This window comes from Arthrobacter sp. UC242_113 (genome assembly GCF_044054585.1).
Taxonomy (GTDB): Bacteria; Actinomycetota; Actinomycetes; order Actinomycetales; family Micrococcaceae; genus Arthrobacter.
Map to the genome: position 1 here is coordinate 3,959,688 of NZ_CP171968.1, position 55,244 is coordinate 4,014,931.

Genomic DNA, 55,244 nt, shown 5'->3' on the forward strand with positions numbered 1-55,244 from the left:
TTCTTCCTCAAGGAAGTGAGATCTCACGGCGCCGCCTCCTGCAGTTCGGCGCAGCCGCCGGATTTCTCCTGGGCACAGGCTCCATGGCCGGGTGTGCCGGCCCCACGGGCCTGCCGGGACCCAGCACCCTGACGCTGGCCCTGAACAGGTCCCTCGTCAGCCTGGACAACAAGCTCAACCAGTTCGATGCCGCCGTCACCGTCCAGCGCGCCGTGCGGCAGGGGCTGACAGCCATCGGCCCCGAAACCAAGCCGATCCTCGTCCTCGCGGACCGCTTTGAGATGACCTCACCCACCGCGTGGACAGTGCGGCTGCGCGAGGGCGTCCGCTACTCGGACGGCACCCCAGTGGCCATCGAGGACATCGCCACGGCGCTGAAGATGTACCAGCAGGTGCAGGGTTCCTTCGTCGCCGGGTTCTTCCCCGAGTTCCCTACGGTGGTTCCCGTGGATGACCGGACGTTCCGGATGGAGTCCAAGAACCCCATCCCCATCCTCGATTCCCTCATGAGCATGATCCTGATCAGCCCGGCAGCCAAGAACAAGCCGGAGGAGCTGCAGGAAGGTGTGGGCACCGGCCCCTACGTGGTGACCAAGTTCAACCGCGGCGCCGGCACCTACAGCCTCAAGCGCAACGAGAACTACTGGGGCCCTGCCCCCAAGGTGGACAACGTCGAGGTCCGCTTCCTGCCCGAGGAATCCAGCCGCGTCATTGCGCTGCGCAGCGGCGAGGTGGACGTCATCGACTCCATCACGCCCGACTCGCGTGAACAGCTGGCCGGACTTCCCGGCGTCGTCCTTGCGGAGGCGTCAAGCCTCCGGCTGAACCAGATCTTCTACAACTTCCGCAAGCCCTCGAGCCACCCGCTGTCCGATGTCCGCGTCCGTGAGGCACTCAGCTGGGCGGTGGACGGCGAGGCCCTGGTCAAGGACGTCCTGGTCGATTCGGTCAGCGAGGCCGAAGGCGTGGTTCCGTCCAGCCTCACTGGCTTCTCCAAGACCGGCAACTACACCTACGACCCGGAGAAGGCCAAGGCAACGCTGAAGAGCCTCGGCGTCACGGACCTGAACCTGAAGATCATCTGGGAAACCGGCGAGTTCGCCTCCGACACCTCCGTGATGGAGGCCCTCGTGGAGATGTTCGGCAACATCGGTGTGAAGACCCAGCTGCAGCAGTTCGAGCCCGGCGGCAACATCCTGGCCTGGCGCCAGGGCAAGCAGGGCGACTGGGACCTGCTTGGCAACGGCTTCAGCAGCCCCACCGGCCTGGCCATCACTATGATGCAGGGCATGTACGCCGGAACCGCGGAAAGGGAAAAGACCCGCGACACCTACCAGGGCTACGTGGTCCCGGACGTGCAGGCCAAGATTCAGGCCGCATCCTCCGAGGTGGACCCGGTGCGCCGCGAGCAGCGGCTCGCCACCGCGCAGAAGGCCATCTGGGAAACCTGGCCGTGCGCCTGGGCATTCGTTCCCAAGTCGGTGCTGGCCCACCAGAAGCGCGTGGCGGACCTGTCGCTGGCCCCCACCAACTCCTACCCCCTTGTTGACGTCCGGCTGGAGGCCTGAGTCATGACCAAGTACATCCTCAAGCGGCTGGGTCAAGGCCTGCTGACCGTGTTCCTGACGGTTTCCACGGTCTTCATCCTGATCCGCCTGGCTCCTGGTGATCCGGCCGTGTCCTACGCCGGACCGCTGGCCACCACCGAGCAGCTGGCCAAGGTCCGCGAACAGTTCGGCCTGGACCGTCCACTGCTGGAGCAGTACTGGATCTTCCTGCAGCAGCTGTTCACCGGCAACCTCGGCACCTCCTACTCCTTCCAGGCCCCGGCCATGCAGGTGGTGGCGGAGCGGATGCCGTACACGCTGACCCTCGCCACGGCGTCCATCCTGCTCACCGCCGTGGTGGCCATCCCGCTGGGCGTGTGGATGGCCCGCCGCCCGGACACCAACCGCGAACTCGGCGTCAACGTCCTCACCATCGCCGGGCAGTCCATGCCGGACTTCTGGACGGGCATCATGCTCCTCACCGGCTTCGCCGTCCTCATTCCGCTGTTCCCGGCCTCCGGTTTCGCCACCTGGGGCGGGCTGGTCCTTCCCACCGTCACCATCGCCATCCTGCAGATCGCGCTGATCTCCCGGATGGTGCGTCGGGAGATGACGTCCAACTTCGCCGCCCCTTACCTGACCGTGGCGCGGTCCAGGGGAGTGGGCAGTCCGGCACTGACCTGGCGCTATGCCATGGGCAACTCCGCCATCCCGGTCTTCACCGCCCTCGGCACCCGTTTCGCTGCCATGCTCAACGGCGTGGTGGTGGTGGAAGTGGTGTTCGCCTGGCCCGGCGTCGGCTCCCTCATTGTCCGTGCCCTCGAAACCCGCGACTACCCCCTCATCCAGGCGACCGTCCTCCTGACGGCACTGCTGGCCGTTGCCGTCCAGCTGGTCATCGACCTCGCCTACCCGCTTCTTGATCCCCGCGTTCGTCTTGGAAAGGCGGCAGCAGCATGAGCCTCAGTGACACCGCAACGCCGGCGGCCTCCGCCGCACAACCGCCCCGGACACCCTCTGCCAGCGCCGTCACGAAGGAGCTCGTGGCGAAGGCCGGCGCCACCCGCCGCCGCAACGCGGCCAAGTGGAAGCTGCGCATCGGTGCCGTCTGCACGCTGATCGTCATTATTCCCATCCTGCTGGCCCAGGTGCTTCCGCTTCCTGACGCCAACCACCAGGACCTGTCCGCCCGCCGCCTGGCGCCCCTGGTGGACGGCCACCTGTTCGGCACCGACCAGCTGGGCCGCGACCTGCTCTCCCGGGTCCTGCACGGCGGCCAGGTGTCCCTGACCATCGGCATCCTGGCCGTGGTGGTCTCCGGCGCCATCGGCATCATCCTCGGTGCCGCCGCCGGCTACTTCGGCGGCTGGGTGGACACCGTGGTCTCGCGGGTCCTCGAGGCCCAGATGTCCCTGCCGCTCCTCATGATGCTGCTGCTGGTGGTGGCCCTCTTCGGCCCGTCCATCCCGGTCATCACCTTCGTCATTGCGATTGCGCAATGGCCGGAAGTGGCCAGGCTGACCCGGTCCATGGTGCTCGTGGAACGCGAAAAGCCCTATGTCTCGGCGGCGCGCATCCTGGGCCTGCACCGCATCCAGATCCTCATCCAGCACATCATCCCGAACGTCATCAAGCAGGCAACCCTCGTGGTGCTGCTGCTCCTGGCCCAGGCCGTCCTGCTCGAGAGCGCCCTCAGCTTCCTCGGCGCCGGCCCCCAGCGGCCGTTCGCCACCTGGGGACGCATCATCTCCGACGGCCAGGACTACATCACCACTTCCTGGTGGATGGTCACGCTGCCCGGCCTGGTGATCGTGCTGATGGTAGTGGGCGTCAACCTGCTGGGCGACGGCCTCCGCGACCGTCCCCGCCGCAAGAAGAAGGGTGCCTGACATGTCCGCACAGCCTGACACGAAAAGCTTCACCGAGCCGGCCCTGCTTGAGGTCCGCGACTTCCAGGTGGAGCTCATCACCGACGCCGGCATCATCCGGGCCGTCGATTCGGTGAACTTCAGCATCCATCGCGGCGAAACGGTCACCATCATCGGTGAGTCCGGTTCGGGCAAATCCACGACGGCGATGGGCATCCTCCGCCTGCTCCCGGACGATCTGGCGGTGCTTTCCGGCACCGTGCTCATCGACGGCGTGGACGTGGTGGCCGTACCCAAGGCCATCGACAAGGTCCGCGGCCGGACCGTCGCGCTCATCCCGCAGGACCCGATGACCGCGCTGAGCCCCGTGCACTCCATCGGCAGCCAACTCTCCGAGGCCATCCGGATTGCCGGCGCCGCCTCCAGAGACAAGGACGCCGTCCGGGCCCGTGCCATCCGGCTTTTGGAACAGGTTCATATTCCGACGCCGGAAGTGCAGCTGAAGAAGTACCCGCACCAGCTTTCCGGCGGCATGCTCCAGCGCGTGCTGATCGCGATCGCGCTGGCCAGTGAGCCGCAGCTGCTGGTGGCGGACGAACCCACCTCTGCGCTGGACGTCACGGTGCAGGCCGGCATCCTGGACCTCCTGCTGGAACTCCAGGAGCAGCGCGGCATCGGCGTCCTGATGATCACGCACGACCTCGGCGTGGCCCGGCTCATCTCGGACCGCATCCACGTGATGAAGGACGGTTCCTTCGTGGAGTCCGGGGACGTCCAGCAGGTCGTGGAGCAGCCGGCCACGGAATACACCCGCAACCTCCTGGCCGCCGTGCCCGTCCTGGGGCCGTGGGACGAGACCCCGGCCGGGACCACCGACCCAAAGTCCACTACCGCCGCGGCTGGAAACGCCGCCCTGACCAGCACCGGAGTCCAGAATGACTAAGCCGTTCCTCTCCGTCGAGAACCTCGTGGTGGACTACCACATCCCCGGCGGCACGTTCCGGGCCGTGGATGACGTGTCCTTCTCCGTGGACAAGGGCAAGACGATCGCCGTCGTCGGTGAATCCGGCTGCGGAAAGTCCACGATCGCCAAGGCGCTGATGCGCCTGGTGACGCCGGCCAGCGGCCGGATCGAGCTGGACGGCACGGACCTGGCCGCACTTAGCGAAGCCAAGCTGCGGCCGCTGCGTTCCAAGTTCCAGATGGTCTTCCAGGACCCGTACGGCTCCCTGGACCCGCACCTCACCGCCCAGGAAATCGTGGCCGAACCGCTGAAGCTGCAGGGCGTCCGGTCCAAGGCCGAGCGGCACAAGGAAGCTGCGAAGCTAATCGACCAGGTGGGCCTGCCGGCCAAGTCCCTGGACCGCCACCCTGCCGAGTTCTCCGGCGGCCAGCGGCAGCGCATCGGCATTGCCCGGGCGCTCGCCTCCAAGCCGGAACTGCTGGTCTGCGATGAAGCCACGAGCGCGCTGGACGTGTCCGTGCAGGCCCAGGTGCTGCGGCTGCTGAAGTCCATCCAGGACGAAACCGGCATCACCTACGTGTTCATCTCGCACAACCTTGGCGTCGTACAGGAGATCAGCGATAGCGTCATGGTCATGCAGCGCGGCAAGCTCGTGGAGTCCGGCAGCACCGCATCCGTGCTGACCGCACCCAAGGAGGACTACACCCGCAAGCTCCGCCGGGCGGCGCTGGACCCGTCCACCATGCGCGGCCTCAAGCCGCGGCACGTGGTCCGGTCGCTGGCGTTGAAAGGCTGACCCGGAGCCTGAACAGGCGCGTGGCCCGGACCCCTTAACCACCCCCGAACCCAACCACATTGCAACCGCACAGACACTGCAACCACGGAGAATCAACGCATGAGCAAGCAGCCAGAAGGCACCCCGGTGGAAGGACTGAAGCTTCCCATCTCACGGCTGGTCCTGGGCACCATGACGTTCGGCGACACCGCCGATGAGGCCACCGCCGGACGCATGGTGGAGGAGGCGCTCGACGCCGGCATCACCACCATCGACACCGCCAACGCGTACGTGGGCGGCGTGACGGAGGAAATGCTCGGGCGCCTCCTCAAGGGCTGCCGCGATGAGGTCATCCTTGCCTCCAAGGCCGGCATGCCGCACGCGGACCACGGCCAGCACACGCCGCTGTCCCCGCAGGGGCTGCGCAACAGCGTCGAGGGCAGCCTCCGGCGGCTCGGCGTGGACAGCATCGACCTGTTCTACCTCCACCAGCCGGACCGTGCCACCCCGCTGCGGGACACACTGCGCACCGTGGCCGAGCTGGCTGCCGAAGGGAAGATCGGGGCGCTGGGCGTCTCCAACTTCGCGGCCTGGCAGATCGCCGACGTCATCCATGTTGCCCGCGAGGTGGGTGCGCCCAGCCCCGTTGTAGCGCAGCAGCTCTACAACCTGGTGGCGCGGCGGGTGGAGGAGGAATACCTCGAGTTCGCTGCAACCCACAACGTCCACACCATGGTCTACAACCCGCTGGGCGGCGGCCTGCTCACCGGCAAGCACAGCTTCGAGGCCAAGCCCTCGGAGGGCCGCTTCGGCGATTCCAAGCTGGCCGCCATGTACACCCAGCGCTACTGGGACAAGCAGCTGTTCGACGCCGTCAGCGCCCTGGCCGGGATCGCCGACGGGGCAGGCGTCACCCTCGCCGAGCTGTCCCTGCGCTGGCTCGCCTTCCGGAAGGGCGTCGGGTCCATGCTGCTGGGCGGCTCCAAGGTGGAGCAGCTGCGCGCCAACATCGCCGCCGTTGCCAAGGGGCCGTTGCCCGAGGACGTTGCCAGCTCCTGCGACGCCATCGGCTCCGGGCTGCGCGGTCCCATGCCGGCATATAACCGCTGACGCATATACGACTGCTAGACGCCACCACCCACGAACTGAAGGTAGAAGATACAGATGACATCGGACCTGGCCATTGAATTCGCCCGCAAGATCCGCGCCCGTGAGCAGGCCGTCGGCTACTGGGCGGTGCTGGACGCGCCCGTGGCAACGGAACGCATCGGCCGGCTCGGCTACGACTACGTTGCCCTGGACGCCCAGCACGGGCTGCTCGGCTACTCGGGCGTACTGAACGGCCTCATGGCCATCGACGCCGGGCACACCGCCGTCGGCATGGTGCGCGTGGAGGCCAACGATTTCACCGCGATCGGCAAGGCGCTCGACGCCGGCGCCGTCGGCGTCATCGTCCCGCTCGTCAACAACGCCGCGGACGCCGCGGCCGCCGTCGCCGCAGCGAAGTACCCGCCCATGGGCGGCCGTTCCTACGGGCCCATGCGCTCGGCGCTGCGCATCGGCCCGGTCCCGGCTGACTCCAACGCCGCCACGATGGTCTTCGCCATGATCGAGACGCCCGAGGGGCTGGCCAGCGTGAAGGAGATCTGCGCGACGCCGGGCCTGGACGGCATCTACGTGGGCCCCTCGGACCTGGCCATCGCCGTCGGCGGCGCCTTTCCGGGCGACCCCGCCATCGAGGCCGAGTTCAACGCGGCGCTGGAAACCGTCGCCGAAGCGGCCGCCTCGGCAGGCATCGCCGCCGGTATCCACACCGCGGCCGGCGAGATCGCCGCCCAGCGGCTGCGGCAGGGCTACACGTTCACCACCGTCGCGTCGGACCTGACGCACCTGGAGCTGGCTGCCAAGGCGCACCTGGCTGCCGCCAGGTCGGAGGGCTGAGGCATGCAGACCACCAACACCGGCTACAGCACCATCACGCCCGACGGCGCCGTAAAGCGCGCGGACGGCGCAGACTTCGCCTACCTGCCGGCGCCCACCGTCCAGAGCCACGCCGCCAACCTCCTGACCCTGCCCGACGGCCGGCTCGGCTGCGTGTGGTTCGGCGGCACCCAGGAGGGCGTGCCGGACATCTCCATCTGGTTCTCCACCCTGGAACCGGGCAGCAGCCAGTGGTCACCGGCGCAGCAGCTCTCGGACGACTCGACCCGCTCGGAGCAGAACCCGATCCTGTTCACCGCGCCTGGCTCCGCCGGTCAGGACGGCGTGCTCTGGCTCCTGTACACCGCGCAAAAGGCGGGCAACCAGGACACGGCGGAGGTCCGCCGTCGTACTTCCACGGACAGCGGCGGCACGTGGGGGCCGGTGGAAACGCTGTTCCCGGCCAACGAAACGGGCGGCGTGTTCGTCCGGCAGTTGCCGGTGGTGCTGCCGTCCGGCCGCCTGATCATCCCGATCTTCCGCTGCATCACCACTCCGGGGGAGAAGTGGGTGGGCAACAGCGACGACAGTGCCGTGATGATTTCCGACGACGGCGGAGCCACCTGGCGCGAGCACATCCTGCCGGGCAGCCTGGGCTGCGTCCACATGAACATCCAGCCCGTGGCCGACGGTTCTCTGCTGGCGCTGTTCCGCAGCCGCTGGGCTGACTCGATCTACGAATCCCGCTCCACCGACGACGGCGCCACCTGGACCGAGCCCGTCCCCACCGAGCTGCCCAACAACAACTCCTCGATCCAGTTCGCCGCGCTCGCCGACGGCCGTCTGGCGCTGGTCTACAACCACAGCCGCGCGGAGGAGAACACCGAGCGGCGGCTGTCGCTCTACGACGAAATCGACGACGACGGCCTGGCCGCCGAACAGGGCCAGTTGGCGGAGCCGTCCCCGTCTGCCGCCGCCGGAACTGACGACGGCGAACGGCGCGCCTTTTGGGGGACCCCGCGCTCGCCCATGACGCTGGCCATCTCCGAGGACTCGGGCCGGACCTGGCCCATCCGGCGGAACCTCGACGTGGGGGACGGCTACTGCCTCTCCAACAATTCCCGCGACGGCCTGAACAGGGAGTACTCATACCCGTCCGTCCACCAGGGCCCGGACGGTGCGTTGAACATCGCGTACACCTACTTCCGGCAGGCCATCAAGTACGTCCGCGTGGACCCGCAGTGGGCGTACGAGGGCAGCGCCACTCCGGGAGGGGACGAGCAGTGACCGGCGCCCGCCACGCGGTTGTCACGGGCTGCAGCTCCGGCATCGGCAAGGCGATCGCCGTCCACCTGCTGGCGCACGGCTGGGCCGTCACCGGACTGAGCCGCAGCGAGACCTCGCTGGGGCCCGGGTTCCAGTGGCTGCATGCGGACCTGTCCGAACCGTCGTCGCTGGCGGAAACGGCGTCGGGGATCGGCCCGGCGGACGCGCTGGTCCACGCCGCCGGGTACCAGCGCACCGCGCCCTTGGGTGAGCTGGACCCGGATGCGCTCGCCGGCATGTTCGCCGTCCACGTGGGGGCCGCCAGTGCCCTGGCCAACGAGGTGGTCCCGCGGATGCCCGACGGCGGCCGGGTGCTGCTGATCGGCAGCCGGACCTCCACCGGCGCGGCGGGCAAGAGCCAGTATGCGGCCACGAAGGCGGCGCTGATGGGCATGGGCCGGACGTGGGCGCAGGAGCTTGCGCCGCGCGGCATCACGGTCAACGTGCTGTCGCCGGGGCCCACGGACACGCCCATGCTGGCCGACCCCGGCAGGGCAGCCACCCCGCCGAAGCTGCCCGCGCTTGGCCGGCTGGTGGATCCCGAGGACGTCGCGGCGCTCGCCGGTTTCCTGCTGGGGCCGCACGGAAAGTCCATCACCGGACAGAACTACGTGATCTGCGGCGGTGCCTCGCTGTGAGACGGTGATCGGAGCTTGTCAGATCCCGGTGGTTGAGCTTGCCGAAACCCCGGGCCCTACGATGGTGTGAGCAAAGGAGAGCCGCAGATGACCACCGCCAAAGCCAGGCGCGAAGAGATCTACCACCTTGCCGTCACCACGGGGCTGGCGTCTGTGGAGGAACTGTCACGGCATTTCCAGGTCACCGCCTCCACCATCCGGCGGGACCTCGCCCAGCTGAATGAGCAGGGGAAGCTGGCGCGGACCTACGGCGGAGCGGTGGCGCTGGGCGCGCATCCCGAACCGTCCCTGCGGCAGCGGACCGGTGAGGCGTACGAGCAGAAGCATGCCATCGCGGCCTGGGCGGCTGCGGAGGTGAAGGACGGCGAGAACGTACTGCTCGACGGCGGCTCCACTGTCGGTGCCCTGGCGCACTCCCTGCGCGGCCGGGAGAACCTGTCCGTCACGACGCCGGGAATCAACACGCTGCAGGAGCTGGCCGACTCGCCGGGCATTCAGGTGGACTGCCTCGGCGGCCGGTTGCGCGGCGTGAGCCAGACGTTCGTGGGTCCCCTCGCTGAGGCGGCCCTTGAGCGCATGAGCTTTGACCGGGTGTTCCTGGGTGCCGACGCCGTCACCGCCGACGACGGGCTCTGCGAGGCCGATCATGCGCAAACCCGGCTCAAGGAGCTCATGGCCCGGCGCGGCGATTCGGTTTACGTCCTGGCCGACTCCGGCAAGCTGGGGAAGCGGCCGTTCCACGCGTGGGCAAAGCTCGCCCTGCCGTGGACCCTGGTGACGGACTCCGGCGCCGATCCGGGCCAAGTAACGCTGTTCACGGAGGCCGGCGTACAGGTGCAGCTGGTACCGGTCCAGGCCGGGGAGCAGGCGTCGGCTTGAGGGAACACCGGCACGCCGGATTTTGTTATTAACAGTGACCCAAAATGAGCACTGCACATACCGCCTTAATGTCCCGCCCCGCCTGGGCGAACCCCTCCGGGTCGTCCCCGTGGAAGGGCCGGACAGCCTGAAAGACCTGCTCGGGGGCGACTTCGAGTCCGTCGCCCGGGGCGACTGGCACCTTTACCTCAACGCCGAGGGAACCTCGGCCAACCTGCCGGTGAACCTCTGCGCCGACCAACTGATGCACGACTGCGGCCTTGACCTGGCAGGCGCCGCCCGCGGCCCGGCGGTCATAGTCGGCCGTGACGCCAAGGGTAAGGACACCAGCATCCCGGAGCATCTGCTGCGCCTCGCGGCGGAACTCTTCGGAACCCCGCAGGCAGCCTGAGGGAGCGGCAGTCCGATTTTTCGCTTCCTTGGAACAACTGGGCCTTTTGGCGTTTAGCATGGGGGAATGACTGAAGCGAGCGAAGATTCGGCTGTTCGGCAGCTGCAGGACATCCTCATTGGTGCCGAAAGCGTTGATGGCTTCCTCGACGGGTTGGCCGGCTTCGCGGCATCCACGCTGAGCGGCCTGGCAGCCACCGGCATTGAATGCGCCGTGACACTGAAGCGGCAGCGGCACACCGCCACTGTTGCAGGCAGCAGTGCCCGAGCCATAGAGCTGGACCAGATTGAGCAGCAAGTCGGAGACGGACCCTGCATCCGGGCACTGTTCACCATGGCCCCGGAATTGCTCAATGATGTCCGCGCGGATGACCGCTGGCCTGAATACCAGAAGCAGCTCGCTGAGCACGGTGTGTACTCAACGCTCGGCGTGCCCCTGGACATCGGGGAGGGGGCCAGTGCCGCGCTGAACTTCTTCGGTCCCGCGCCGGGCCTTTTCACCCCCGAGCTCTTTGACCGGGCGGTCGAGTTTGGCGACCTGGCCAACCGCACGCTGCACCTGTCAGTCCGCATCGGGGCCGCGCAGGCCCGGGCGCAGAATCTTGAGGCGGCCATGCGGAGCCGGACCGCGATCGACGTCGCCTGCGGCGTCATCATGGCCCAGAACAGGTGTTCGCAAAAGGAGGCGATGGACATCCTGGCCAAAGTCTCGAGCAACCGGAACCGGAAGTTGCGTGATGTGGCCGTGGAACTCCTGGGCAGGCTTTCAGGATCAGATGTCGAGACGCATTTCGACTAGGTCCTTTTCTTTTCCCCGCGCAGGTACTCTTCGCGCGCATCGGGGCGCTACTTGGCTCCTGGGCCGACCATCGATGCCGGGGGCTTGGGGAACGGTTTGGCCGGATACATCGGCGCCACCTTGAGCATGTAGTTGGCCCATTGCGGCCCGGCGATCATGTAGCCGTCAATGCGGTCATAGTGCTTGCCGTTGACGGTGATGTTCCTGCCGGGCCGTTTCTGGCCGTTGAGCGCGTCCCCGAAGAACGACGCGGTGGCCAGGCCGCTGGTGTAGCCCAGTACCCAGGTGGCACCGTTGCTGTTGTTGGTGCCGGTCTTGGCGGCCACCGGGACTTTGCTGTGGACCTTCGGGTTGATGTAGACGCCTGAACCCTTTTTGAGCACGTCCTGCAGGACCGAATTCACGCCGCGGGCAATCTGCGGTTCGACGGCGGCCCGGCAAGCGGGCTGCTGGCTGGCCAGCGCCCGTCCGTTGAAGTCGGTGACCCGCTGTATGGCAATCGGCGCGCAGTAGCGGCCGTCGGCAGCGAAGGTGGCGAAGGCGGTGGCCATGCTGAGCGGTGACACGGCGGTGCCGCCGAGAATATTGCCCAGCTGGTGCATGTTGATCTCTGAGCCATCCAGCCCGCTTCGCAGGCCCACAGCGGCAACCATTTTGTCGATGCCGCAGATGTCCAGCTGTGCCACCTCGGCAAATGTGGCCGTGTTGATGGAGTTGTACAGCCCGTAGTTCGCTGGCATTCTGCGGTAGTAGCCCGCTGAAGCGTTCTGCAGATCGTCGGCTGCTTCAAGGCCAGCCGCACGCTGCCTGCTGCTGTAACCGCCCACCACCTTGGCGCACGAGTCCCGCCATCCGAATCCGAGCGGGTACTCCCGCCGTGAGGCGTCCACCTCTTCGGTGATTTTCCGTCCCTGGTGCAGCCACTCGGCGAACGTGAACGGCTTCATGGTGGACCCTGGCTGGAACCCGCCGGCACCGTTGAGGTCATTGCCGTTGGCATCCTTGGCGTCTACGTTGAAGTTCAATTGGGTATCGAACTTGCCGGGCTCCGGGAGGAACGAGGTGTTCTGTGCCATCGCCAGGATCTTGCCGGTGCCCGGCTGGACCGTCAGCAGGGAAGCTCCCCACTTGCCCGGGTTGGACCCGGCCGTGGAGTCCACCTGTGACTGGGCCGCCGTCTGCAGCCTGCTGTCCAGCGTGGTGGTGATGGTCAGCCCGCCCCTGAAGAGCTTCTGCTCCCGGGCGTCCGTGTCCGCCCCGTAGGCCCGGTTGTTGAGGATCAGGTGGGATACGTAGTCACAGAAATAGGGGGCAATGGCGGCTGCAGCGCAGCCTTGCTTCGAGCTGCGGATTTTCAGGCCGAGGCCGGTGGCGGCGGCATCGTCATGCTGCTTCTTGGTGATCTTTTCCTGCGCCAGCATGGCGTCCAGGACCAGATTGCGCCGCTTGAGGGAGTTTTCCGGGTTGCTGATGGGGTCGTAGAGGCTGGGGCTGTTGACGAGCCCTGCCAGCATTGCAGCCTGGGGGAGGCTGAGCTTGCTGGCCGAAACGCTGTAAAATTGCTGCGCTGCCGCCTCGATGCCGTAGGCGCTGCGGTTGAAGAACACGATGTTGAGGTAGCCCTCGAGAATCTGATCCTTGGTGAATTTCTTCTCCAGCTCGATGGCGAGCTTCATTTCCCGGACCTTGTCGCCGACGGTCTTCTCCCCGCTGAGGACCACCTCATCCTCGCGGCCGGAGGTAATTTTTGCTTCGTTGGCCACGTTGGTGACGTATTGCTGGGTGAGGGTGGATGCGCCTTGCCGGTCTCCGCCGGCGACGTTGCTCAGCAGCGCCCGCAAAACACCCACGGGGTCCACGCCGCTGTGGTCATAGAAGCGGCTGTCCTCGATGGCCACAACGGCGTCCTTGATGTACGGCGACATCTGCTTCAGCGGAACCCGGACCCGGTTTTCCTCGTAGAACGAGGCAATCAGTTTCCCGTCGGACGTCAGGATTCTTGTGGTTTGCGCCGGCGGACGCACCGCAAGCTCTGATGGAAGCCCGTTGTAGAAGTTCATGGAGCTGCTGACGGCAACGCCGGCAGCCGCAATCTGGGGAACAAAGTAGGCGGCAACAAGGGCGCCACAGAGGCAACTGAGGACCACGAACCCGAGCATCCTTGCCAGGGTCGTGTGAGGTCCCGATACCAGGCTTTTGCGTACCATCACTGCGGTTCACACCCCAAAAAAGCGTGTCTCCAGAATACGCTTCAGCTGACGGCGGAGCCATACCGTGGCCCGGTTGGAAACGACTGGCCGGCCCGCGTGAGGCGGGCCGGCCGGCGTCGTATTTTCTCCATTTAGAGCTTTACCGGGGCTACGTGTTCTGGACGTGGTCCTTGGCGTCCGTGGCGGTGGCTTTGACGTCGGAGGCTGCGGTTTGGCCTTCGTCCGTGACGTGCTGGGCGGCGTCGGTGGCGGTGGCCTTGACGTTTTCCATGGCGTCCTGGGCGGGTTCCTTCCAGCCTTGGGCCATGTCCTTTGCGGCCTCGGTGAGCTGGCTGGTCATGGGTTCGGCCGCGGTCTTGAGGGCGTCGGCGGCTTCGCGTTCCTTCTCGCTCGGGGGGATCAGGGAGGAGACGAGCAGCCCGGCGCCGAAGGCGATCAGTCCGGCGGCGAGGGGGTTGCCCTGGGTTTTCGTCGCGACTTTCTGGGGTGCGTCGGCGATCGCTTCGCCGGCGCCGTGGAGGGCGTTGCCGGCGGCGTCGGTGGCCTGGTGGACCCCGCCGCTGGTGGTGTGGGCGGCGTGGTGGAGGCTGCCGGTGGTGCTGTGGGTGGCGTGTTCTGCGGTGCCCATGATTTTGTCCTTTACTCCGAAGACGGCGTCCTTCACCTTGTCGGTTTGGCGGTGGACGATGTTGGAGGGGGTGACTTTGTCGGCGACGGCGTCCACGTTGGTGCCGAGGCGGTTGCGGGTTGCTTCGATGTCGGCGCGGATGGCGTCCGGGTTATCGCTCATCGGTGGTCTCCGTTCGGTTTGAGGGTGGGCGGGATTTCCTTGGCTGTCTCCATGGTCTGGGGCATGCCTTTGATGTTCTTGAGTTCCTTGCGTCCGATGGAGGCGAGGATCGCGGCGATGATGCCCCAGATGATGGCGACGACGACGGCGGACCAGCCCAGGCCCATGAGCTCGCCGAGGGCGTACCAGAGGGCGATGGAGAGGAACAGGAGCACGAAGTGCCCGGCGACGCCGGCGCCGGCGAGCATGCCGCCGCCCTTGCCGGCGCGGGTGCCGGACTGTTTGAGTTCGGCTTTGGCGAGTTCGATTTCCTGCCGGATCAGGGTGGACAGGTCCCGGGTAACCTCACCAAGGAGATCACCGAGGGAGGTGGTATCGGCCTTCGCGTGCGCCGCCGTGGGAGGTGTATCGGGGATCTGGCTGCTCACAGGGGACGACCCCCACTTTCAACATAGGGATCGTCAATGTCCCGCAGTGCACCTGCGGATGACCCAGTGGGAAGTGACTGTGTGGAAACGGGTCCCGAGCCCGAGATGCTCGGCTCGCCGAAGGCGGGTTCTCCGAGGCTGGCCTGGTCATAGAAGGGCTGGCCTACGCCTGCCGTGGCGGTGTTCTCCGTTGCGGCGAGCCGGGACGGTCGCGGCGAAGCGGCGCCGGCCGCGGTTCCCGTCTCGGGGGCGCCGGCCTGCAGGCTGCGGCCCAGGCGGCCGGCGAGCATGCCCGCGCCTGCGGCGACGAGCAGGAAGGTGCCGGGGCGCTGGCGGGCGAAGGACTTCACTTCGTCCAGCAGGGAGCCCGGATCCCGGTTGTCCAGCCACGACGCGACCGACTCGGAGCGGTCTGCGGCCTGCCGGATCAGGTCCGCGGCCACGCCCTGCTGGTCCGGTGCGTCGGCCATGGTGCGCAGCTGTGAGGAGATGCTGCGGATGCCCTCGGCGGCCTTGGTCTGCTGGGTGCCGGCCTGGCTGGTCAGGTCCGACTTCGCCTGGTGCAGCAGGTCCTTGGCGCTGTTCTTCGCCTCGTACGCCACGTTCTTCGCCTCGGACTTGGCCGTCCCGGCAACGTTCTGGGCAGCGCCCGCAGCCTGTCCCGCAACATTCGCAGCCTCTTCCTTGGCCACGTCCTTCTTCGAGGTGTCACCCCGGTAGTCGTCGGTGGTGCCGGTGTAGTCGATGGTGCCCGCACCGGTGGTGCCCAGGCCGGGAGCGGGCACGCCGGTGCCGTATGCGTTCTCGGTCATCGTTGCTCTCTTTCCTTGAGGATGAAGAACCAGCGGTGCTGGATCGGCAGCAATCCTGATTACCCGGAAATAGTAAGCACACTTGGTATTTCCGCCGCAAGGGCAGGACGCCAGGACGCAGGAATTGATAAGCATGCTTGCCAAAACCTTGGTAAGCATGCTTATCGTATTGCGGTGCGGCGTCCTGCAGGGAGGCGCTGCGAACCCCAGCATCTGAGATCCAAGGAGACACCATGCTCACCACGGAAAACATTGATGACCTGCTGCAGCGCAACGGAAACGTCGTTTCTGCAGACGGGGACAAGATCGGGTCAGTGGGCCAGGTCTACGCGGACGACGCCGATGGCCAGCCGACCTGGGTGACGGTCAAGACCGGACTGTTCGGCACCTCCGAATCCTTCGTCCCGCTGCAAGGCGCCCGTCTTGAAGGCAGCGACGTTGTGGTTCCTTACAGCAAGGACCAGGTCAAGGACGCGCCCAGGGTGGAGACTGACGGCCACCTTGAGCCGTCGGAAGAGGACCGGCTCTTTGGCCACTACGGCCTCGACGGACACCAGAACTACGCGGACTCGGGCGGAGACGCAGGGTATGCAGATACGGGCACTGCCACATACGGCGACACCCGTACCGGGACGGCTGACGCCGCCGGGACGGTTGGACGGGACACGTCCGGGCCCACCACGGATGACGCCATGACCCGCTCCGAGGAGCGGCTGAACGTCGGCACGGAAACGCAGGCCGCCGGGCGTGCCAGGCTTCGCAAGTACGTGACCACCGAGAACGTCACCAAGACCGTTCCGGTCCAGCGCGAAGAGGTCCGGATCGAGCGCGAACCCATCACGGATGCCAACCGGGGTGCTGCCCTGTCCGGACCGGACATCAGCGAGGAGGAACACGAGGTGACCCTCCACGAGGAGCGCCCCGTGATCGAGAAGGAAACCGTCCCGGTCGAGCGGGTCCGTCTCGACAAGGAAACGGTGACGGACGAGGTGACTGTCGACGAGGAAGTCCGTAAGGAACGCATCGAAACCGACGGCATCGATGACGTGCGGCGATAGCCGATAGCAGTTAGCAGTTAGCAGGAAACCGTGAAAGCCAGGGTCGGATGCCGGCCCTGGCTTTCAGGTGCTTGCCATTTACGGCATGTTGATGTTCGTGAGTTCAGACCGTTTGCCGCTTGGTTCCTCAACCAGAACCAGCGAGCTCACCTCGGGGCAGTAGTACTTGTGCTCCCGCGAGTTGAACTCCAGCGGCGTCCAGTCGTCCACTTTGACGCAGTCTTTGTAGGTGCCCATTTTCGTCGTGACTGTCTGGCCCGTGGCGATGGTGTCCCGCATATCTTCCGCGTGCCCCAGGTAGTACTCCTGCCGGTAGGTGTCACCCACGCGCTGTTCGGCCTTCATCCAGATGCCTGCCTTTGCCCCGTCCCGCCCGTGGAGAAAGCTGCCGGAATGATCCTGCAGTTTGCCGTCCTTGTAGTTGTCCACGTCCTCGCCGAAGTACCACACGTCGCCGTTCTTGTGCTGTGCCAGGTAGTCCTTGGTCTCCTCGACGAGTTGCCCGTTCTTGAATTCCCTGTCCAGGTAGATGATGGTTTCCACGCCCTCAATGACCCGCTTCTCCGGCAGGATCTCAATTTCTATCCTGTCGCCGCCGGTCCCGTAGGTCATCTTCTTGCCGACCGGAAGGGCGAAGTACTTGTTGGTTATTTTCGTCGTGAAATCCGCCGGCGTGATCTGCGGGTTGTAGTCGGCGGCCTGGCTTCTCAAATTATTGAAGTAAAAAAATGCCGCCCCGCCAGCGACCAGCAGCAAAACGATGATGCCCAAAATTATGGTTCGCGGCTTCATATCCCGGCCCCACTCCTCGTTGAGTAGAAACTCTTTGCCTGTCCGGAGCGCCTGTGCTCGCCCGGCCCATAGGAGAAAGGTAGTCCTGTCAGGCCTCCGGGGACAGGGACAGCAGCAATTTTCCTAGCTGCGGGCGGCCTCCGCTACCCGTTCGCCGTTGAAATATTCGAGCGCCCAGCCGTCGACGGCGTGGTGGTGGGCAAGGTTGAGCACGGCGTTGTCGATGCTTGCCAGGGTGCTCCCGGTGGCACGGCTCAGGGCCAGGCGGAGGAGCGTGCCGTGGGCGACGACCAAAACGCGGCGTCCGCGGAACTCCTCGGCCAGGGCCTCAAGGGCGGCCAGGCCCCGGGAGCCCGCGTCGTCGTCGCTTTCCGCCCCGCGGAAGCCGCCGGGGATGCGCAATGCCTCCAGTTCCGGGCCTGCCTGCAAGCCCTCCGCGGGCCCGAAGCTGCGCTCGGCGAGCTCCGGCACACGCCGTTCCACCGTGAGTCCGAGGCCGGCGGCGATCAGGTCTGCAGTTTCCGCCGCACGGCTCAGCGGCGAGGACACCACCGTGTCCCACTCCTGCCCGGACAAAACGGCGACGGCGTCGCGCGCCTGGCCGCGGCCGACGTCGTTCAGCGGAATATCACTGGATCCCTGCAGCCGGCGCTGCGCATTCCAGTCTGTCTGGCCATGGCGGATGAGGGCGAAAGTCGTGAGGGTCATGCCTTCCATTGTGCCCGAGAGGTGCAGGACCTTCCCCCTCCAATACGTACAGGAGTTTTTGTGCAGATAATGGGCGTTCGAGGCCGCTTTGCGCCCATTACCTGGACAAAAACTCGGAAAGAGGGGCTCTCACCGCGCCACCCGCCCATGGTCAAATAGGAGGGTTAGACCGGCCGCCCGAGTCCGACCGCGGCCTCGGCCATATGGAAGGAAGCACATGACCGATCGCCAGGACCATCCTCCGGTTCCCACGCCGGGAAGTGCCCAGGGTCTGGACCGCAAGGTTGAAGGCGGCTGTCCCGTCGCCCATGACAGCGCGACCTCGCACGGCAGCGAGAGCGAGAACCCGGCGATCGACTCGCCGCAGCCGAAGGGGCACCGGCCCCGGACGAACGCAGACTGGTGGCCGAACCAACTTGATCTCTCGGTGCTCCATGCGAACCACCCGGCAGGCAACCCGCTCGCCCCCGGCTTCAGTTACCGGGAGGAGTTCCAGAAACTCGACGTCGAGGCCCTGAAGCAGGACATCATTGAGGTCCTGACCACCTCGCAGGACTGGTGGCCGGCGGATTTCGGCCACTACGGCGGCCTGATGATCAGGCTCAGCTGGCACGCTGCCGGCACCTACCGAGTCCAGGATGGCCGCGGCGGTGCGGGTGAGGGCAGCCAGCGCTTCGCCCCGCTGAACAGCTGGCCGGATAACGCGAACCTGGACAAGGCCCGGCGGCTGCTGTGGCCGGTGAAGCAGAAGTACGGCCAGAAGATCTCGTGGGCTGACCTGCTGGTCCTCGCGGGCAACGTCGCCCTGGAGTCAATGGGCTTTAAGACCTTCGGGTTCGCTTTCGGCCGCGAGGACGTGTGGGAGCCCGAGCAGATCTTCTGGGGGCCCGAGGACACCTGGCTTGGCGACGAGCGCTACATCGGCGAAGGTGCCATGGCGGAGGAGGTCGGCTCCACCGAGATGGGCCTGATCTACGTCAACCCCGAGGGGCCGATGGGCAACCCGGATCCCAAGCTCGCTGCGTCGTTCATCCGCGAGACCTTCAAGCGGATGGCGATGAACGACGAGGAGACCTTCGCACTGATCGCCGGTGGGCACACGTTCGGCAAGACCCACGGCGCCGGTGATGCCGACGCGCACGTGGGCCCCGAGCCGGAGGCCGCGAACCTGGAGGAACAGGGTCTGGGCTGGATCAGCACCCACGGCAGCGGCAGGGGAGGCGACACAATCACCTCCGGGCTCGAGGTCACCTGGACCGACCGGCCGACGGAATGGAGCAACCGCTTCCTGGAAATCCTGTTCGAGTACGAGTGGGAGCTCACCAAGAGCCCGGCCGGCGCCAACCAGTGGGTGGCCAAGGACGCCCCGCAGATCATCCCGGACGCGCACAATCCGGAGAAGAAGCACCGGCCGACCATGCTGACGACGGACCTGTCATTGCGTTTCGATCCGGCCTACGAGAAAATCGGACGCCGTTTCCTGGAAAATCCGGACGAGTTCGCGATGGCATTCGGCAAGGCCTGGTACAAACTGCTGCACCGCGACATGGGTCCGGTGGGCCCGCACCTGCTCGGCCCCTGGGTCCCGGAACCGCAGCTGTGGCAGGACCCGATCCCGACGGCGGACCACGAGCTGATCGGCGAAGAGGACATCGCGTCCCTCAAAGCCAAGCTCCTGGACTCGGGCCTCTCCATCTCCCAGCTCGTCACCACGGCGTGGGCCGCGGCGTCCACCTTCCGCAAGACTGACAAGCGCGGCGGCGCCAACGGCGCCCGCATCCGCCTAGAGCCCCAGCGCGGCTGGGAGGTCAACCAGCCCGGAGAGCTGGGGGCTGCGCTGCAGGCGATCGAGGGCGTGCAGCAGCAGTTCAACAGTGGCCAGAGCGATGGCAGGAAGGTTTCGCTGGCGGACCTGATCGTCCTCGGTGGCTGCGCGGCCGTGGAGAAAGCCTCGAGTGACGCGGGCTTCAATATTTCTGTGCCGTTCCGGCCGGGCCGGGCCGACGCCTCGCAGGACCAGACCGACGTCGAGTCCTTCCAGTACCTGCAGCCGCGGGCGGACGGGTTCCGTAACTACGTGCGCGATGGCGAGAAGCTTCCGCCCGAAACCCTCCTGCTCGACAAGGCTTACCTGCTGGATCTCTCCGCACCCGAGATGACCGCGCTCATCGGCGGCATGCGTGCCCTCGGGGGCAACGCGGGCGGCTCCGCGCATGGCGTGCTCACGGACCGGCCCCACGTCCTGACGAACGACTTCTTCGTCAACCTGCTCGCGCCGGGCACCCGGTGGAAGGCTTCGGAGGCGGAGGAGAACGTCTACGAGATCAGCGATGTGGCTACGGGCGAACTGAAGTGGACCGCCACGCCGGTCGACCTGGTCTTCGGCTCCAACTCCCAGCTCCGGGCGCTGGCCGAGGTCTACGCGAGCGACGACGCCAGGGAAAAGTTCGTCAACGACTTCGTCGCGGCGTGGGTGAAGGTAATGGAGCTCGACCGCTTCGACCTGCGCTGACCCATCAATCCAGGGTCGGCCGAATCTGACTGAAGCCCGCGAGCTAATCCGGGCGGAGTTTTTGTCCACGTATGGCGACCTATGGGGCTTTAGAGCCCTTTATCTGGACAAAAACTCCGGAGGAACCAAGGGGAGTGCGACGCCGGCCGGTCACCTTATGCGGTGACCGGCCGGCGTCGGGTGGTTCTGAATCTATTCCGGCAGGCTCTTGGGCCGGTGGTCGGCAATCAGTCCGCTGGCCATGTGCCGGGCCCGGCGGGCGGACTGCTTGTCACCCTCGGCGGCGGCAATGATCGAGCCCTTCATGAGGATGTGCCAGGAGAGGGCGAACGCCTCGGAGTCCTCCAGTCCGGCTTCCTCGGCCAGCAGCCGCACCTGCTGGCGGATCCTGCTCAGGTACCCGATGCTCGCCTGCCCCAGGGGATGCCCAGCCCCCATCTCCAGCAGCACCTTCACAAAGGAGCACGCTTCGAAGTCATCGTCCTGGAACCACTCGTCGTAAACGTCGAAGATGGCCAGCAGCTGGTCTTCGGGGTTGTCGGCCCTGCTTCGGGCTTCCGGAACCACCGATCCCAGCATCCACAGCTCGTCGCGGCGCTTCAGGAAAGCCAGTGCAACATCGTCTTTAGACGGGAAATGCCGGTAGAAGGTCGCCTTGGCGACGCCCGATGCGCGGATCAGCTCGTCGACCCCGACGTCGCGGATTCCGCGGTGGGAAAACAATCTGTAGGCGGTGACCACAATGCGGGTGCGGACGTCATCAGGATCTTCAAGGTTGTCTGCGACTGTCCTCATGCCAGCAAAGTCTACCTTTGACGTGCAAGATTCTTCTGAGTGTCCCGGGCGCGGCACTTAAGATGCGCGACGAGGCGGGCATCGCCGTCGGACCCCACGTGAGGAGTATTTGTCCACCTATCGCGACTTGCGGGCGGTTTAGCGCCCATTATCTGGACAAAAACTCCGGCGGGTTGGCTAGGCCGTTGCTTCGTCTTCCACGTTGAGGGCGGCTTCCACGCTGGGGTCAACAGGTGTGTGATCCGTCTGGGCTGATTCGATGAGCTGCGTCATGGCCACATGGATGTCTTCGGCCTGGGCGCGGGTGAGGCCGAGCTTGGCGAGCATGGTTCCGGGCACCCCCAACGCCCTGTCGCGGAGGGTGGTTCCTTCGGGGGTCAAGCCGACGGCGAGGGACCGTTCATCCCCGGGAACGCGCCGTCGGGTGACATATCCCAGGGCTTCGAGCCGCTTGAGCAGCGGCGACAGGGTGGCCGGGACCAAGAGAAGGGCGTCGCTGATTTCCTTGACGGAGCGCGGGCTCTTCTCCCACAGCGCGAGCATCACCAGGTACTGCGGGTGGGTCAGGTTCAGCTCCTGCAGCACGGGCCGGTAGGCGCCGATGACGGTGCGCGAGGCGACAGCCAGAGCGAAGCAGAGCTGCCGCTCGAGCAGGAGGTCTTCGTCGCTCCCTGAAGGGGAAGTCATGAAGCCATGATATCGAAGTGCCTACGGGAACATGGCGAGGAAGAGGAACGCGGCGAACAGGACCAGGTGGATGGCGCCCTGCAGCCGGGTGGCGCGGCCGGGCACAACCGTGAGTGTTCCCACGATGACGGTCAGCAGGAAGAGGACTATCTGCGTGCCGCCGAGCCCCAGCGTCAGCGGTCCCGGCAGCCAGATGCTGGCGATGGCGATCGCGGGAATCGTCAGGCCGATGCTGGCTATCGCCGAGCCGTATGCCAGGTTGAGGCTGATCTGGATCCTGTTCCGGGAGGCGGCCCGGGAAGCGGCGAGACCCTCCGGCAGCAGGACCAGGAGGGCGATGATCACGCCCACGAAGGACTCCGGGATCCCGGCGCGGCTGACGCCCGCTTCGATCACCGGGGACACAGTCTTGGCCAGTCCGACGACGGCGACCAGCGCCGCGCACAGCAACGCCAGGCTGATGTAGGTGGCCCGGTTGGTGGGGGTGGGGCCGTGCAGGTCGTCCCCGCCGTCCCCGGGGGACAGGACGGGAAGGAAAAAATGGCGGTGGCGGACGGTCTGGGTCAGCACAAACACGCCATAAAGCGACAGCGATGCCACGGCCGCGAAGCCCAGCTGCAGGGGTGAGAACTCCGGTCCGGGCCGCGACGAGGTGAAGGTCGGCAGGACCAGCGTCAGCGTAGCCAGCGTGGTGACCACGGCCAGGGCGGCACCGGCTCCCTCCGGGTTGAACCGTGGGATGCCGTACCTGCGGGCGCCCACCAGCAGGGCAATACCGACGATGCCGTTGGCCGTGATCATGACGGCGGCGAAGACGGTGTCCCGTGCCAGCGAATGGCTTCCCTCGCCGCCGGACGCGATCAGCGTGACGATGAGGGCCACCTCGATGACCGTGACGGCAACCGCAAGCACGAGCGAGCCGAAGGGCTCGCCGACGCGCTCGGCCACCACTTCGGCATGATGCACCGCCGCCAGGATGGCTCCCATCAGAACCACCGCGATGGTGGTGGCCAAGACCGGCCCGGGAGAAACTCCCCAGGTCACGGCCAGCACGATCAGGCCGACGACGGGAACGACGGCGGTCCAGGACGATCGGAGCCGGGCCAGCACAGCGCTATCGTCTCAGTGCTGGCCCTTCAGAGCTAGCCCCCTGGTACTAGCCTTCACACTCCGAGCAGTACTTCTTGCCGTCCTTTTCCCGCGCGAGCTGGCTGCGGTGGTGGACCAGGAAGCAGGACATGCAGGTGAACTCGTCCTCCTGCACCGGAACAACCTGGATCAGCAGCTCTTCGTGCGACAGGTCCGCGCCGGGAAGGTCAATGCCTTCGGCGGTGTCGGCCTCTTCGACATCAAGCAGGGCAGTCTGGGATCCGCCCTGCCGGGACTGGATGGCCTCCAGGGATTCGTTGGCCGGCTGGTCCTCTTGGGCCACGCGAGGGGCGTCGTAGTCAGTTGCCATGGTTTTTACTCCTTCGGCTGCGCGCCGGACGGCGCACATTTCGCAGGACTCAACGAATGGGCGCCGCCAGGTATTCCCGGTAACCGGGGACGGGTTAAGGTCCCCAAAGTTTAGAGGATAATTTCGCGGGTCATGCCGAAGGGAACCTGCTCGGAAAGCGTGGCGGTGTAGCTCCCGGGCTTGTTGCGCGTGACGATGATGCCGTGCGTTCCGGTGAGCATAGCCGCTTCCTGGAGATCCTTGACGGCTGCATCGAGCCTTTCGTCCAGGATCCGGCGGTCTTCTACGTGGATGTCTATGGTGGTGGTGCTGGGCATGGATGTCCTTTGGGTGTGAAAAATTTTTGGGCTGTTCAGAGTTTTTGGGCCGCGGGCGAATCGGCGGCAAGAGGCGCTCCGGAATCGCTGCGTACGCAGCGTCAACGGGGAAACGCCTGTATGGGCGGCCTGTAGGCCGCTGGTGCACCGCCCCCACGGGCTCTGATGGAAGCCTGTCCACGCGCATGGTCTCGCGTGCATCATGTTTGGTGCTCTGCGAAAAATTAGACCTTGAGGTCAAAACTCTGTCAAGCCTCGGGGGCCCTAGCCACCTTCCCGCACTGCCTCCTCTATCCTCCGTGCTGCCTGCACAACGACGGCGCCGTGGTCCTGGCCCGGCGAGCCGGTGACCCGGGCCAGGGGCATGGCGAGGCAGACGGCGGCGATGATTCCTTCCTCTGTCCGCACTGGCGCGCTGATGGACCCGAGGCCGGGCGTGCGGGAGCCGACCGATTCGATCCAGCCCGCCGCAGCCAGCTCCGCCAGCACCTCGTCGTCGGCGGCGAGGAGCCGGCCGCTGGAGCCGGCGGGCAGGGGGAGCCTCGAACCGGGCGGCAGGGTGGCGCGCAGTTCGTGCCGGCTGTCCGCGCTGAGGAGGCAGACCCTTTCGTCGCCCCGCCGGACCCAGAGCTGTGCGGTTTCGCCGGTGCTGTCGCGGAGTTCGTGGAGCACGGGCAGGGCGGCGTTCTCCAGGGCCGAACGGACGAACCGCTGCCCCAGGCGGAAAGTGCCGCTCTCAGTCCGGCGGAGGAAGCCGTAATCCACCATCTGAAGGGCCAACCGGTGTGCGGTGGACAGCGACAGGCCGGTCCGCCGGGACAGCTCACTGGCTGATACGGCGGACCGGCCCACGGCGTCGAGGATTGCGGCAGCACGCTCCAGCGTGCGGTTGCTTCCGTTCTGTTCAGTAGGCGGCATGTGGCCAGCTTATGACGCCGGCTCAGCCCTTGGCGGCCAGCGACTCCGCCATGAACTCGGCAATCACCTTCTGCGATATCGCCACGTCCAAAACGAACACGCCGTCGTCGTGGGTGGCCAGCCAGCTCTCAAGCTGCTCCAGATCGGCAAGGGTGTGGGCCTTAATTCCGTCGGCACCCAGTGCACGTCCGACGGCGGCAAAGTCCACCTCGTCGATCAGCATCGCCTGACTGTGCAGCCCCTTTGCGGCGTACTGGTGCAGTTCCGCCCCGTACGCCGAGTCATTGAGCACGACGACGACACCCTTGCGGGTGGCCCGGAGGAACGTCTCGCAGTCGGCCAGCCCCATCAGGCCGCCGCCGTCGCCGCTGACCAGGACGGTGGTGCGTTCGGGGCGGGCAACGGAGACGCCCGCGGCGGAGCCGAAGCCGAGCCCGATGGACTGGAAGGCGGTCCCCACCAGGACCATGGCGTGCGGGTCCGGGACGGAGAGGTACATTGGCGCCCAGCCGATGAAATGCCCGCCGTCCATGACCACGGATCGTTCGGCCGGCAGGATCCGGTCCAGGGCAGCGACGACGGCACGCGGGTTGAGCCGGCCGTCGGGTCCGAACTCGACAGGGTCCTCCACCGGGCTGGACGAACGGAACTCCGTTCCCGACACTTCGGGGGCAGCATCCCGCCAGGTCGGCGACGCCGCGGCGGGCACCCTTTCCAGCAGTCCCTCCGCGAACGGCAGGATGTCCGCGCGGACGTATTCGGCGCCGGCGTTCTGGCCGGCGTCGGGTTCGTTGTCGAGGCGGATGATCCTGGCGTCTGCCGGGAACAGTGTTCCGTACCGGGTCTGGAAAGTGTTGAGGCTTGCCCCGACCACCAGAACGAGGTCCGCCTGGCGGGCGACGTCGAGGCGGTGGCTGCGGGTGAAGCCGCCGGCGATGCCGAGGTCCCACTCGCTGCCGAACGCGTTGGCGGCCATCACGGAGGTCATGAAGAGGGCCCCGACCCTGTCGCCCACTTCCCGCAGCGGGGCGGTTGCACCAGCCAGGAGCACGCCGCGTCCGGCCAGGATGAGCGGCCGCTGCGCTGCGGCGAGCTGTTCCGCCACCCGGTCCAGTTCGTCAGCGGCCGCGGGCCACGCGGGCTTGGCCGGAAGGGGTTCCAGCGGCACCGGAGCCTGCAGGGGAGCGGCGGCGAGGTCGTAGGGGATGGCGAGCACCACCGGCTGGACGGTCTGCAGTGCGAGGTCGAAGGCTCGGTGGGTTATTGCGGCGGCGTTGTCCGGGCGGGCTACCAGCGTGGTGACACCGGCGGCGTCGGCCGCCTTCGCCTGGTCGATGTCGAACGGCCGGCGGCCGCTGGCCGGGGCATCTCCGACGACGAACACCAGCGGAATGCGGGCCAGCCGGGCTTCGGCAAGCGTTGTGTACGCGTTGGCGAAGCCGGCGCCGTAGGTGGTGGTGGCCGCCGCCACGCCTCCGGTGGCGCGGTGGTAAGCATCGGCCATGGCAACGGTCGCGGCCTCGTGGCGGGCCGACGTGAAGGGGAAGCCGCGGCGGGTGAGCCGGCTGATGAGGTGGGCGTTGCCGTTTCCCATCAGTCCGAACAGGTGTCCCGCGCGTTCCGCCAGGACATCGGCGACGGCCGCCGAGACGTGACCCTCATCAGGAAGTGGGGGCGCCGCGGTGCTTTGCCGGGAGGCGGGTGAGGTGGTGGTCATTGGCTGTCCTTGCGTTCGTGGGGTGGGAACTGTCAGGCCGGCAGCGCCACGGTCGTCGCGTCCCGGTGCCTCAGGGTAAGTGCGGCGTACGTTGCGGCGTTGTGCCTGCAGTGCTCGATCTCCTCCGCAGTGAGGGGCCGGCGCACCTTGGCCGGCATGCCCGCCACGAGCGAGCCGGGCGGCACCTCGGTGCCCTCGAGGACCAGCGCGTTGGCCGCCACCAGGGACCCGGCGCCGATGATGGCGCCGTTCAGGACAGTGGCATTCATGCCGATGAGTGCCCCGTCGCCCACCGTGCAGCCGTGCAGTACCGCGCCGTGTCCCACGCTGACGTGGTTGCCCACCCGTGCCGGGTAGCCGGGGTCGGCGTGGACGACGGCGGTGTCCTGGACGTTGCTGCCCTCGCCAAGGCTGATGTCCTCCATGTCCGCCCGGATGACGGCGCCGTAGTAGATTCCCGTTTCGGCGCCGACCGTGGCGGAGCCAACGACCGTGGCGGTGGGCGCTACCCACGCGTCACCAGAAATCTGTGGGGAGCGGCCGCCGACGGCCAGGATGTTGTCAGTCACGATGGACCTTTCTTAGGTGAGGAAGGGAACGATCAGCGAGGTCACGAAGAGCACCAGTGCCCCGCCGAGGCGGTTGGTGAGGGCCGCGAACGGCATCAGGTGCATGCGGTTGGCCGCGCTCAGGACTGAGACGTCGCCGCTGCCGCCGGTGTCCGCCATGACCAGCCCGGGCGTGATGGAGGCTTCAACGAAGTTGAACTTCACGAGCCATCCGAGAACGCCGGAGGTCAGGGTCGCGATGACAACGGTGCAAATGGTGAGGAGGATGAACAGCGGGTTGCTCAGCGAGGCGAGGACATCGGTGATGTCGATGTAGGTCAGGCTGACGCCGACCAGCAGGGCAGGGACCAGCACGGCGCCGATCAGGTCGCCCCAGTCAGCAGTGGACTCCTCAACATCCTTGGGAAGCAGGCCGAAGATCTTCACGACGGCGGCGGCGATGATGGCCCAGGCGTAGGGGTGCAGCCCGGGGATGAAGGCGGCCATCAGGTTGCCGAAGACGAAGAGGCTGCCGGCGATGAGCAGGCCTTTGCCCAGGGCGATGAAGGAGGATGTGTCGCGCTTGGGCGGCAGGGTGAGCTCGTCGGAGCGCCCCTTGATGCGCATCAGCTGGCCGTGGCCGTTGAACCCGACGAATAGCTGCTTCTTGCGTTTACCCAGTCCGTTGTAGATACCGGCGATGAGGATGCAGACCACGTTGGCCATCACGACGGCGGACATGAGGTCGCCCATGAAGGTGGCGGAGTCGCCACCGGTGGCCGAGGCGTACATCTCGGACATGGGCAGGGCCCCGACACCCAGCCCGCCGGCCATGATGGGCGCGGCGACAAAGAGGATGCCTTCGATGAAGCCGAAGCCGGTGAGGGCCGCGATGAGCCCGACCAGGACGAAGGTGGCGATGAGGCAACCCACCACGGGTACCGCAAAGCGAGGTCCTGCCTTCAGCAGGAGCGCACGGGGCATGCCGAGGATGGAGCCGGCGATGATGCCGACGACGAAGAAGTCCAGGAATCCGTGTCCGTCGATGAAGTTCTGCACCACCGTGACCAGGTTCTCGGGCATCAGGCCGAGGTAAGCCAGCGTGGCAGGAGCGAAGGTGCACAGGATGGTCGGCAGCCCGAAGTCGCGGACCACCGGAAACAGGTTGCCGATCCAGATGAAGAGCCCGCCGAGCAGGATGGTGGTGGCGAAGCCGACCACCATGGTGTCCGGGAGGTTGCCCGTGATTGCCGCTGCAAGGACCAGTCCGGCGAGGACGAGGTAGAGCGGGGCCGGAATGCTGGCGATTTTGAGCCGCAGCCGATCTTGGCCCTTCTCGCGCATTGGCCGGTCCGTAGGTTCGATGGTGAGGTCCGTGGTAGGTGAATTTGTAGACATCATTGTCCCCAAAACGTTTGGTGGGAAGACCGCCGCGGCGGCCTGTGGACGGGAGTCGAAGCAGTAAAAAGCGGTTTAGCGGGCGGGATCGAGAAAGCCGGCCGCCGGGGAATGAGCGACGACGTCGAGGGCGAGCCGCACAGCCTCGGCGAGGCGGTCCTCGTCGATGCCCGTCTGGTGTCCGGCGTCGTGCAGGTGCCGGACAAGCTCCTCCGTGGCGATGTTGCCGTGCGCCCGGGGGCGAACGGGCAGCCGCCGTAGCCGCCGAGGGCGGCATCGAAACGGACGACGCCGGTCTCCACCGCTGCGCTCGCGGTGGCCAGCGCCTGGCTGTGTGCGTTGTGCAGGTGCAGGTAGTACGTGATGTCCGGTTCGGCCCCGCGGACGTGGTGCAGGCTGGCCATCACCTGTTCGCTCGGCGTGGTGCCCAGTGTGTCCGCGAGCCCGACGTCGGTGATGCCCATGTCCGTAAAGGCACGCACCACGCGCAGAAGGTAGGCGGGGTCGATTGCGCCCTCGAACGGGCAGGTGAAGGCGGTGGAGATGCCGGCGAAGAACCGGATTTCCGGGAACCCGGCCACGGCCGCGCCGAGGTTCGCCAGCGCGTCCTCGATGGCTTGGCCGGCGTTGGCGTTGCTGTGCGTCTGACTTGCGGAGGTGACCACCTGAATGTCGGTGGCTCCGGCCTCGACAGCCCGCTGGATGCCGCGGCCGTTGAGCGCCAGGCTGGTGTACGTGACCCCCGGAACTGTTGGCAGCGAGGCGACTACCTCAGCGGCGTCGGCCATCTGGGGAACCCGCTTCGGGTTCACGAAGGAGGCGACCTCGATGCGCTTCAGCCCGGCGTCGACGAGTGCCTCGGCGATCTCGAGTTTATGCGCCGTGGAGACGATGACTGGTTCGTCCTGGAGTCCGTCCCGCAGGAACACGTCAGTGATTTCGACCTTCATGTTCAGCGCGCCTCCTGCAGTCCGAGGCCGGCGATTTCGTCTGCATTCATGCCGGCGAGCTCCTGCAGGACTTCGGCCGTGTGCTCTCCCAGCTCCGGGCCGACCCATTTGACCCGGCCCTCGTGACCCGGCATCTTGGGCACGACGCCGGGGAACCGGATCAGTTCGGGCTCGTCCTCGATGACCACCTCGTGAGTCTGGATCATGTCACGCGCCAGGTAGTGCTTGTCGACGGCGATGCTGGGGGCGTCGTAGACGGGACCGGCCGGCACGCCGGAGTCGTCCAGCTTGTCGAGGACCTCGGTGAGGGGCATGCTGCCGGTCCAGGCAGAGATGGCGCCGTTGAGCTCTTCCTCCCGGGCGCCGCGCGCCTCCGTGGCGAGCAGGGTGGCGTCCTCGGCGAGGTCGTCGCGGCCGATGGCCCGCATGAGCCGGACGAAGACGGAGTTGGAGTTGCCGCCGATGACCACTTCGAGTTCGTCCTGGCAGAGATAGGAGCCGGTGGGTACGACGCCGGGCAGCGCGCCGCCGGTGCGCTGCCGGATCATGCCGTAGGCGTCATAGTCCGGGACCAGCGATTCGAGCAGGCTGAACACCCCTTCGTATAGGGCGACGTCGACGACCTGGGAAGTTCCCGTCTCCAGTCCGCGGGCCTTCTGGAGCATCAGCATCAGGGCGCCGATGACGCCGTAGAGCCCGGCGACGGTGTCGCCCATGCTGGCCGCCGCACGGCCGGCCGGGCGGTCCGGTTCACCCGTGATGTAGCGCAGGCCGGCAAACGACTCAGCGGAGCTGCCGAAGCCGGCGCGGTTTTTGTAGGGTCCGGTCTGGCCGTAGCCGGAGATCCGGACCATGACTACCTCGGGGTTGAGTTCCTGCAGCACGTCCGGGCCGAGGCCCCACCTCTCGAGGGTGCCGGGGCGGAAGTTCTCGATGACCACGTCGCACTGGGCGGCGATCTTCTTGACCGCCTCGCGGCCCGCCTCGGAGCGGAGGTCCAGGGCCACGGACTTCTTGTTGCGGCCGATGGTGCGGAACAGCATGGAGGTGCTGCCGCGGGTCTTGCGCCAGTCGCGCAGTTCGTCGCCGCCCTGGGGCTTTTCGATCTTGATGACCTCCGCGCCGAAGTCACCGAAAAGGCGGGCGGCGAACGGGGCGGCGATGAAGCTGCCCAGCTCGAGCACGCGGATGCCGCGGAGGGGGAGGGCGTTGCCCTCGATGTGTAGTTCGTCAGTCATGTCATTCCTGCCTGCGCTCCCGGCGCCGAGTTTCCCATCCTATGGGAAGTGCTTGTCATTAGGCGGAGAAACAATAGCAGTGCCGTGTGACGCGCGCAACAGGGTCGTGGCGCCTCTTTGTTCCGGGTGTGCCAATCCCGGGGCGCCGCCGGGTTAGGCTGTTCCGTGCTTCGTCTGAAACGCCTCGCGGTTCTCAGCCTTTTCGCGTTCTGCGCTATCACCGCGGGCGCGTTCTGGCTCCTGGGCATGACCAATGCAGGCGCGCCCGGCGCGGGAGTGCGTGCGGCCCAGCCGGCTCCGCCGCAGGCGGCGGGGAAGTTCGTGCCGCTGGCAGGTGGCAGTACGCATGCCGTGAACATCACCAGGACCGTCGACCCGGGCTGGCTGGCCCGGACCGCTGCCCGGACCGGAATTCCTGCACGGGCCCTCCGGGCGTACGTTGCCGCGGCCGGCATGGCGAATGCCGATGCTCCGGCGTGCGGGGTCGGCTGGAACACGGTAGCCGCCGTCGGGTTTGTAGAATCCGCGCACGGCGCCCTCGGCGGAGGCCACCTCACGGTTTCGGGAGACGTGAGCGGTCCGATCGTAGGCCCCGGCCTCAACGGCGACGGTTTCGCCGCCATTGCCGACACCGACGACGGCGCGCTTGACGGCGACGCCCGCTGGGACCGCGCCGTCGGGCCCATGCAGTTCATTCCCTCCACGTGGAAGATGGCGGGAAAGGATGCAAACGGAGACGGGGTGGCGGATCCTCACAACATCGACGACGCCGCCCTCAGCGCTGCCGGTTACCTGTGTGCCGGCGGCCGGGACCTCACCACCGACCAGGGCTGGACCGATGCCATCTGGTCCTACAACCAGTCCGAGGCCTATCTGGGGCAAGTGGACGACAAAGCTGTTGAATATGCGGAGCAGTCCGGCTAGTCCGGCAGGGAGCCGGCGCACACGTAGGGCCTGGCACTGCCGGTGCCAGGCCCTACGTATGCGATTTCAGACCCGATGCGGGGAGCCCAGTTCCACTGGCTCCTCATCCATCAGGTAGGCGGATTCGGAGTGGGCGGCGATGTCGATGCCCGCGGAGTTCGGCTGCCTCGTCGATGCGCAGGCCCACAGCGCACTTCGACGCCGGCCTGCGCGACCAGCTCAAGACGATGCTCCCGGAAGCGCCGGTGCTGGACACTGGGGCGGGCCACGACGCCGGGGTGCTGGCAGGGCACATTCCCACGGCCATGCTGTTCGTGCGGAACCCCACCGGGATCTCGCACTCGCCCGAGGAACTGGTGGAGGATGCCGACGCCGAGACGGGTGCGGCGGCGCTGGCCGAGACCCTCGCAGGCCTGCTGGGAGCAGCCAGGGTGCTCGGATCCGAACTGCAGGCTCCGCCTATGATGGCTTGATGACGGATCAGGCTGGCGAAGCGAGGGACATGGCCGCGGAGAACACCGACGACGGCGTGGCCGGCAAGCTGGAGCGGATCATTGCCGGCCAGGTCCGCCACTACCGGACCGCAAACGGGCTCTCCGCGTCGGAACTGGCTTCAAGGACAGGCATGTCCAAGGCGATGATCTCCAAGATTGAAACCGCCAGCACATCGTGTTCCCTCACCACGCTGCAGCGCCTGGCGGACGGGCTGAAGATTCCGGTCACGGCGCTGTTCCGCGGTGCGGACACGGACCGGGACGCCACCTTCACCAAGGACGGCCAGGGCAGCCTGACGGTGCGCAGCGGAACCCAGCACGGGCACGAATACCGGGTGCTCGGGACCCTTAAGGGCCGGACCGACGCCCTCGAACCGACGCTGGTGACCCTGACCGACGCGTCCGACGTCTTCCCGCTGTTCCAGCACCCCGGCACCGAGTTCATCTACATGCTCGCCGGCAAAATGGTCTACGGCCACGGCGCATATGAATACACCATGGAACCCGGCGACTCCCTGCTCCTGGACGGCGAAGGCCCGCACGGTCCGCTGGAGCTGCTGGACCTGCCCATCCGGTTCCTGGCTATCGCCGCGAAGTAGGTGCGTCGGTCCGCGAGGATTTGGTACAGCGCGCGACGGGTTTCATTGATCTTTTCCATAGCGGTGGCGCGCTGTTCGTCGGCGGCCGCGAACCGGAACTGGTGGATGACTCCCATGAGCTTCTCATCGCTCTGGTGGAACGCGGGTCCAGAGTTCCCACCGGTTGCTCCGTAAGTGCCCTTTTCGGGCTCCATAAGGGCATCTGCGGAGCAATGGTTGGGAGTTTTTGGTGGGCGGATTAGGCCCGGCTCGCCGCCCTTGCCGCCTCTGCGATCCGCTCCGTCGCGGCCCACGAGGCGAGCAGCCGGAGCGCTTCGTCGGACGGGCTGCCCGGGACGGCGGGGTAGACCGTGAGCGTGTGGCCGGGGTCGTCTTCGAGTTCCATGGCCGCGTACGTCAGTTCCAAGAGTCCGACGACGGGATGGCGGAAGGTCTTGGTTCCGGAGTAGTGGCGGCGCACGTTGTGGGCGGCCCAGCGTGTGCGGAATTCGTCGCTGCGCATGGAGAGTTCGCCGACGAGTTCGGCGATGCGCTTGTCGTGCGGGTTGCGGCCGGCCTCGCGGCGGAGGATCGCCACGTTGACGTTCGCTGCCCGGTCCCAGTCCGGGTAGAAACTGTGGGAGAGCGGGTCCAGGAAGATGAATCTCGAGTGGTTCGCAGGGCGCGCTGTGCCGCGGTACATGTCGGAGTACATGGCGTAGCCGAGGTCATTCGCGGCCACGATGTCCATCCGGTTGTTGGCGATGAACGCCGGGGCGCCGGTTATCGCATCGAGCAGGTACTGCATGGCCGGCTGCACGGTGGCGGGGGTGCCCTTGGCGCGGCTCCGGGACGTGGCGTTCGCTGCGCGGGCGAGGTCGTAGAGGTGGTCGTGCTCGGCCCGGTCCAGCTGCAAGGCCTGCGATATCGCGTCGAGGATGCTGTCGGAGGCGCCGCTGAGGTTGCCGCGTTCGAGACGGGTGTAGTACTCGATGCTGACGCCCGCGAGGCGCGCAACTTCCTCCCGGCGAAGCCCGGGAACACGCCGTCGGCCGCCAATCGGTTCCAGGCCCGCCTGCTCCGGAGTGATCCGCGCGCGGCGGGAGACCAGGAACTCGCGTGCCTCGGTTCGGTTGTCCATCCTGTCAGGCTACGGCCATTCCAAAAGCGGAGGGAGGTCCTGCCATAACCCGTCTTGGCAGGGTAGGCCCAGGAGGGTGCCTCAGGCCTCGCGCCGGCTCACCATCTCATTGATCCAGCTCGGCGCGAAGGGCGAGGTGCAGTTGGGCGGTGTCGGGTAATCCTTCAGGACTTCCAGCCGTTCGCCGATGCCAATGGCCCGCGCCCGGTGGTCAGCGTGCTCGATGCCGATCTGCGCCAGGGTGTGGTTCATCGCCCACTGCAACCGGTCAGGGGCGTCCTTCATTTCCGCCTCGATGGTGTCCAGCAGCCCTGGCAGGTCCAGGCCCTCGGGCTTCTTTGCGACCCGCTCCGTGGTCAAGGCCCAGCCGGCACTTGCGACCACCTGGTCGGGATCATCAGTCCAGCCGACGCGCAGCTCTTCGGCGTGCGGGCTCTTCTTCACCACATAGTTCACCAGCCAGTCATGCACCTTGGGTGCGCGGGCCTGGCGCAGCATGGCATCCAGTTCCTGCTGCTCGAAGGCCTTTGGCCGGCAGATCAGCAGTGACAGTAACCTGGCGGCAGTGTCGTCTGTGGCCCACAATTCGCGGGCCAGCTCGTGCTGTGTCTTCAGCCGTTTCGCCACCGCGCGCAATGCGGACAGGTTCACGCCGTGGTCGTCGCCGCGCTTCAGGTTCGCCTCGCGCATCTTTGGATCCTCGAGCGCGGCCAGCTCGTCCATCACCGCGCCCATTGTTGCCTCGGCCATCATCACTCCTGCTCGCTGGCTGCCTTCGCTCGTATTGTAGGACGGCGGCGGGCACGAGGGCTGGATTCGCGCGGCACACCGGCGTAGCGTCATTGATCGAGGGGCGGCCTTCGCCTCCGGTGCAGATTCCAGGCGCGGGCAGTCCTTCGACGTGGCGGTCAGATCGATTCTGAGGGAGCCCGGATGGCTGGATGGAATGCTGACACTGCTGCAGGGTCGCCGGGGCCGGGGTCGGTCACTCTAGTGGAGGGCTCATCATTTTGCATCTCAGCGGCGAACGGCGATATCCGCACCGAGTATCCCCACGGCGTTTTTGTCGAGGACACCCGAATACTGTCCTGCTGGCGGGTACTCGTCAATGGCGCCCCGCTGGAGCCGCTGGGGGCGAAGACGAAGGAACCCTACCGTGCCGTGTTTGTTGGCCGTGTCCCGCGTCCGGACGGACACGCGGACAGCCCGCTGATTGTCGAACGCCTCCGTGAGGTAGGCGCCGGCATCCTGGAGCGGATCACTGTCCAAAACTACTCGGCGGCCATTGCCGAGTGCGTCCTTACCCTCCAGGTCGAGGCGGACTTCGCGGACCTCTTCGAGGTGAAAGAAGCACGCATCCAGCGCCGCTGGAAAGAGTCCCGGAAGGCGCAAGACGACTCGCTAACCATCCGCGCAGCCTGGCAGGACGCCCGGAAAGGTGTAGTGGTAACGGCTGAGGGGGCCGACATCGCCCCTGAGGGGCTGGCGTACCACTTCGCGATCCCGCCCCACGCACAGTGGAGCACCACCATCAGCGTCGTCCCTGCCGACGGCGGAAGCGACTCCGCCGCACGTTTCGTCCGGCCCACTGAAGGCGAAATGTCGCCTCGCGACAGGCGCCGCCAGGAGTGGGTGGCCAAGATCCCCGTGCTGAACATGGGCAACCCTTCCATCGAACGGACGCTCCGGCGAAGCTACGACGACCTGGGTGCGCTTCGCATTGAGGACCCCGACCACCCGGACCGCATCGTGGTGGCCGCTGGTGCCCCATGGTTCATGGCCCTGTTTGGCCGGGATTCGCTCTGGGCATCCCTCATGGCTCTCCCCGTTGACCCTTCGCTGGCTTTCGGCACCATCCAGACTCTCGCGGACCGCCAGGGACGGGTTGTGGATGAAATGAGCGAGGAGGAACCTGGCAAGATCCTCCATGAGGTCAGGCTCGACGTTTCCAGCGGACTGGCCTTGGGCGGGAAATCCGCATACTTCGGTAGCGTCGATGCCACCCCGCTGTTCGTGGCCTTGTTCGGCGAAATCAGCCGCTGGGGATTCGCGCAAGAAACTATCTCCGACCTGCTGCCCCATGTCGACCGGGCGCTGGACTGGATCCGCCACTACGGGGACAAGGACGGCGACGGCTTCGTCGAGTATGAGCGACTCAACGACCGGGGACTCATCAACCAAGGCTGGAAGGATTCATGGGACGGCATTAACTTTGCTGACGGCAGGATGGCGGAGCCGCCAATCGCCCTGTGTGAGGTTCAGGCCTACGTCTACAGCGCGTACATGGCCCGCTCCTGGATAGCCCGCGATGCCGGTGATCTGGAGCTGGCGGGGGAGTACCGGGATCTTGGGGCGCAGTTGAAGAAGCAGTTCAACGAACGGTTCTGGCTGCCCGAGCGCGGCTACTACGCCGTCGCCCTTGACGGCCACAAGCAGCCGGTCGACGCGTGCGCATCCAACATGGGCCAATGCCTGTTGTTCGGCATCGTGGACGCGGACAAAGCTCCCCTGGTGGCCGAACGGCTGATGTCCCCGGAAATGTTCAGCGGCTGGGGCGTAAGGACCTTGGCCAGCGACATGGGCGCCTACAACCCTGCCAGCTACCACAACGGGTCCGTGTGGCCCCACGACAATGCGATCATCGCGGCCGGCCTCCTCCGCTACGGCCTCGTCGAGCAGGCGCAGCGCATTTCTACGGCGCTTTTTGAGGCCGCGGAGTACTCCCAGGGCCGGCTGCCCGAGTTGTTCTGCGGGTTCAGCCGGGAGCAATTCGACGAACCCATCCCCTATCCCACCGCTTGCTCACCACAGGCCTGGGCCGCGACCACCCCCATTCAGCTTGTGAAGAGTCTCATGGGCTACTACGCCGACGTTGCCCGCGGCGGCCTGTGGCTGGATCCGGTTCTCCCAAAATCCTATGGCGACCTGCATATCACCAACGCACCCATGGCAAACGCAAAGATCACCATAGACATCTCCGGTTCCACCGCGAGCGTTCAGGGACTGCCCGAGGGCATGCTGTTCCACCACGGCATCCGGCCATGGGCTGCCGACCTGGCGCAACAGGCCAAGGATTAGTGCCGCCGTTTTTCGTCAGAGCAGCAGGAACACGGCATCATCGGCCTGAACTACGGCTCGGCGTCCTTCGTCCTGGCTCGGGCGGCGATGGGGGAGAGTCGTTTGCCGAGGATCTCGCCGATCCAGGCGTCGCTGTCGAAACGGGCCGTTAAGAAACACCGGATATAGTGGAATGCACTATGGACGACCCTCCTTCACATATGCCCTGGCCCCTCACTCATTTGACCGGCACACCGGTTAGCACGGGGAGGGGCGCCCCCAATGAATGAATGGATCATGATCGGGATCGGCCTGATCCTGACAGTCGGCACCGGATTCTTCGTGGCGTCCGAGTTTGCCCTGGTCAATCTTGACCGCAACGACCTGGAAGCGCGCCAGGCCCGGGGTGAGAAACGCCTTGCCCCCACCATCAACGCCCTGAAGATCACCTCGACGCACCTTTCCGGTGCGCAGCTGGGCATCACCCTCACCACCCTCCTGACCGGTTACACCTTCGAACCTGCCATCAGCAAGCTGCTGAGCGGTCCGCTGACGGCGGCCGGGTTCCCGGAAGGCCTCGTGCCTGGGGTGGGCGCTGTCGTCGCTATTTTCATCGCCACCATCTTCTCGATGGTGATCGGCGAGCTGGTTCCCAAGAACTTCGCGCTGGCGCTGCCACTGGCCACTGCCAAGGTGGTGGTTCCGTTCCAGGCCCTGTTTACTACGGTGTTCAAGCCCGTCATCCTCCTGTTCAACAACACTGCGAACGCCATCATCAGGTCCTTCGGCATCGAGCCCAAGGAGGAACTCTCGGGTGCCCGCAGCGCCGAGGAACTGAGTTCGCTGGTGCGCCGCTCCGCGCTGGAAGGCGTGCTCGACCTGGACCACGCCGCCCTGCTGCACCGGACGCTGCGCTTCTCCGAGCACAGCGCGGCGGATGTCATGACCCCGCGCGTGCGGATGACCGCCGTGAACACGGACGACACCGCCGAGCAGGTCATCGCGCTGGCCAGCTCCACCGGCTATTCGCGGTTTCCCGTCATCGGCCGCGACCGGGACGACGTGCTCGGCGTGCTCCACGTCAAGCAGGCCTTCGCCGTCGCCCTTGAGGAACGCGCCAGCGTGCATGCGGCGGACCTGATGATCGAACCTCTCATGGTCCCCGAGTCCATGGGCGTCGACTCCCTCCTGGTGCTGCTCCGCAAGCAGGGCCTCCAAGTGGCCATCGTCTCCGACGAGCACGGCGGAACGGCCGGCATCGTCACCCTGGAGGACCTGGTGGAGGAGATCGTCGGCGAACTGGAGGATGAGCACGACCGCGCCCGCGTGGGCGTGGTCCGGACCGGCCGGTCCATCACCTTCGATGCCTCGCTGCGCCCCGATGAGCTCCTGGACCGGACCGGCATCGCCGTCCCCCACGGCGAGGACTACGACACCGTGGCCGGTTTCGTCGCGGACCGGCTGGACCGCATCCCGGAGCTCGGCGACGAGGTGGAGATCGACGGCGGCGCGCTCCGCGTGGAGCGGGTGGCCGGCACCCACGTCGGGCGCCTTAAATTCACACCGGAGGAATCGGCAGAGCCACCGAGGAGCGCGCATGACAGGATTATCGACAGCCTCACACAGGAGCTGACCCATGAGTGAGTACCTTCCGGGCATCATCTGGCTCGCCGTCCTGCTGGTGGTCAACGGCTTCTTTGTCGGCGCCGAGTTCGCCGTCATCTCCGCCCGGCGGTCACAGATCGAGCCGAAGGCGGAGGCGGGCAGCAAGGCCGCGAAAACCACCCTGTGGGCGATGGAGCATGCCACGCTCATGCTGGCCACCAGCCAGCTGGGCATCACGGTCTGCTCGCTGGTGATCCTGAACGTCTCCGAGCCGGCCATCCACCACCTGCTGGAGATCCCGCTGGGCCTGACCGCCCTGTCCGGGGAAGCGATCGGAATCATCGCCTTCGTGGCGGCGCTGCTGCTGGTGACCTTCCTGCACGTGGTCCTCGGCGAGATGGTCCCCAAGAACATCTCGTTCTCGGTCCCCACCCGCGCGGCGCTCATCCTTGCCCCGCCGCTGGTGATGGCGGCGCGCATCTTCAAGCCGGTCATCTGGACCCTGAACGGCATCGCCAACTCCATCCTCCGCCTGTTCCGGGTGCAGCCCAAGGACGAGGCCACCAGCGCCTACACCCTGGACGAAGTGGCAAACATCGTGGAGCAGTCAACCAGGGAAGGCGTCCTGACCGATAACACCGGCGCCCTCACCGCGGCCTTCGAGTTCACGGAAAAGACAGTGGCCGACGTCGAGGTGCCCATCGCCGAGATGGTGCTGCTGCCGGCGTCTGCGACGCCGGCAGACATCCAGCGGGCGGTCGCCGAGCACGGCTACTCCCGGTACATCCTGACCGACGACGACGGCGACCCCTCCGGTTACCTGCACCTGAAGGACGTCATGGACCTGACAACTGCGGAGAAGTTCACCCGGCCCGTGCCGGAGAAACGGATCCGCCGGCTGGCCTCGACGTTCCGCGGCAGCGAGCTTGAGGACGCCCTGGCCACCATGCGCCGCACCGGCGCCCACGTGGCAAGGGTCTTCGACGCGCGGGGCAACACCACCGGCGTGCTGTTCCTCGAGGACATCATCGAGGAACTGGTGGGCGAGGTACGGGACGCCACCAGCAGTTCCTAGGACGCTTGGAAACACGGGAACCCGGAACACACCGAAGTCCGGTGGCCGGCGGCTGATGCCGCCGGCCACCGGACTTCGGTGGTTAGGACTTACTTGTTGGCTACCGCCTTGGGACCTGCGGTGCCGCCGAGCGTGGACTCAACCCACACAGTGCCCGGGTTGGTGGTGCCGGCTGCTGCGTTGCGGAGCCGCAAGCTGTACACGCCCCCGGTTGCCGGTGCCGCAGCTGCGGTGATGGCTGCCTGGCCCAGGACCCGGCCGCTCGGTCCGCCGACGTGGAGGGTGACGGTTCCGCCGACAACGGAGCTGGTGCCGTCAATCCTGAGATCGCCGGTCCTCCACTGGGCGACGCCGATGGTCACGCGGTCTGTAACCGGTACAACCTTGACCTCATCCGTTTTGACAGTTGCGCCAACTGTGACCGTCAGCTTGAACGTCAGGGGGCTGTTGGTCATCGGAGACGCGAAGACCGGAAGGCTGAACGTCGGCTTGAGCGTGGTGTCCCCGGTCAGCGTCGAGATCTTGTTCGGATCCGTCGTGCCGCTCAGGACCTGCTCCCACTTGTAGGTGGCGCCGGTGGCTGTGGACCCGGTGCCGTCTAGAGTGACAGTGGTGGCCGTGGTGCGGCGGACGATGTTCTGGTCCGGTCCAGCCACTGCGACGACGGCACCCTGGACGGTGGCAGCCGTGGTCGGGGCCGACTCAGGGCCGGCGCCGTTGGCGTTCGTAGCCCGCACGGTGAACGTGTAGGCGGTGTCACCGCTGAGTCCGTCGTAGACCAGGGTGGTCACGTCGCCGGCGACGGTCTTCGGTGCACCGACCGCCGTCCCGCCCGAGTAAGCCTGGACGGAGTAGCCGGTGATGGTCAGACCCGCGGCGCCAGGGTTCGGAGCGGTCCAGGACAGGGTTGCGGTGCCCTGGCCTACGACGGGTGCACCCGAGAAGGCGGGAGCGGCAGGTACCGGATCGTTGGTCACGGTGAACACGCTCGAGCCGACCTCGGATGCGTTGCCGGAGGGGTCGAACGCCACGAACTTCAGGGTGGCCGTGGATGCAATCTCCATGGGCCCCTTGTACGGGATCGCCTGATTAGACAGGACGCCACCGGCGAGGAGCGGGTCGGAGCCGTCAATGGTGTAGTAGATGTCACTTCCCGTCTCACTGGCGGTGAGCGTCACGCGCTGGGCCACCTGCGAGGTGCCGCCGTTCGGGGTGGCGGAGACGGTCGGAGCCGTGGTGTCCGTCACCGGGATGGCGTGCGCAGCCGGGAAGGTCTCACCGACGCTGCTAACGCCGACGACGTAGACGTCGTATTCCTCAGTGGCGGAAAGACCGGTAATGGTGGTGCCCTTGGCGGCCTGGCCGGAGATACGCTTGCCGATCTCCACCCACTCGCCGCTGGTTTCGGTCTTGCCCACCGCTACCGCGCGGTAGCCCGTTATGGCGGGGGTGCCCGGGATCGCCGCCGCGGGCGTCCAGTTCAGCTTCAGTCCGCCCGAAACTTTGGCGGCGGTGATGCCGGACGGAGCGGGAGGACCGGACTGCAGCGGGCCGTTGGGACAACCGCCCATGCCGGGGCCGCCGGGCTCGCCGTATTCGGCGATGGTCAGGCCCTGCCGGTTGGCGTCGGCATCTTCGAACTCCCAGGCCATGGCACGTTCGCCCAGCCCGGCATTCGCGGCCATTTCAGCGGTGGCGGCGTCGTCAAAGTTGTAGGTGGCGGTGAAGGTATCGCCGGTGACCAGAAGGCTCGAGGAGTAGCCGCCCTTAGGAGCGGGAGTCATCGGACCGGGGACAGCGCGGATGTCGCGGCGCGCCACCGTGGTGTCCCTCAGCGCCGGTTCAATGATGCGCTGTTCCAAATGGGTGGGATTGACGCCGGCGCCGATGTGCCCCTTGACGGTGAGCGTGGTGCCGCTGAGTACGGAGTTTCCCGTTACGTAGGTGTCCTGGACCGTCGTTTCGTCGGCCGGTGCGGCGGCCGCTTTATCGAACTTAATTGAGACGACGTCACCGGGGCGGATGTCGGGAGTGACGTTCAGGCCGGTGCCGGCACCCCAGCAGACGCCGCCGGGGTGGTTGACCTCGAAGGCGACGCCGCCGCCGTCGACCAGGGACCGAGCGGAACCGATGACGTCGCCTCCCCGCTTGACTTCGAGAGTTGCGGTGTCGCCGGCGTGGGGCTCGTAGCCCTCAATGGAGACGAAGTCGCGGTCGGGGAAGACGACGATGTTGTCCGGGAAAGCCGGCACGGCCGCGTTGGCGGCGGGGATGGCGAACATGGAGGTTGAGCAAATGACCGCGGAGACGGTGGCGAAGACTCCGGCCCTGCGGACGCCGGGAAGGCGAGAAGTGTGCGCTCCCGGCTCGCTTTGTGCTGATTTCATGATGACCTCATCGATCCGAGGTGCGCGACGTTCACGCACAATCACAGAATCAATAAGACCCCTTGGGGAAACGCTGTGCGTTTCGGCTGGGGAGATCGCCCTGCGGCACCGGTTTGGCCGCATCTTTGGGTCCCCCACTTGGAGGGGCCCGTGAGGGGGAAGAAGGTGATTTGCCCATGTCAGGGCTGCCATTCTCCGGCGGTCACCCACGAGGGGGGCGGGTACCCCGCAGAGGGGTGCATACCCCCAAATGCCCCCAGCAAGGGGGGTGCGGATTTCCGGGTTTCCCCAAGGGTGGGGCTGGAAATCAGCCCTGGCGGGCCTTCTTTGCTGCCTTCTTGGCGGCCTCGTCCTTGACCCGCTGCGCCTCGGTGCGGACGGCTGCCTGCGTGGCGCGCTCGGCGACCAGCCACGCTGGGGGAGCCTGCAGCAGCGCGGTGATTTCCGCCGTCGTCAGCGCCTCTTCGACCCCGCCGCGGGCAAGGCCGCTGATGGAGATGTTGAGTTTCTGTGCCACCACCGGGCGGGGGTGCGGGCCGTTGCGGCGCAGTTCGGCCAGCCACTCCGGCGGGTTGGACTGCAGCTCGGCGAAGTCCGCGCGGGTGATGGTTGAATCCTGGAACTCCTGGGGCGTCGCCGGCAGGTAGATGCCAAGCTTCTTGGCAACGGTGGCCGGCTTCATGGACTGGGAGTTAGCGGAGGTCATGTATTAAGGGTATAGGCCTGTGCCGCCTCCCCTGACCAACGATGCCTGCAGTCAAGGGTGTCCGCAGTACTGTGAAGGTGTGCCCGCTGAAGATGAACCCACCCTGGACCCGGCTCCGCCGGAGTCCCCGCGAGAGCTCCGCTTTGCCTACGTCCCCGGCGTGACGCCAGGGAAGTGGATCCGGCGCTGGGAGGAACGGATGCCGGACGTTCCGCTGCACTCGTTCATGTCCGACGGCGGCACGCAGCTTTCCGTGCTCCGGGACGGTTCGGCGGACCTGAGCTTTGTCCGCCTTCCGGTGGAGCGCGAAGGGTTGAACGTTATCCCCCTCTATGAGGAGCAGCCCGTGGTGGTGGCGCCCAAGGGGCACGAAATCACCGTGTTCGAGGACGTGGCGCTGGAGGACCTTGCCGAGGAAAACTTCCTCGACGCCGACGAACTGGGCGGGCCGGAAATGGCACTGCAAGTGGTGGCGTCCGGTGCGGGCCTGCTGATACTGCCCATGTCCGTCGCCCGGCATTTCAACGTCAAGGATACTGTGGCCCGCCGCCTTACGGGGGCGCCGGAGACACAGATCGCGCTCGCGTGGCCCAGCGACGCCACCGACGAGGTCATCGAGGAGTTCATCGGCATTGTCCGCGGCCGCACCGCGCAAAGCTCGCGGCAGCCTTCCGCCCAGCAGGAGAAACCGAAGAAGGCACCCAAGCCGGACCTTCGCGGCACCGGGTCCGGCGCCAAGAAGCCGAAAGTCGCCCAGCGTTACGCGCCCAACCCGGACAAGGGGCGGGGCCGCGGCTCGCGGAAAAAGGGCAAGCGGTAACTGCTGCTGCCAAGCTGGCGGTATTGCAAAACTGTGCTGCGCAGGTTCACAGTGAGGCAATGAGCACCACGTCCCATGAAGTGTTCGACGCAACGCCCGAAGGTGACGCACCGGAACTGAAACGCGTCCTCGGGCCAAAGCTCCTGCTCCTCTTCATCGTCGGCGACATCCTCGGCGCGGGCGTGTACGCGGTCACCGGGACCATGGCCGGCACGGTGGGCGGCATTGTCTGGCTGCCGTTCCTGCTGGCCTTCGTCGTCGCGACGCTGACCGCCTTCTCCTACCTGGAGCTGGTTACGCAATACCCGCAGGCGGCAGGCGCAGCGCTGTACACGCACAAGGCATACGGCATCCACTTCGTCACCTTCCTGGTGGCGTTCGCCGTCGTCTGTTCCGGCATCACCAGCGCCTCGACCTCCGCCAACGTGCTCGCGCAGAACTTCTTCGGCGGCCTGGAGATCAACGGCTGGATGGGCGACCCCGGACAGGGGGTGATCACCGCGGTGGCGCTCGGCTTCATGCTGCTGCTGGCGCTGATCAACCTGCGCGGCGTGGGCGAGAGCGTGAAATTCAATGTGGTGCTCACTCTGGTGGAGATGATCGCCCTGTGCATCGTGATTGGCGTCGGCTTCTACGTGATGGCCCAGGGCGGCGGCAACATCGAAGAAATCACCGTGTTCAATGACGGACAGGACAAGGGCCTCTTCCTCGCCGTCACGGCGGCCACCTCGATCGCGTTCTTTGCGATGGTGGGCTTCGAGGACTCCGTGAACATGGTCGAGGAGACCCACAACCCCGAGCGGATCTTCCCGCGGACCATGCTGACCGGGCTGGGCATCGCCGTGATCCTCTACATGCTGGTTGCCGTCTCCGTGGTCAGCGTGCTCTCACCCACGGAACTCGCAGGGATCAGGGAGGCCGAGGGCGCGGCGCTCCTCGAAGTGGTGCACAAGGGCTCGCCCGACTTCCCGATCGACAAGATCTTCCCGTTCCTCGCCGTCTTCGCCGTCGCGAACACGGCCCTGATCAACATGCTGATGGCCAGCCGCCTCATTTACGGCATGGCCCGGCAGGACGTGCTGCCGCGTCCGCTCGGCAAGGTGCTGCCGGGACGGCGCACGCCGTGGGCCGGCATCGCGTTTTCCACCGTCCTCGCGCTGGGGCTGATCTGGTACGTGACCAGCGATCCGGAGAGCAACATCGTCGCGAACCTGTCCGGTACCACCGCGTTCCTGCTGCTGTGCGTGTTCACCGTGGTGAACGTGGCCTGCACTGTCCTCCGCGGCAAACGGGACCACACCCGGGAGGTGTTCTTCACCTCGCCCGGACCGCTGCCTATTGTCGCGGCCCTGCTGTGCGCGTTCCTGGCCGGTCCGTGGGTAGGCAGGGATGCCGTCCAGTACCAGATCGCCGGCGGACTGATGGGGATCGGCGTGGTGCTGTGGCTGGTCACCTGGCTGATCAACAGGAGAACCAACCGCACGGCGGGGTCGGCCGCTGACGAGGTCTCATGACGTCAAACGGGACCTGGCGCGGCTGAGCCCTGATCAGGGCCCGTGCCCGGCCGCCGGCAGTCACGGAGGTGTGCCAGCAGGGCCCGCTCCGGGCTTCCGGGGTTCTCACCAAGACGCCGCAGCAGTGCCATCCGGACGTCCATGTCCGTGCCCTCGTCACTGAGGACGTGGCTGATCACGCCCATGATCTGGCGCCTAAAACCTTCCTCCTGCATGAGACCACGCTCCTTACTTCTGGTGGCAGTCTGCCGCCGCGCCGTTGGGATTAGCCGGGGACCGGCCGGGCCCGCGGCGCCCGCGGCGGCCATACTTAGGGGGTCCGGCGGCCTTCCCACCTATTCAGGTGGGACAGAGCCCCGCGGACGCTGCTTCCCAAGGTTTTTTGGAGTCGCGCGGCGCACCATGACTGTGTTTCCACACATGGCCAGCGCCAACGTTGTCGCTGAGGCCATCACAACCAGCTGGGAGGACGTCATGGCAGCAACACGGAGGGACGTGTTGAAATTAAGCCTGTTGGGCGGCGCCGTCGCCGCCACGGCATCAACCGCAGGGCCGGCCATCGCGGGTGTCCCGGGCAGTGTGCCCGGCCGCCGGGGTGCAGACGACAATGAGACAACGGTTGTCACGCCAAGCAGGCTCGCCCTGGCGAACATGCCGGTTCCGTTCACCACCGTCTTCCGGCGGCCGCCGGAACTGCTTCCCTACGCCACGGGCCGGGACAGCGACGGCACGCCGTTTGCGAAATATGCCCTGAACCAGAAACTGGGCAAGGCCCAGATCGCACGGGGGCTCAGCACTACCCTGGCGGGGTACAACGGCGTTTTCCCGGGCCCCACCATCCGCGTGCAGCAGGGCACCCGGACGGAGCTGAGGATCAGCAACCGCCTGCCCGCGACGGGCCTGCTCTACCCGAACACCTTCAACACGGTTACCCACCTGCACGGCTCGGCCTCGCTGCCCCAGTACGACGGGTACGCGAATGACCGCACCGCGCCGGGAAGGGTGAAGAACTACCACTATCCAAACTGGCAGGCGGCGCGGACGCTCTGGTACCACGACCACAACCACATGCTGACGGCGCAGGGCGTGTACTCGGGCCTCGCCTCCACCTACGCCATCACCAGCGCGCGTGAGCAGGCACAGTTGCCGCAGGGCGAGTTCGACGTGCCCATCCTGGTCTCGGACGTGATGCTGAATGCCGACGGATCCCTCGGCTACAACGACAACGGCCACGCCGGGCTGTGGGGTGACATCATCATGGTCAACGGGGTGCCGTGGCCCACCATGAAGGTCAAGCCGCGCATTTACCGGTTCCGGTTCCTGGTCGGCTCGATCACCCGTTCGTACCGCTTCGCCCTGTCCAACGGCGACCCGTTCCACGTGGTGGGCACCGACGCAGGAATGACCCCGAAGGTGCAGGCCGTGTCCTCCTGGCGGCAGGGGACAGCCGAACGCTACGAGGTGCTGATCGACTTCCGCAAGTACAAGCCGGGCCAGTCAGTGGAGCTGCGGAACCTGAGCAACAAAAACAACGTGAACTTCGCCAACACCGGGAAGGTCATGAAGTTCCAGGTGGTGGCCGATTCCGCCGCCCAGCCAGGGTCGCGCTCAATCTCCTCCATCCCCGCCACGCTGGACCCCGGCCCGCACCCCAGCCGGGCCACCGGCGGGCTGGACACCATGGCCCTGACCCCGGATATGGCCGTCGCCAAGAGGATCCTCCGGGTCCAGCGGGCGGGCGGGGAATGGACCATCAACGGTGAAACCTGGGACGACGTGGAAAAATCCAACTTCACCAGGTGCTTCGGCAACCCGCAGCGCAACCAGGTGGAGCAGTGGACCATCGTCAACGAGTCAGGCGGCTGGTTCCACCCGGTCCACATTCACCTGATCGACGGCAAGATCATCGGCCGCAACACCAACGGCGGCAAGCCGTTCGCCTGGGAAGGCGGCCCGAAGGACGTCTTCTATGCGGGCGAGAACGAGTCGGTAACGGTCCTCATGCAGTTCGACACCGGCAAGCACGTGGGCGGCCGGTATATGGTCCACTGCCACAACCTCGTCCACGAGGACCACGACATGATGGTCCAGTTCTCCGTGGGCGACCTGCGGAACAACGACCCCATCAACGCCGACAAGCCCGTGCTGGAAACCCGGCCCGAGGGGTACTACGCGTCGAAGTACAAGCTGGCCTACCCGGCGGGGACGTGACATGAGACGGACGCTACTGATGGCACCGGCGGTGCTGCTGGCCTTCTCCCTTGCCGGCTGCACCGGCGGCCAGGCCAGTCCGGCAGCCAACCCGGCACCCGCCCCGCCCGCAAGCAGCACCGCCAACACAGCGGACCGCGTCCTCGCACAGGCCGAGGAAGGGCAGGATCTGGGCAACGGCCGGCCCACCGTCAGCTACGACGGCCTCATGGTCCGGCGCAGGGTGGTGATCGCCGTGCACACCGGGCTGGATGCGGACGTCGCCGCTATCCGCAGGCGGCTGGACGCCGCCGCCGCGGCACGGGGCACCGCGCTGTCCGCCGTCTCGCCGGACGTGCTCGAACCCGCCGTGCTGCAGCAGATGGTCCCCGAGGTCATCGTGGCCCTACCGCCAACTGCCACTCCCGACGACGGACGCACCATTGTGCGGGCAGTCACCGAGGAGGACACAGGAAAGCTCGGCGTGAAGAACTTCTATGTCCTGCCGGTCCTGGTGCATGACCTGCGCTTCAACGTTGCCACGGCGGACCCCGGAGCCGTTTCCGCCGCGGTGGACCGGGAAGGCATCGTCTCCGACGCGCTCGGGAACTACAGCACTCAGGTGCGGGGCGGGCAGCTCAGCATCAGCTACACGGGCCCCCTGCTCGGCGACGAAACTGTCGAGAGTGTCCGCGAGGGCATCAGCCGGCCGGCGCATATTCCAGCCGCCAACGTGAGCGTCGGCCCCAGGTCCGCATCCGGAACAGGCGTGGACATGGCCGCCGAGCCGCCGTGGGACGCGGAGCAGCTCGAAGGCCAGGCGATACACCCGCACACGGAGTGATGCACCACTTCCAAACAGAAGCTGCGAGCAGTGCAACGATAGGAGAAGAGAGTGAGAAGCATGTCCGGTCCCACCATCCGGGACGTTGCCGAGCGGGCTGGGGTCTCACTGACGACGGTGTCCTACGTGCTGTCCGGCAGGAGCGGAGGCACCACGCGGATCAGCCGGTCCACGCAGGAGCGCGTCATGGCCGCCGTCGACGATCTTGGCTATGTGCCCAACCAGGCAGCGCGGGGCATGCGCCGCGGTCGGACAGACCTGGTGGCCATCGCCATTGAGGACCTGGAATGGCCGCCGGACCGTGCGCTCGCCGCGGCCGCCGCCGCGATACTTCCGCGGCACGGCTACCAGCCGGTCATCCTGCTCGGCCAGTCGTGGCGGCAGTTCATGCTGGCCGGAGGCGCCGACGGCGTGATCGTGGGTGTCCTTCCCACCTCTGAGGAAGAGGACCAGGCCATCGCCGAACTGGCCAGGCGCGGCATCGCGCAGGTGGTCATCTCCGAATCGGTGAAGGCCGAACAGGCCGTCGCGCTGCTCATCGACCGGATCGCCGGGTACGCCCAGGCCGCCGGCCAACCGGCCCCGTGGAAGCGACTCAGCGGGAATGCCCTGTTTGGCTACGGCGCGCTGCTCCTGAACGAGGTGTTGTCAGCCGCCGGCGTTTTTGCCGAGCAGATCCCGGTCTAGTAGAAGCCGGGTGATCCAGAACCGGCTACCGGCAGCCGCGTAACAATCGGGCCTAGCCCTGCCCGCCTACCGAGCAAAGCACGGACGACGCCGGTACGTCATGGTCCGTAGCCAGTCGCAACATCAACCGCCTGTAAGGTCCGTTCCTGCCGCCATGCGTCATCCGATGTCACCGGAAGGCGCCCGTCGTTACGCGCTGTTTCCTTGCGAGTCCCCGCGCGTCACGGAGCCGCCATACGCGGCCCCGGCCGGCAGGTTACGCCCCGTTTCCCCTCGTGACCGCGCCCTTCAGGCGGTGGTCCATCTCTGCTCTCATGGTGGACACCAAACGCCTTGAACGACCTGCTGAAGGGAAGCACACCCATGACCTCCGGAACCGGGCCGATACCGAAAATCAGCCTTCAAAACATCACCAAGAAGTTCACGGTGCGGCCCAGCAAGGACAACCCGGAAGGGGCGGTCCTGACAGCCCTGGACGGCATCTCCCTTGACGTCTCCGCAGGCGAGTTCATCACCCTGGTGGGCCCCAGCGGCTCCGGCAAGACCACACTCCTGGACCTCCTGGCGGGCCTCACCAAGCCGGACACCGGGCAGGTGCTGGTGGACGGCCGGGAAGTGGCAGGCCCGGGCCGGGACCGCGCCGTCGTCTTTCAGCAGTACGCACTCTTTCCCTGGCGCACCGCCGCCGCCAACGTGGCCTTCGGGCTGGAAGGCGCGGGCAGTGACGGGAAGCGCTACAGCCGCAAGGAGCGGGCCGGGAAGGCACGCGAATACCTTGAACTTGTTGGCCTCGGCGGATTTGAAGACCGTTACCCCCACGAACTGTCCGGCGGCATGAAGCAGCGCGTGGCCATCGCGCGCAGCCTGGCCTACGAGCCGGACATCCTGCTGATGGATGAACCGTTTGCCGCATTGGACGCCCAAACTCGCGAGCAGCTGCAGACCGAACTGCTCCGGATCTGGGCCACCACGGGCAAGACCATCATCTTCATCACCCACGGCATCGACGAGGCCGTGTACCTGGGCCAACGGGTGGCCGTGCTCAGCTCCCGGCCGGGACGGCTGAAGGAAATCGTGGACATCAACCTTGGAGACCGCTCCGGTGACGAGGACGTCCGCTCCAACCCGGCCTTCGTGGAACACCGGCACAAGGTGTGGTCGCTGCTGCATGACGAGGTACGCCGTGCCCAGGAAGCCGGCCACGCGAAGATCCAGCCCGACGGAACGGCGCCGGACGAGACCAGGACCATCACCACCGGAAAGGCAGCCTGATGAGCACGTCAACGCTGACCAAGGAAACCGAAACGGAGCTCAAGTCCGCGGCGGCGGCCGGGGAGGCAACGACGGAGCGGAATCCGCCGCTGAACCCGGGTCCCGGCAAGTCCCCGGCGGCCACTCTACGCCGGTATGCCCTGCAGGGCGGCAAAGCTGTGTGGGGTGCCGGGGCGATCATCCTGTTCCTGCTGCTCTGGGAACTCGGACCCACCTACCTCGCTCCGGCATCGACGAGGGTTTTCCTTCCACCTCTTCATGAAGTGCTCGAGGCACTGCGCACACTCATCGGAAACGGCCAGCTGCAAAACCACCTCGCCGCCAGCCTGAGCCGGTCCGCCAGCGGCTTCAGCATCGCGGTCGTGGCGGCCGTGGCCCTCGGCCTGCTCGTGGCCTGGTACGGAGCCCTCGACCGCTTCCTCAACCCGCTGCTCGAAGTTTTCAGGAACACGGCGGCGCTGGCCCTGCTCCCCGTGTTCACGCTACTGCTCGGCATCGGCGAGACCTCGAAGATCAGCATCGTGGCCTACGCGGCATTCTTCCCGGTCCTGCTGAACACCATCGCCGGCGTCCGGACCGTCGACCCCCTGCTGATCCGGGCCGCCCGCTCACTGGGGCTGTCCAACTTCCAGCTGTTCCAGAAAGTGATCCTTCCGTCCGCCGTGCCCACCATCTTCACGGGCATCCGAATGGCCGGCACATCCTCCATCCTCGTCCTCATCGCCGCCGAAATGGTCGGTGCCAAGGCCGGGCTGGGCTACCTGATCGTCAATTCGCAGATGAGCTTCCTCATTCCTGACATGTATGCGGGCATCCTGACCGTTTCCCTGCTGGGCCTGCTGGTGAATTACCTGCTGGTCGGCGTCGAACGCCATTTCTCCCGCTGGCGGACCGCCGTCGGATCCCGGACCGCCTAACCGCCCTCCCTCCCACCCAAGGAACCAGATCATGCCTGAACGCACCACTGCCAAGGCCGGCGGCGCACGCCAGCTCCACCTGAATGCCTTCCTGATGAGCACCGGACACCATGAGGCGTCGTGGCGGCTGCCCGAAAGCGACAGCTTCGCCGGAACGCAGGTGGCCCACTTCCAGCGGCTCGCCCGGACCGCGGAACGCGGCACCTTCGACTCGATTTTCTTCGCCGACTCGCCCGTGCTGCACGGCGACGTGCGCCAGCGCCCCTACGGGACGCTCGAGCCGACGGTCCTGCTCAGTGCCATCGCCGCCGTAACCAAACGGATCGGGCTGATCGGCACCGCCTCCACCACCTACAACGATCCCTACAACCTGGCACGCCGGTTCGCCTCGCTGGACCACATCAGCGGCGGCCGGGCCGGCTGGAACGTGGTGACAACAGCCGGCGAGGCCGCGGCACGGAACTTCTCGCTGGAGGACCAGCCCGCACACTGGCGCCGTTACGAGCGCGCCGCCGAGTTCCTGGACGTTGCCAGGAAGCTCTGGGACAGCTGGGAAGACGACGCCGCGGTAGGGGACAAGGCGGCCGGGGTCTGGGGGGACAGCTCACGCGTCCACGCCGTCAACCACAGCGGCCGCTACTTCCGGATCCAGGGTCCCCTGGACGTGCCGCGTTCACCCCAGGGCCATCCGGTGATCGTGCAGGCCGGCTCGTCCGAAGACGGCAAAGACTTCGCCGCCCGCCATGCCGAGGCGGTGTTCACTGCGCAGCAAACGCTGGCCGAAGCGCAGCGCTTCTATGCCGACCTGAAGCGTAAGACGGCCGCCGCGGGGCGCAACCCGGAACACCTCAAGATCCTGCCGGGCATTGTTCCGGTCATCGGCTCCACCGAGCACGAGGCGCGGCGGCTGGAGAAGCAGCTCGATGAGCTGATCCACCCCGAGCACGCACGGAAGCAGCTGGCCGGAGTCCTCCGGGTCTCGCCCGAATCCCTGCCGCTTGACGCGCAACTGCCCGAGGACCTCCCCTCGGAGGATGCGATTGAGGGGGCCAAGAGCCGGTACACCTTGATCGTGGAGCTCGCCCGGCGCGAGCGGCTCACCGTCCGGCAGCTCATCGGCAGGCTCGGCGGCGGCCGCGGGCACCGCACCTTCTCCGGGACACCCGAGCAGGTGGCGGATGCCATCCAGGAGTGGTTCGAGAAGGGCGCGGCCGACGGCTTCAACATCATGCCGCCGGTGCTGCCTTCGGGCCTGGACACCTTCGTGGACCATGTCATCCCGATCCTGCGGTCCCGCGGACTGTTCCGCCAGCAGTACACGGGGCACACCCTGCGTGAGCACTACGGGCTGCCGCGGCCCGCGAGCGGATTCGCCACTGCTGGCTCCGCTGAACCGCCCGACAGGGAACTCGCGGTTAACGCTGCGGTTTAGGGTTCCTGCTTCTCCTGGAGGGGCTTCTGCTCCTGCAGGGGCTTCCGGGCCAGCCAGGCGGCGACGATCGCGCCGGAGATGTTGTGCCAGAGCGAGAAGACTGCTGACGGCAGGGCAGCCAGGGGGGTGAAATGGGCGGTGGCGAGCGTGGCCGCCAGGCCTGAGTTCTGCATGCCCACCTCGAACGCGAGGGCCCTGCGTGCCTTGTCGTCCAGGCGGCCGAGCTTGCCGGCCAGGTAGCCAAGGCCAAGGCCGAATCCGTTGTGCAGCACCACCGCCAGGAACACGATGCCGCCGGCCGCCAGGATCTTGCTGGCGCTTCCCGCCACCACCACAGCCACGATGAGGGAAATTACGACGGCGGATGCCCAAGGGAGCGCCGGCAGCGCCTTCGCGACGAGCTTCTTGAGGAACAGCCGGGCCAGCAGGCCCGCTATCACCGGCAGCAGCACGGTCTTGACGATGTCCAGCACCATGCCGCCGGCGTCGATGGTGAGGAAGGAGCCGGCCAGGAATAGGACCAGGACGGGGGTGACCACCGGGGCGATGAGCGTGGATACGCTGGCTACCGCCACGGACAGGGCCACATCGCCCTTGGCCAGGAACGCCATCACGTTGGAGGCGGTGCCGGAGGGCGCGCAGCCCACGAGGATCAGGCCTACTGCCAGCGCGGGCTCCAGGTGGAGGAGGGTGGCGATCGCCCAGCCGGCCCCGGGCATGATCACGTAATGGGCCACGATGCCCAGGACCACGGCCCACGGCCTGCGGGCAACCGCGGTGAAGTCCGGCGGCGTGAGGGTCAGGCCCATGCAGAACATGATGATTCCCAGCAGGTACGGGACCGCCGGGCCAAGCGGCTTGAAGGCGCCGGGAAGCAGGAACCCGGCGATGCCGGCTGCGAGCACCAGAAGGGGGAAGACGGTCACCGCGACGCGCGCAATTTTCGCTTCCGCAGCGAGGGCCGGGTTCAGCGGCGCAGCGCCGGCCTCCGTGGCCGAGGAAGCGGTTACGGGGTTTTTTGTTGCCTCAAGCATTCAATAATGCTGGCACCGGACAGCCGCGACGGCCAATTCGTGACTGATGTCAGACAAATGTGTCATGCGAGGAAATTCTCTGCGTCACAGCGGGACCCCGGGCGCTCCCGGTGCGATACTGGATTGCACTGGATCGGATTCAAGGGGACGGAATGATCCTAGATACGGCAACACTGCGGGTTGCCTTCGCGGCGATGGCCCTGATTCTCGCGCTGCTGTTCTACTTTTCAACCTTCCGCAGCACCCGCTCGCCCTACAGCGCCTGGTGGTGCGCCGCCCTGCTCCTGTTCCTGTCCGGCTCGGCGGCCTTCCTCCTCAACGGCACGCCGCAGCAGGTCTGGGCCAATCCGCTGGGGGACGTCCTGCTGGTGTCCGGCGCGGCAGGGGTCTGGGCCGGCGCGCGTTCGCTCCGGAACCTGAAGCACAACCTCTGGCTGTCCGTCACGCTGCCGGTGATCGTGGGCGCCGCCGCCGCGGTCGACAATCCGGGATCCAATACATGGGCCGGTGGTGCACTCTTCCTGGCGTCCATGGCGGTGCTGATTGGCTTGGCTTCACATGAGCTGTGGCGGCTGGAACCCGGGTACTCCCGGGTCAGGATCCCCATGGCCATCGCGGCGGGCGGAGTGGCATTTTTCTACTTGTGCCGTCTGGTGGTGTTCCTCATCGAAGGGCCCAACGGTCCTGTCTTTGCAACGTACTTCGGGTCCGCAGTGACCACGATGGTCACGATGGTGCTGCTAGTGGTGGTTTCCTTCAGCATGGCGGGGCTGAGCACCGAGCAGCAGACCCGGGCGCTGCGCACGGTCGCCACCCAGGACGGGCTGACGGGCCTCCTGAACCGCAGTGCCTTCCTGGAGGAGGCGTCCGAGGAGCTGGGACGCAGCAAGGCTGCCAACAGCGGCGGCTCGCTGATCCTGGCGGACCTGGACCACTTCAAGTCGGTCAACGACACCTTCGGCCACGCGGCGGGAGACCTTGCACTGCGGGCGTTCGCCCAGGCGTGCAGCGCATCGGTCCGGTCCACGGACCTTGCCGGGCGCTACGGCGGCGAGGAGTTCATCCTCCTGCTTCCTGGCGCGGGCCCCAAGAGTGCGGAAATCATTGCGAGTGAAATCAGCAGGAGGCTGGCAGAGCAGCACATCCCCGAACTGCTGCGGATGCCGACAGTCAGCTACGGCATTTCCACCTATAACGCGAAAACCGCGGACCTCGACGAGGTGATCGCGGCCGCGGACGTCGCTCTTTATGAGGCGAAATCACAGGGGCGGAACCGCACGGTCAGAGGCTGAAGCGGAGATGGCGCGGCTCCTGCCCGCTTAAAGCAGGCGCCGGATCTTAAAGCAGGCACCGGATCCGGAATGCATGGGGGACAATCCGGACCCGGAGATCCTGACTCGCAGCCGGAGTCTGCGGTCTTCATCAGGCGTAGCCAGTGTGTTCCCTACTCCTTGTAGAAAGGTGGGAGCACCTTGGGGGGCCGTGTTCCGCCGCCCCCAAGGCAGCGGAACACGGCGGTTTTTCAGCTCTGCTAGGCCGCGCGCACGAACGTGACGGGACCGGTGGCCGTGAGCCAGGACAGCGGGTGGGCCATGGTGGCGTTGATGCCGTTCATGCCACCGCTGATGACCTTGCCGCCGCCGGCGTAGATCGCCACGTGGCCGGACTGCACAATCATGTCGCCGGGCTGCGGGGTGGAGACAACCCTGCCGTGGCCCAGGAACTGCATCGGCGCGAGGTCACCCACATGGATGCCGGCGGCACCGAGGGCCTTCTCCACCATGGCGGTGCAGTCCTGCGTGATGCCGATCTGGGCGTAGGCGGACGCCAGCATGGTGGCGTTGACGCCTGCGGCGGCCTTGGCGGGGGCCTTCGGCGCGGGAGCCGCAGCCTTAACGGTGACCTTCGGTGCGGGCGCGGGCGCGGGTGCGGCGGCTGCGGCCGGCGCGGCTGCAGCCTTGGCGGGCGCAGCAGCCGGGGCGGCAGTGACGGGGGCGGCGGCAGGGGCCGCAGCTTTCTTCACGGCCGGCTGTTCGACGACAGGCGCTGCCACCACCGGAGCGGGGGTGGACTTGACCGCGGGGCGCTCAAAAGCGATCTTGACGCTGGAGGCGGCGCTCAGGG

Annotated in this window: 52 protein-coding genes and 2 pseudogenes (2 of these 54 cut by a window edge); 29 read left to right on the forward strand and 25 right to left on the reverse strand. The window is 66.7% G+C overall.

The window, feature by feature from the left end:
- The 12 genes from ACHMXB_RS18005 to ACHMXB_RS18060 form a co-directional block, all read left to right on the forward strand.
- Positions 1-1,568 carry the 3' portion of an ABC transporter substrate-binding protein gene (locus ACHMXB_RS18005; RefSeq protein WP_395400597.1) on the forward strand. It extends 7 nt beyond the left edge of the window, so only the last 1,568 of its 1,575 coding nucleotides appear in the window; the start codon falls outside the window, past its left edge; its stop codon occupies positions 1,566-1,568.
- A gap of 3 nt (positions 1,569-1,571) precedes the next feature.
- Positions 1,572-2,507 (forward strand): ABC transporter permease, encoded by a 936-nt coding sequence (locus tag ACHMXB_RS18010; RefSeq protein ID WP_395400599.1) that lies wholly within the window; start codon positions 1,572-1,574, stop codon positions 2,505-2,507.
- On the forward strand, positions 2,504-3,436 hold the full coding sequence (locus ACHMXB_RS18015) for an ABC transporter permease (protein WP_111904644.1): 933 nt from the start codon (positions 2,504-2,506) through the stop codon (positions 3,434-3,436). The genes ACHMXB_RS18010 and ACHMXB_RS18015 overlap by 4 nt, the downstream gene beginning before the upstream one ends.
- A gap of 1 nt (position 3,437) precedes the next feature.
- Positions 3,438-4,358: an ABC transporter ATP-binding protein gene (locus ACHMXB_RS18020; protein ID WP_395400602.1), complete on the forward strand. Its 921-nt coding sequence runs from the start codon at positions 3,438-3,440 to the stop codon at positions 4,356-4,358.
- On the forward strand, positions 4,351-5,175 hold the full coding sequence (locus ACHMXB_RS18025; RefSeq protein ID WP_395400604.1) for an ATP-binding cassette domain-containing protein: 825 nt from the start codon (positions 4,351-4,353) through the stop codon (positions 5,173-5,175). The genes ACHMXB_RS18020 and ACHMXB_RS18025 overlap by 8 nt, the downstream gene beginning before the upstream one ends.
- A 99-nt stretch (positions 5,176-5,274) precedes the next feature.
- A complete protein-coding gene (locus ACHMXB_RS18030; RefSeq protein ID WP_395400606.1) occupies positions 5,275-6,264 on the forward strand; it encodes an aldo/keto reductase in 990 nt (329 codons plus the stop codon).
- A 54-nt stretch (positions 6,265-6,318) separates the two neighbouring features.
- Positions 6,319-7,095 (forward strand): HpcH/HpaI aldolase/citrate lyase family protein, encoded by a 777-nt coding sequence (locus ACHMXB_RS18035; protein WP_395400608.1) that lies wholly within the window; start codon positions 6,319-6,321, stop codon positions 7,093-7,095.
- Between the two features lie 3 nt (positions 7,096-7,098).
- Positions 7,099-8,361: an exo-alpha-sialidase gene (locus tag ACHMXB_RS18040; RefSeq protein WP_395400610.1), complete on the forward strand. Its 1,263-nt coding sequence runs from the start codon at positions 7,099-7,101 to the stop codon at positions 8,359-8,361.
- The gene (locus ACHMXB_RS18045; protein WP_395400612.1) at positions 8,358-9,038 is read left to right on the forward strand and encodes an SDR family NAD(P)-dependent oxidoreductase; all 681 of its coding nucleotides are present in this window, start codon (positions 8,358-8,360) and stop codon (positions 9,036-9,038) included. The genes ACHMXB_RS18040 and ACHMXB_RS18045 overlap by 4 nt, the downstream gene beginning before the upstream one ends.
- An 87-nt stretch (positions 9,039-9,125) precedes the next feature.
- Entirely contained in the window at positions 9,126-9,917 is a 792-nt protein-coding gene (locus tag ACHMXB_RS18050; RefSeq protein WP_395400614.1) for a DeoR/GlpR family DNA-binding transcription regulator, read from the forward strand.
- A 34-nt stretch (positions 9,918-9,951) separates the two neighbouring features.
- Complete coding sequence (locus ACHMXB_RS18055; protein ID WP_395400616.1) at positions 9,952-10,308, forward strand: hypothetical protein; 357 nt, start codon at positions 9,952-9,954, stop codon at positions 10,306-10,308.
- Positions 10,309-10,374: 66 nt separating this feature from the next.
- Positions 10,375-11,106: an ANTAR domain-containing protein gene (locus ACHMXB_RS18060; protein WP_395400618.1), complete on the forward strand. Its 732-nt coding sequence runs from the start codon at positions 10,375-10,377 to the stop codon at positions 11,104-11,106.
- A 47-nt stretch (positions 11,107-11,153) separates the two neighbouring features.
- On the opposite strand, the gene ACHMXB_RS18065 is transcribed toward ACHMXB_RS18060, so the two are convergent.
- The 4 genes from ACHMXB_RS18065 to ACHMXB_RS18080 form a co-directional block, all read right to left on the reverse strand.
- Positions 11,154-13,313 (reverse strand): transglycosylase domain-containing protein, encoded by a 2,160-nt coding sequence (locus ACHMXB_RS18065; RefSeq protein WP_395400620.1) that lies wholly within the window; start codon positions 13,311-13,313, stop codon positions 11,154-11,156.
- A 151-nt stretch (positions 13,314-13,464) separates the two neighbouring features.
- On the reverse strand, positions 13,465-14,106 hold the full coding sequence (locus ACHMXB_RS18070) for a DUF3618 domain-containing protein (protein WP_395400622.1): 642 nt from the start codon (positions 14,104-14,106) through the stop codon (positions 13,465-13,467).
- Complete coding sequence (locus ACHMXB_RS18075; protein WP_395400624.1) at positions 14,103-14,534, reverse strand: phage holin family protein; 432 nt, start codon at positions 14,532-14,534, stop codon at positions 14,103-14,105. The genes ACHMXB_RS18070 and ACHMXB_RS18075 overlap by 4 nt, the downstream gene beginning before the upstream one ends.
- The gene (locus ACHMXB_RS18080; RefSeq protein WP_395400626.1) at positions 14,531-15,346 is read right to left on the reverse strand and encodes a hypothetical protein; all 816 of its coding nucleotides are present in this window, start codon (positions 15,344-15,346) and stop codon (positions 14,531-14,533) included. The genes ACHMXB_RS18075 and ACHMXB_RS18080 overlap by 4 nt, the downstream gene beginning before the upstream one ends.
- 233 nt (positions 15,347-15,579) lie before the next feature.
- Here ACHMXB_RS18080 and ACHMXB_RS18085 point away from each other — a divergent pair, with 233 nt between their 5' ends.
- On the forward strand, positions 15,580-16,404 hold the full coding sequence (locus ACHMXB_RS18085; protein ID WP_395400628.1) for a DUF2382 domain-containing protein: 825 nt from the start codon (positions 15,580-15,582) through the stop codon (positions 16,402-16,404).
- Positions 16,405-16,482: 78 nt separating this feature from the next.
- On the opposite strand, the gene ACHMXB_RS18090 is transcribed toward ACHMXB_RS18085, so the two are convergent.
- Complete coding sequence (locus tag ACHMXB_RS18090; protein ID WP_395400630.1) at positions 16,483-17,196, reverse strand: hypothetical protein; 714 nt, start codon at positions 17,194-17,196, stop codon at positions 16,483-16,485.
- A 123-nt stretch (positions 17,197-17,319) separates the two neighbouring features.
- Positions 17,320-17,904 (reverse strand): histidine phosphatase family protein, encoded by a 585-nt coding sequence (locus tag ACHMXB_RS18095; RefSeq protein WP_395400632.1) that lies wholly within the window; start codon positions 17,902-17,904, stop codon positions 17,320-17,322.
- Between the two features lie 217 nt (positions 17,905-18,121).
- On the opposite strand from ACHMXB_RS18095, the gene katG reads away from it, so the two are divergent.
- Entirely contained in the window at positions 18,122-20,416 is a 2,295-nt protein-coding gene (katG, locus tag ACHMXB_RS18100; protein ID WP_395400634.1) for a catalase/peroxidase HPI, read from the forward strand.
- Between the two features lie 192 nt (positions 20,417-20,608).
- On the opposite strand, the gene ACHMXB_RS18105 is transcribed toward katG, so the two are convergent.
- The 11 genes from ACHMXB_RS18105 to ACHMXB_RS18155 form a co-directional block, all read right to left on the reverse strand.
- Positions 20,609-21,211, reverse strand: a complete 603-nt coding sequence (locus tag ACHMXB_RS18105; RefSeq protein ID WP_395400636.1) for a TetR/AcrR family transcriptional regulator — start codon at positions 21,209-21,211, stop codon at positions 20,609-20,611.
- Between the two features lie 177 nt (positions 21,212-21,388).
- Entirely contained in the window at positions 21,389-21,898 is a 510-nt protein-coding gene (locus ACHMXB_RS18110) for a MarR family winged helix-turn-helix transcriptional regulator (RefSeq protein ID WP_395400638.1), read from the reverse strand.
- Between the two features lie 21 nt (positions 21,899-21,919).
- A complete protein-coding gene (locus ACHMXB_RS18115) occupies positions 21,920-23,008 on the reverse strand; it encodes a calcium:proton antiporter (protein ID WP_395400640.1) in 1,089 nt (362 codons plus the stop codon).
- A 46-nt stretch (positions 23,009-23,054) separates the two neighbouring features.
- On the reverse strand, positions 23,055-23,357 hold the full coding sequence (locus ACHMXB_RS18120) for a DUF4193 domain-containing protein (RefSeq protein ID WP_003802821.1): 303 nt from the start codon (positions 23,355-23,357) through the stop codon (positions 23,055-23,057).
- A 110-nt stretch (positions 23,358-23,467) separates the two neighbouring features.
- Positions 23,468-23,674, reverse strand: a complete 207-nt coding sequence (locus ACHMXB_RS18125) for a hypothetical protein (RefSeq protein WP_395400642.1) — start codon at positions 23,672-23,674, stop codon at positions 23,468-23,470.
- A 264-nt stretch (positions 23,675-23,938) separates the two neighbouring features.
- Positions 23,939-24,592, reverse strand: coding sequence for an IclR family transcriptional regulator (locus ACHMXB_RS18130; RefSeq protein ID WP_395400644.1), 654 nt, complete (start codon positions 24,590-24,592; stop codon positions 23,939-23,941).
- Between the two features lie 22 nt (positions 24,593-24,614).
- Positions 24,615-26,309, reverse strand: coding sequence for a thiamine pyrophosphate-binding protein (locus tag ACHMXB_RS18135; protein WP_395400646.1), 1,695 nt, complete (start codon positions 26,307-26,309; stop codon positions 24,615-24,617).
- Between the two features lie 32 nt (positions 26,310-26,341).
- Positions 26,342-26,878: a gamma carbonic anhydrase family protein gene (locus tag ACHMXB_RS18140; RefSeq protein WP_395400648.1), complete on the reverse strand. Its 537-nt coding sequence runs from the start codon at positions 26,876-26,878 to the stop codon at positions 26,342-26,344.
- 12 nt (positions 26,879-26,890) lie between these two features.
- Positions 26,891-28,255, reverse strand: coding sequence for a 2-hydroxycarboxylate transporter family protein (locus tag ACHMXB_RS18145; protein WP_395400650.1), 1,365 nt, complete (start codon positions 28,253-28,255; stop codon positions 26,891-26,893).
- Entirely contained in the window at positions 28,255-29,205 is a 951-nt protein-coding gene (locus ACHMXB_RS18150) for a hydroxymethylglutaryl-CoA lyase (protein ID WP_395400652.1), read from the reverse strand. Before ACHMXB_RS18150 ends, ACHMXB_RS18145 begins: the two co-directional genes overlap by 1 nt.
- A gap of 2 nt (positions 29,206-29,207) precedes the next feature.
- Entirely contained in the window at positions 29,208-30,443 is a 1,236-nt protein-coding gene (locus ACHMXB_RS18155; RefSeq protein WP_395400654.1) for a CaiB/BaiF CoA transferase family protein, read from the reverse strand.
- Between the two features lie 165 nt (positions 30,444-30,608).
- Between ACHMXB_RS18155 and ACHMXB_RS18160 the strand changes: the two genes are divergently transcribed.
- From ACHMXB_RS18160 to ACHMXB_RS18170, 3 genes and pseudogenes are all read left to right on the forward strand, one after another.
- The gene (locus ACHMXB_RS18160; protein WP_395400656.1) at positions 30,609-31,367 is read left to right on the forward strand and encodes a lytic transglycosylase domain-containing protein; all 759 of its coding nucleotides are present in this window, start codon (positions 30,609-30,611) and stop codon (positions 31,365-31,367) included.
- 182 nt (positions 31,368-31,549) lie between these two features.
- Positions 31,550-31,840: pseudogene (locus tag ACHMXB_RS18165) on the forward strand (M20/M25/M40 family metallo-hydrolase); the annotation flags it as partial.
- Positions 31,840-32,460, forward strand: a complete 621-nt coding sequence (locus tag ACHMXB_RS18170) for a helix-turn-helix domain-containing protein (protein WP_395400658.1) — start codon at positions 31,840-31,842, stop codon at positions 32,458-32,460. The pseudogene ACHMXB_RS18165 and the gene ACHMXB_RS18170, both read left to right, overlap by 1 nt.
- A gap of 8 nt (positions 32,461-32,468) precedes the next feature.
- Here the strand turns inward: ACHMXB_RS18170 and ACHMXB_RS18175 are convergent.
- From ACHMXB_RS18175 to ACHMXB_RS18185, 3 genes and pseudogenes are all read right to left on the reverse strand, one after another.
- Positions 32,469-32,606: pseudogene (locus ACHMXB_RS18175) on the reverse strand (PadR family transcriptional regulator); the annotation flags it as partial.
- Between the two features lie 92 nt (positions 32,607-32,698).
- Positions 32,699-33,580: a helix-turn-helix transcriptional regulator gene (locus ACHMXB_RS18180; RefSeq protein WP_395400660.1), complete on the reverse strand. Its 882-nt coding sequence runs from the start codon at positions 33,578-33,580 to the stop codon at positions 32,699-32,701.
- Positions 33,581-33,661: 81 nt separating this feature from the next.
- Positions 33,662-34,330: a DNA alkylation repair protein gene (locus tag ACHMXB_RS18185; RefSeq protein ID WP_395405328.1), complete on the reverse strand. Its 669-nt coding sequence runs from the start codon at positions 34,328-34,330 to the stop codon at positions 33,662-33,664.
- 183 nt (positions 34,331-34,513) lie between these two features.
- Here ACHMXB_RS18185 and ACHMXB_RS18190 point away from each other — a divergent pair, with 183 nt between their 5' ends.
- The 3 genes from ACHMXB_RS18190 (at position 34,514) to ACHMXB_RS18200 (ending at position 39,317) form a co-directional block, all read left to right on the forward strand.
- Positions 34,514-36,658, forward strand: a complete 2,145-nt coding sequence (locus ACHMXB_RS18190) for a glycogen debranching N-terminal domain-containing protein (protein ID WP_395400662.1) — start codon at positions 34,514-34,516, stop codon at positions 36,656-36,658.
- Positions 36,659-36,919: 261 nt separating this feature from the next.
- A complete protein-coding gene (locus ACHMXB_RS18195) occupies positions 36,920-38,281 on the forward strand; it encodes a hemolysin family protein (RefSeq protein WP_395400664.1) in 1,362 nt (453 codons plus the stop codon).
- Complete coding sequence (locus ACHMXB_RS18200; RefSeq protein WP_395400666.1) at positions 38,274-39,317, forward strand: hemolysin family protein; 1,044 nt, start codon at positions 38,274-38,276, stop codon at positions 39,315-39,317. The genes ACHMXB_RS18195 and ACHMXB_RS18200 overlap by 8 nt, the downstream gene beginning before the upstream one ends.
- A gap of 89 nt (positions 39,318-39,406) precedes the next feature.
- On the opposite strand, the gene ACHMXB_RS18205 is transcribed toward ACHMXB_RS18200, so the two are convergent.
- Together ACHMXB_RS18205 and ACHMXB_RS18210 are read right to left on the reverse strand one after the other, a co-directional pair.
- The gene (locus ACHMXB_RS18205) at positions 39,407-41,704 is read right to left on the reverse strand and encodes a fibronectin type III domain-containing protein (protein WP_395400668.1); all 2,298 of its coding nucleotides are present in this window, start codon (positions 41,702-41,704) and stop codon (positions 39,407-39,409) included.
- A gap of 307 nt (positions 41,705-42,011) precedes the next feature.
- A complete protein-coding gene (locus tag ACHMXB_RS18210; RefSeq protein ID WP_395400670.1) occupies positions 42,012-42,410 on the reverse strand; it encodes a DUF5997 family protein in 399 nt (132 codons plus the stop codon).
- Positions 42,411-42,489: 79 nt separating this feature from the next.
- Between ACHMXB_RS18210 and ACHMXB_RS18215 the strand changes: the two genes are divergently transcribed.
- Both ACHMXB_RS18215 and ACHMXB_RS18220 read left to right on the forward strand, forming a co-directional pair.
- Positions 42,490-43,230 carry a LysR family transcriptional regulator substrate-binding protein gene (locus ACHMXB_RS18215; protein WP_395400672.1) on the forward strand — a complete coding sequence of 247 codons (741 nt, stop codon included), beginning with the start codon at positions 42,490-42,492 and terminating at the stop codon, positions 43,228-43,230.
- A 59-nt stretch (positions 43,231-43,289) separates the two neighbouring features.
- Positions 43,290-44,744 carry an APC family permease gene (locus ACHMXB_RS18220; protein ID WP_395400674.1) on the forward strand — a complete coding sequence of 485 codons (1,455 nt, stop codon included), beginning with the start codon at positions 43,290-43,292 and terminating at the stop codon, positions 44,742-44,744.
- A 2-nt stretch (positions 44,745-44,746) separates the two neighbouring features.
- Here the strand turns inward: ACHMXB_RS18220 and ACHMXB_RS18225 are convergent, their stop codons facing one another.
- Positions 44,747-44,959: a hypothetical protein gene (locus ACHMXB_RS18225; RefSeq protein WP_395400676.1), complete on the reverse strand. Its 213-nt coding sequence runs from the start codon at positions 44,957-44,959 to the stop codon at positions 44,747-44,749.
- Between the two features lie 187 nt (positions 44,960-45,146).
- On the opposite strand from ACHMXB_RS18225, the gene ACHMXB_RS18230 reads away from it, so the two are divergent.
- The 6 genes from ACHMXB_RS18230 (at position 45,147) to ACHMXB_RS18255 (ending at position 52,086) form a co-directional block, all read left to right on the forward strand.
- Positions 45,147-46,955 (forward strand): multicopper oxidase family protein, encoded by a 1,809-nt coding sequence (locus ACHMXB_RS18230; protein ID WP_395400678.1) that lies wholly within the window; start codon positions 45,147-45,149, stop codon positions 46,953-46,955.
- 1 nt (position 46,956) lies between these two features.
- A complete protein-coding gene (locus ACHMXB_RS18235; RefSeq protein ID WP_395400680.1) occupies positions 46,957-47,778 on the forward strand; it encodes a hypothetical protein in 822 nt (273 codons plus the stop codon).
- Positions 47,779-47,838: 60 nt separating this feature from the next.
- Positions 47,839-48,465 (forward strand): LacI family DNA-binding transcriptional regulator, encoded by a 627-nt coding sequence (locus ACHMXB_RS18240; RefSeq protein WP_395405330.1) that lies wholly within the window; start codon positions 47,839-47,841, stop codon positions 48,463-48,465.
- A gap of 363 nt (positions 48,466-48,828) precedes the next feature.
- On the forward strand, positions 48,829-49,737 hold the full coding sequence (locus ACHMXB_RS18245; protein ID WP_395400682.1) for an ABC transporter ATP-binding protein: 909 nt from the start codon (positions 48,829-48,831) through the stop codon (positions 49,735-49,737).
- Entirely contained in the window at positions 49,737-50,654 is a 918-nt protein-coding gene (locus ACHMXB_RS18250) for an ABC transporter permease (protein WP_395400684.1), read from the forward strand. The genes ACHMXB_RS18245 and ACHMXB_RS18250 overlap by 1 nt, the downstream gene beginning before the upstream one ends.
- Positions 50,655-50,685: 31 nt before the next feature.
- On the forward strand, positions 50,686-52,086 hold the full coding sequence (locus ACHMXB_RS18255; protein WP_395400686.1) for an LLM class flavin-dependent oxidoreductase: 1,401 nt from the start codon (positions 50,686-50,688) through the stop codon (positions 52,084-52,086).
- On the opposite strand, the gene ACHMXB_RS18260 is transcribed toward ACHMXB_RS18255, so the two are convergent.
- On the reverse strand, positions 52,083-53,120 hold the full coding sequence (locus ACHMXB_RS18260; protein ID WP_395400688.1) for a bile acid:sodium symporter family protein: 1,038 nt from the start codon (positions 53,118-53,120) through the stop codon (positions 52,083-52,085). The two genes, ACHMXB_RS18255 and ACHMXB_RS18260, sit on opposite strands and share 4 nt — an antisense overlap.
- 152 nt (positions 53,121-53,272) lie before the next feature.
- Between ACHMXB_RS18260 and ACHMXB_RS18265 the strand changes: the two genes are divergently transcribed.
- On the forward strand, positions 53,273-54,412 hold the full coding sequence (locus ACHMXB_RS18265) for a diguanylate cyclase (protein ID WP_395400690.1): 1,140 nt from the start codon (positions 53,273-53,275) through the stop codon (positions 54,410-54,412).
- 239 nt (positions 54,413-54,651) lie between these two features.
- Here ACHMXB_RS18265 and ACHMXB_RS18270 read toward each other — a convergent pair whose 3' ends face one another.
- Positions 54,652-55,244: the 3' portion of an NlpC/P60 family protein gene (locus tag ACHMXB_RS18270; RefSeq protein ID WP_395400692.1), read on the reverse strand. The gene runs 160 nt beyond the window's last position; 593 of the gene's 753 nt are visible here — the last part of the coding sequence; its start codon lies beyond the right edge, outside the window; it ends in the stop codon at positions 54,652-54,654.

What these genes read in the sequence shown, in the direction of transcription:
- ACHMXB_RS18010 (WP_395400599.1), top strand. Translation starts at nt 1,572, where the DNA reads ATGACCAAGTACATCCTCAAGCGGCTGGGTCAAGGCCTGCTGACCGTG.
- ACHMXB_RS18015 (WP_111904644.1), top strand. Translation starts at nt 2,504, where the DNA reads ATGAGCCTCAGTGACACCGCAACGCCGGCGGCCTCCGCCGCACAACCG.
- ACHMXB_RS18020 (WP_395400602.1), top strand. Translation starts at nt 3,438, where the DNA reads ATGTCCGCACAGCCTGACACGAAAAGCTTCACCGAGCCGGCCCTGCTT.
- ACHMXB_RS18025 (WP_395400604.1), top strand. Translation starts at nt 4,351, where the DNA reads ATGACTAAGCCGTTCCTCTCCGTCGAGAACCTCGTGGTGGACTACCAC.
- ACHMXB_RS18030 (WP_395400606.1), top strand. Translation starts at nt 5,275, where the DNA reads ATGAGCAAGCAGCCAGAAGGCACCCCGGTGGAAGGACTGAAGCTTCCC.
- ACHMXB_RS18035 (WP_395400608.1), top strand. Translation starts at nt 6,319, where the DNA reads ATGACATCGGACCTGGCCATTGAATTCGCCCGCAAGATCCGCGCCCGT.
- ACHMXB_RS18040 (WP_395400610.1), top strand. Translation starts at nt 7,099, where the DNA reads ATGCAGACCACCAACACCGGCTACAGCACCATCACGCCCGACGGCGCC.
- ACHMXB_RS18050 (WP_395400614.1), top strand. Translation starts at nt 9,126, where the DNA reads ATGACCACCGCCAAAGCCAGGCGCGAAGAGATCTACCACCTTGCCGTC.
- ACHMXB_RS18060 (WP_395400618.1), top strand. Translation starts at nt 10,375, where the DNA reads ATGACTGAAGCGAGCGAAGATTCGGCTGTTCGGCAGCTGCAGGACATC.
- ACHMXB_RS18065 (WP_395400620.1), bottom strand. Translation starts at nt 13,313, where the DNA reads ATGGTACGCAAAAGCCTGGTATCGGGACCTCACACGACCCTGGCAAGG.
- ACHMXB_RS18070 (WP_395400622.1), bottom strand. Translation starts at nt 14,106, where the DNA reads ATGAGCGATAACCCGGACGCCATCCGCGCCGACATCGAAGCAACCCGC.
- ACHMXB_RS18080 (WP_395400626.1), bottom strand. Translation starts at nt 15,346, where the DNA reads ATGACCGAGAACGCATACGGCACCGGCGTGCCCGCTCCCGGCCTGGGC.
- ACHMXB_RS18085 (WP_395400628.1), top strand. Translation starts at nt 15,580, where the DNA reads ATGCTCACCACGGAAAACATTGATGACCTGCTGCAGCGCAACGGAAAC.
- ACHMXB_RS18090 (WP_395400630.1), bottom strand. Translation starts at nt 17,196, where the DNA reads ATGAAGCCGCGAACCATAATTTTGGGCATCATCGTTTTGCTGCTGGTC.
- ACHMXB_RS18095 (WP_395400632.1), bottom strand. Translation starts at nt 17,904, where the DNA reads ATGACCCTCACGACTTTCGCCCTCATCCGCCATGGCCAGACAGACTGG.
- katG (WP_395400634.1), top strand. Translation starts at nt 18,122, where the DNA reads ATGACCGATCGCCAGGACCATCCTCCGGTTCCCACGCCGGGAAGTGCC.
- ACHMXB_RS18105 (WP_395400636.1), bottom strand. Translation starts at nt 21,211, where the DNA reads ATGAGGACAGTCGCAGACAACCTTGAAGATCCTGATGACGTCCGCACC.
- ACHMXB_RS18110 (WP_395400638.1), bottom strand. Translation starts at nt 21,898, where the DNA reads ATGACTTCCCCTTCAGGGAGCGACGAAGACCTCCTGCTCGAGCGGCAG.
- ACHMXB_RS18120 (WP_003802821.1), bottom strand. Translation starts at nt 23,357, where the DNA reads ATGGCAACTGACTACGACGCCCCTCGCGTGGCCCAAGAGGACCAGCCG.
- ACHMXB_RS18125 (WP_395400642.1), bottom strand. Translation starts at nt 23,674, where the DNA reads ATGCCCAGCACCACCACCATAGACATCCACGTAGAAGACCGCCGGATC.
- ACHMXB_RS18130 (WP_395400644.1), bottom strand. Translation starts at nt 24,592, where the DNA reads ATGCCGCCTACTGAACAGAACGGAAGCAACCGCACGCTGGAGCGTGCT.
- ACHMXB_RS18135 (WP_395400646.1), bottom strand. Translation starts at nt 26,309, where the DNA reads ATGACCACCACCTCACCCGCCTCCCGGCAAAGCACCGCGGCGCCCCCA.
- ACHMXB_RS18145 (WP_395400650.1), bottom strand. Translation starts at nt 28,255, where the DNA reads ATGTCTACAAATTCACCTACCACGGACCTCACCATCGAACCTACGGAC.
- ACHMXB_RS18150 (WP_395400652.1), bottom strand. Translation starts at nt 29,205, where the DNA reads ATGAAGGTCGAAATCACTGACGTGTTCCTGCGGGACGGACTCCAGGAC.
- ACHMXB_RS18155 (WP_395400654.1), bottom strand. Translation starts at nt 30,443, where the DNA reads ATGACTGACGAACTACACATCGAGGGCAACGCCCTCCCCCTCCGCGGC.
- ACHMXB_RS18170 (WP_395400658.1), top strand. Translation starts at nt 31,840, where the DNA reads ATGACGGATCAGGCTGGCGAAGCGAGGGACATGGCCGCGGAGAACACC.
- ACHMXB_RS18180 (WP_395400660.1), bottom strand. Translation starts at nt 33,580, where the DNA reads ATGGACAACCGAACCGAGGCACGCGAGTTCCTGGTCTCCCGCCGCGCG.
- ACHMXB_RS18185 (WP_395405328.1), bottom strand. Translation starts at nt 34,330, where the DNA reads ATGGCCGAGGCAACAATGGGCGCGGTGATGGACGAGCTGGCCGCGCTC.
- ACHMXB_RS18190 (WP_395400662.1), top strand. Translation starts at nt 34,514, where the DNA reads ATGGCTGGATGGAATGCTGACACTGCTGCAGGGTCGCCGGGGCCGGGG.
- ACHMXB_RS18195 (WP_395400664.1), top strand. Translation starts at nt 36,920, where the DNA reads ATGAATGAATGGATCATGATCGGGATCGGCCTGATCCTGACAGTCGGC.
- ACHMXB_RS18200 (WP_395400666.1), top strand. Translation starts at nt 38,274, where the DNA reads ATGAGTGAGTACCTTCCGGGCATCATCTGGCTCGCCGTCCTGCTGGTG.
- ACHMXB_RS18205 (WP_395400668.1), bottom strand. Translation starts at nt 41,704, where the DNA reads ATGAAATCAGCACAAAGCGAGCCGGGAGCGCACACTTCTCGCCTTCCC.
- ACHMXB_RS18210 (WP_395400670.1), bottom strand. Translation starts at nt 42,410, where the DNA reads ATGACCTCCGCTAACTCCCAGTCCATGAAGCCGGCCACCGTTGCCAAG.
- ACHMXB_RS18220 (WP_395400674.1), top strand. Translation starts at nt 43,290, where the DNA reads ATGAGCACCACGTCCCATGAAGTGTTCGACGCAACGCCCGAAGGTGAC.
- ACHMXB_RS18225 (WP_395400676.1), bottom strand. Translation starts at nt 44,959, where the DNA reads ATGCAGGAGGAAGGTTTTAGGCGCCAGATCATGGGCGTGATCAGCCAC.
- ACHMXB_RS18230 (WP_395400678.1), top strand. Translation starts at nt 45,147, where the DNA reads ATGACTGTGTTTCCACACATGGCCAGCGCCAACGTTGTCGCTGAGGCC.
- ACHMXB_RS18235 (WP_395400680.1), top strand. Translation starts at nt 46,957, where the DNA reads ATGAGACGGACGCTACTGATGGCACCGGCGGTGCTGCTGGCCTTCTCC.
- ACHMXB_RS18240 (WP_395405330.1), top strand. Translation starts at nt 47,839, where the DNA reads ATGTCCGGTCCCACCATCCGGGACGTTGCCGAGCGGGCTGGGGTCTCA.
- ACHMXB_RS18245 (WP_395400682.1), top strand. Translation starts at nt 48,829, where the DNA reads ATGACCTCCGGAACCGGGCCGATACCGAAAATCAGCCTTCAAAACATC.
- ACHMXB_RS18250 (WP_395400684.1), top strand. Translation starts at nt 49,737, where the DNA reads ATGAGCACGTCAACGCTGACCAAGGAAACCGAAACGGAGCTCAAGTCC.
- ACHMXB_RS18255 (WP_395400686.1), top strand. Translation starts at nt 50,686, where the DNA reads ATGCCTGAACGCACCACTGCCAAGGCCGGCGGCGCACGCCAGCTCCAC.
- ACHMXB_RS18260 (WP_395400688.1), bottom strand. Translation starts at nt 53,120, where the DNA reads ATGCTTGAGGCAACAAAAAACCCCGTAACCGCTTCCTCGGCCACGGAG.
- ACHMXB_RS18265 (WP_395400690.1), top strand. Translation starts at nt 53,273, where the DNA reads ATGATCCTAGATACGGCAACACTGCGGGTTGCCTTCGCGGCGATGGCC.